The sequence below is a fragment of the Haloarcula montana genome, from assembly GCF_035666295.1.
GTDB lineage: Archaea > Halobacteriota > Halobacteria > Halobacteriales > Haloarculaceae > Haloarcula > Haloarcula montana.
Map to the genome: position 1 here is coordinate 2,104,363 of NZ_CP142027.1, position 56,160 is coordinate 2,160,522.

General features: G+C 65.8%; 56 protein-coding genes and 1 tRNA gene (2 of these 57 cut by a window edge). 33 read left to right on the forward strand and 24 right to left on the reverse strand.

Annotated features, from left to right (window positions below; genetic code table 11):
• Together VJ109_RS11025 and VJ109_RS11030 are read right to left on the reverse strand one after the other, a co-directional pair.
• Window positions 1-561, reverse strand: the 5' portion of a protein-coding gene (locus tag VJ109_RS11025; RefSeq protein WP_324756719.1) for an ATP-grasp domain-containing protein. It extends 162 nt beyond the left edge of the window; only the first 561 of its 723 coding nucleotides appear in the window; its start codon is at window positions 559-561; the stop codon falls past the left edge of the window.
• A gap of 39 nt (window positions 562-600) precedes the next feature.
• A complete protein-coding gene (locus tag VJ109_RS11030; RefSeq protein WP_324756721.1) occupies window positions 601-1,083 on the reverse strand; it encodes a DUF7984 family protein in 483 nt (160 codons plus the stop codon).
• Between the two features lie 82 nt (window positions 1,084-1,165).
• Here VJ109_RS11030 and VJ109_RS11035 point away from each other — a divergent pair, with 82 nt between their 5' ends.
• Window positions 1,166-1,588, forward strand: coding sequence for a disulfide bond formation protein B (locus tag VJ109_RS11035; protein WP_324756722.1), 423 nt, complete (start codon window positions 1,166-1,168; stop codon window positions 1,586-1,588).
• 40 nt (window positions 1,589-1,628) lie between these two features.
• Entirely contained in the window at window positions 1,629-2,663 is a 1,035-nt protein-coding gene (locus tag VJ109_RS11040; RefSeq protein WP_324756723.1) for an aldo/keto reductase, read from the forward strand.
• A gap of 19 nt (window positions 2,664-2,682) precedes the next feature.
• Here the strand turns inward: VJ109_RS11040 and VJ109_RS11045 are convergent, their stop codons facing one another.
• From VJ109_RS11045 to VJ109_RS11055, 3 genes are all read right to left on the reverse strand, one after another.
• Entirely contained in the window at window positions 2,683-3,489 is an 807-nt protein-coding gene (locus tag VJ109_RS11045; RefSeq protein WP_324756724.1) for an endonuclease III domain-containing protein, read from the reverse strand.
• Between the two features lie 68 nt (window positions 3,490-3,557).
• Complete coding sequence (locus VJ109_RS11050; protein WP_324756725.1) at window positions 3,558-3,971, reverse strand: DUF371 domain-containing protein; 414 nt, start codon at window positions 3,969-3,971, stop codon at window positions 3,558-3,560.
• 25 nt (window positions 3,972-3,996) lie between these two features.
• Window positions 3,997-4,170, reverse strand: a complete 174-nt coding sequence (locus VJ109_RS11055) for a hypothetical protein (RefSeq protein ID WP_324756726.1) — start codon at window positions 4,168-4,170, stop codon at window positions 3,997-3,999.
• A 327-nt stretch (window positions 4,171-4,497) separates the two neighbouring features.
• Between VJ109_RS11055 and VJ109_RS11060 the strand changes: the two genes are divergently transcribed.
• Together VJ109_RS11060 and VJ109_RS11065 are read left to right on the forward strand one after the other, a co-directional pair.
• Window positions 4,498-5,388, forward strand: coding sequence for a coiled-coil protein (locus VJ109_RS11060; protein ID WP_276222757.1), 891 nt, complete (start codon window positions 4,498-4,500; stop codon window positions 5,386-5,388).
• Between the two features lie 37 nt (window positions 5,389-5,425).
• Window positions 5,426-6,124 (forward strand): LysE family translocator, encoded by a 699-nt coding sequence (locus VJ109_RS11065; protein WP_324756728.1) that lies wholly within the window; start codon window positions 5,426-5,428, stop codon window positions 6,122-6,124.
• Here the strand turns inward: VJ109_RS11065 and VJ109_RS11070 are convergent.
• A complete protein-coding gene (locus VJ109_RS11070) occupies window positions 6,119-6,835 on the reverse strand; it encodes an HD domain-containing protein (protein WP_324756729.1) in 717 nt (238 codons plus the stop codon). The genes VJ109_RS11065 and VJ109_RS11070 overlap by 6 nt on opposite strands.
• Before the next feature lie 433 nt (window positions 6,836-7,268).
• Here VJ109_RS11070 and VJ109_RS11075 point away from each other — a divergent pair, with 433 nt between their 5' ends.
• Window positions 7,269-7,997: a GNAT family N-acetyltransferase gene (locus VJ109_RS11075; protein ID WP_324756730.1), complete on the forward strand. Its 729-nt coding sequence runs from the start codon at window positions 7,269-7,271 to the stop codon at window positions 7,995-7,997.
• Here the strand turns inward: VJ109_RS11075 and VJ109_RS11080 are convergent.
• The 4 genes from VJ109_RS11080 to VJ109_RS11095 form a co-directional block, all read right to left on the reverse strand.
• Window positions 7,994-8,188 (reverse strand): hypothetical protein, encoded by a 195-nt coding sequence (locus VJ109_RS11080; RefSeq protein ID WP_324756732.1) that lies wholly within the window; start codon window positions 8,186-8,188, stop codon window positions 7,994-7,996. The two genes, VJ109_RS11075 and VJ109_RS11080, sit on opposite strands and share 4 nt — an antisense overlap.
• A 230-nt stretch (window positions 8,189-8,418) precedes the next feature.
• A tRNA-Gln gene (locus VJ109_RS11085) sits at window positions 8,419-8,522 on the reverse strand.
• A gap of 51 nt (window positions 8,523-8,573) precedes the next feature.
• Window positions 8,574-9,008, reverse strand: coding sequence for a metal-dependent transcriptional regulator (locus tag VJ109_RS11090; protein ID WP_276222752.1), 435 nt, complete (start codon window positions 9,006-9,008; stop codon window positions 8,574-8,576).
• Complete coding sequence (locus VJ109_RS11095; RefSeq protein ID WP_324756734.1) at window positions 9,005-9,487, reverse strand: ferritin family protein; 483 nt, start codon at window positions 9,485-9,487, stop codon at window positions 9,005-9,007. The genes VJ109_RS11090 and VJ109_RS11095 overlap by 4 nt, the downstream gene beginning before the upstream one ends.
• Window positions 9,488-9,746: 259 nt before the next feature.
• Between VJ109_RS11095 and VJ109_RS11100 the strand changes: the two genes are divergently transcribed.
• Complete coding sequence (locus tag VJ109_RS11100) at window positions 9,747-11,381, forward strand: alpha-amylase family protein (RefSeq protein ID WP_324756735.1); 1,635 nt, start codon at window positions 9,747-9,749, stop codon at window positions 11,379-11,381.
• A gap of 12 nt (window positions 11,382-11,393) precedes the next feature.
• Here the strand turns inward: VJ109_RS11100 and VJ109_RS11105 are convergent, their stop codons facing one another.
• From VJ109_RS11105 to VJ109_RS11135, 7 genes are all read right to left on the reverse strand, one after another.
• Window positions 11,394-11,900 carry a hypothetical protein gene (locus VJ109_RS11105; protein ID WP_324756737.1) on the reverse strand — a complete coding sequence of 169 codons (507 nt, stop codon included), beginning with the start codon at window positions 11,898-11,900 and terminating at the stop codon, window positions 11,394-11,396.
• A gap of 74 nt (window positions 11,901-11,974) precedes the next feature.
• Complete coding sequence (locus tag VJ109_RS11110; protein WP_324756738.1) at window positions 11,975-12,280, reverse strand: putative quinol monooxygenase; 306 nt, start codon at window positions 12,278-12,280, stop codon at window positions 11,975-11,977.
• Between the two features lie 138 nt (window positions 12,281-12,418).
• Window positions 12,419-13,672 (reverse strand): Fe-S cluster assembly protein SufD, encoded by a 1,254-nt coding sequence (sufD, locus tag VJ109_RS11115; protein ID WP_324756740.1) that lies wholly within the window; start codon window positions 13,670-13,672, stop codon window positions 12,419-12,421.
• Between the two features lie 2 nt (window positions 13,673-13,674).
• Window positions 13,675-15,105: a Fe-S cluster assembly protein SufB gene (gene sufB, locus VJ109_RS11120; protein WP_324756741.1), complete on the reverse strand. Its 1,431-nt coding sequence runs from the start codon at window positions 15,103-15,105 to the stop codon at window positions 13,675-13,677.
• A gap of 31 nt (window positions 15,106-15,136) precedes the next feature.
• Window positions 15,137-16,063: an ABC transporter ATP-binding protein gene (locus VJ109_RS11125; RefSeq protein WP_324756742.1), complete on the reverse strand. Its 927-nt coding sequence runs from the start codon at window positions 16,061-16,063 to the stop codon at window positions 15,137-15,139.
• Window positions 16,064-16,221: 158 nt separating this feature from the next.
• Window positions 16,222-16,938, reverse strand: a complete 717-nt coding sequence (locus VJ109_RS11130; RefSeq protein WP_324756743.1) for a DUF4166 domain-containing protein — start codon at window positions 16,936-16,938, stop codon at window positions 16,222-16,224.
• A 45-nt stretch (window positions 16,939-16,983) separates the two neighbouring features.
• A complete protein-coding gene (locus tag VJ109_RS11135; RefSeq protein ID WP_324756745.1) occupies window positions 16,984-22,218 on the reverse strand; it encodes a DNA polymerase domain-containing protein in 5,235 nt (1,744 codons plus the stop codon).
• A gap of 99 nt (window positions 22,219-22,317) precedes the next feature.
• Between VJ109_RS11135 and VJ109_RS11140 the strand changes: the two genes are divergently transcribed.
• The 3 genes from VJ109_RS11140 to VJ109_RS11150 all read left to right on the forward strand — a co-directional run bounded on the left by VJ109_RS11140 (window position 22,318) and on the right by VJ109_RS11150 (window position 23,493).
• On the forward strand, window positions 22,318-22,509 hold the full coding sequence (locus VJ109_RS11140) for a DUF7331 family protein (protein WP_276222740.1): 192 nt from the start codon (window positions 22,318-22,320) through the stop codon (window positions 22,507-22,509).
• Window positions 22,510-22,607: 98 nt separating this feature from the next.
• Complete coding sequence (locus VJ109_RS11145) at window positions 22,608-23,042, forward strand: DUF7322 domain-containing protein (protein WP_324756747.1); 435 nt, start codon at window positions 22,608-22,610, stop codon at window positions 23,040-23,042.
• Window positions 23,043-23,067: 25 nt separating this feature from the next.
• The gene (locus VJ109_RS11150) at window positions 23,068-23,493 is read left to right on the forward strand and encodes a DUF7346 family protein (RefSeq protein WP_324756748.1); all 426 of its coding nucleotides are present in this window, start codon (window positions 23,068-23,070) and stop codon (window positions 23,491-23,493) included.
• Here the strand turns inward: VJ109_RS11150 and rad50 are convergent.
• The gene (rad50, locus tag VJ109_RS11155) at window positions 23,490-26,159 is read right to left on the reverse strand and encodes a DNA double-strand break repair ATPase Rad50 (RefSeq protein WP_324756750.1); all 2,670 of its coding nucleotides are present in this window, start codon (window positions 26,157-26,159) and stop codon (window positions 23,490-23,492) included. The genes VJ109_RS11150 and rad50 overlap by 4 nt on opposite strands.
• Window positions 26,160-26,172: 13 nt before the next feature.
• On the reverse strand, window positions 26,173-27,447 hold the full coding sequence (mre11, locus tag VJ109_RS11160) for a DNA double-strand break repair protein Mre11 (protein ID WP_324756752.1): 1,275 nt from the start codon (window positions 27,445-27,447) through the stop codon (window positions 26,173-26,175).
• Window positions 27,448-27,565: 118 nt separating this feature from the next.
• Between mre11 and VJ109_RS11165 the strand changes: the two genes are divergently transcribed.
• The 12 genes from VJ109_RS11165 to VJ109_RS11220 are packed head-to-tail and all read left to right on the forward strand — an operon-like array spanning window position 27,566 to window position 40,720.
• Window positions 27,566-28,186, forward strand: coding sequence for a DUF7310 family coiled-coil domain-containing protein (locus tag VJ109_RS11165; RefSeq protein ID WP_324756754.1), 621 nt, complete (start codon window positions 27,566-27,568; stop codon window positions 28,184-28,186).
• Window positions 28,183-28,659, forward strand: a complete 477-nt coding sequence (locus VJ109_RS11170; protein WP_324756755.1) for a DUF7311 family protein — start codon at window positions 28,183-28,185, stop codon at window positions 28,657-28,659. Before VJ109_RS11165 ends, VJ109_RS11170 begins: the two co-directional genes overlap by 4 nt.
• The gene (locus tag VJ109_RS11175; protein WP_324756757.1) at window positions 28,652-30,508 is read left to right on the forward strand and encodes an ATPase, T2SS/T4P/T4SS family; all 1,857 of its coding nucleotides are present in this window, start codon (window positions 28,652-28,654) and stop codon (window positions 30,506-30,508) included. The genes VJ109_RS11170 and VJ109_RS11175 overlap by 8 nt, the downstream gene beginning before the upstream one ends.
• Window positions 30,505-32,178, forward strand: a complete 1,674-nt coding sequence (locus VJ109_RS11180) for a type II secretion system F family protein (RefSeq protein ID WP_324756759.1) — start codon at window positions 30,505-30,507, stop codon at window positions 32,176-32,178. The genes VJ109_RS11175 and VJ109_RS11180 overlap by 4 nt, the downstream gene beginning before the upstream one ends.
• Before the next feature lie 32 nt (window positions 32,179-32,210).
• Window positions 32,211-32,678 (forward strand): DUF7283 family protein, encoded by a 468-nt coding sequence (locus VJ109_RS11185; protein WP_324756760.1) that lies wholly within the window; start codon window positions 32,211-32,213, stop codon window positions 32,676-32,678.
• Entirely contained in the window at window positions 32,659-33,048 is a 390-nt protein-coding gene (locus VJ109_RS11190; protein WP_324756761.1) for a DUF7285 family protein, read from the forward strand. Before VJ109_RS11185 ends, VJ109_RS11190 begins: the two co-directional genes overlap by 20 nt.
• A complete protein-coding gene (locus VJ109_RS11195) occupies window positions 33,045-33,932 on the forward strand; it encodes a DUF7284 family protein (RefSeq protein ID WP_324756762.1) in 888 nt (295 codons plus the stop codon). Before VJ109_RS11190 ends, VJ109_RS11195 begins: the two co-directional genes overlap by 4 nt.
• Window positions 33,932-37,006, forward strand: coding sequence for a DUF7286 family protein (locus VJ109_RS11200; protein WP_324756764.1), 3,075 nt, complete (start codon window positions 33,932-33,934; stop codon window positions 37,004-37,006). The genes VJ109_RS11195 and VJ109_RS11200 overlap by 1 nt, the downstream gene beginning before the upstream one ends.
• Window positions 37,007-37,046: 40 nt before the next feature.
• Window positions 37,047-37,475 carry a DUF5791 family protein gene (locus tag VJ109_RS11205; RefSeq protein WP_324756765.1) on the forward strand — a complete coding sequence of 143 codons (429 nt, stop codon included), beginning with the start codon at window positions 37,047-37,049 and terminating at the stop codon, window positions 37,473-37,475.
• Window positions 37,472-38,359 (forward strand): SDR family oxidoreductase, encoded by an 888-nt coding sequence (locus VJ109_RS11210; RefSeq protein WP_324756766.1) that lies wholly within the window; start codon window positions 37,472-37,474, stop codon window positions 38,357-38,359. Before VJ109_RS11205 ends, VJ109_RS11210 begins: the two co-directional genes overlap by 4 nt.
• 44 nt (window positions 38,360-38,403) lie before the next feature.
• Complete coding sequence (locus VJ109_RS11215; RefSeq protein WP_324756768.1) at window positions 38,404-39,600, forward strand: DHH family phosphoesterase; 1,197 nt, start codon at window positions 38,404-38,406, stop codon at window positions 39,598-39,600.
• A 34-nt stretch (window positions 39,601-39,634) separates the two neighbouring features.
• A complete protein-coding gene (locus VJ109_RS11220) occupies window positions 39,635-40,720 on the forward strand; it encodes an aldo/keto reductase (protein ID WP_324756769.1) in 1,086 nt (361 codons plus the stop codon).
• On the opposite strand, the gene VJ109_RS11225 is transcribed toward VJ109_RS11220, so the two are convergent.
• The gene (locus tag VJ109_RS11225; protein ID WP_276222711.1) at window positions 40,721-40,891 is read right to left on the reverse strand and encodes an HVO_0758 family zinc finger protein; all 171 of its coding nucleotides are present in this window, start codon (window positions 40,889-40,891) and stop codon (window positions 40,721-40,723) included.
• Between the two features lie 117 nt (window positions 40,892-41,008).
• Between VJ109_RS11225 and VJ109_RS11230 the strand changes: the two genes are divergently transcribed.
• The 5 genes from VJ109_RS11230 (at window position 41,009) to VJ109_RS11250 (ending at window position 45,023) form a co-directional block, all read left to right on the forward strand.
• Window positions 41,009-42,145, forward strand: a complete 1,137-nt coding sequence (locus VJ109_RS11230) for an MFS transporter (RefSeq protein WP_324760341.1) — start codon at window positions 41,009-41,011, stop codon at window positions 42,143-42,145.
• 42 nt (window positions 42,146-42,187) lie between these two features.
• Window positions 42,188-42,646, forward strand: coding sequence for a DUF7109 family protein (locus VJ109_RS11235; protein WP_324756772.1), 459 nt, complete (start codon window positions 42,188-42,190; stop codon window positions 42,644-42,646).
• Window positions 42,647-42,760: 114 nt separating this feature from the next.
• On the forward strand, window positions 42,761-43,243 hold the full coding sequence (locus VJ109_RS11240; protein WP_324756774.1) for an HTH domain-containing protein: 483 nt from the start codon (window positions 42,761-42,763) through the stop codon (window positions 43,241-43,243).
• 56 nt (window positions 43,244-43,299) lie between these two features.
• Window positions 43,300-43,917 (forward strand): NUDIX hydrolase, encoded by a 618-nt coding sequence (locus VJ109_RS11245; protein ID WP_324756775.1) that lies wholly within the window; start codon window positions 43,300-43,302, stop codon window positions 43,915-43,917.
• 8 nt (window positions 43,918-43,925) lie between these two features.
• Entirely contained in the window at window positions 43,926-45,023 is a 1,098-nt protein-coding gene (locus tag VJ109_RS11250; protein ID WP_324756776.1) for an NAD(P)/FAD-dependent oxidoreductase, read from the forward strand.
• A 6-nt stretch (window positions 45,024-45,029) separates the two neighbouring features.
• Here the strand turns inward: VJ109_RS11250 and VJ109_RS11255 are convergent, their stop codons facing one another.
• Together VJ109_RS11255 and VJ109_RS11260 are read right to left on the reverse strand one after the other, a co-directional pair.
• A complete protein-coding gene (locus VJ109_RS11255) occupies window positions 45,030-45,482 on the reverse strand; it encodes an Hsp20/alpha crystallin family protein (RefSeq protein WP_324756778.1) in 453 nt (150 codons plus the stop codon).
• On the reverse strand, window positions 45,479-45,637 hold the full coding sequence (locus VJ109_RS11260; protein ID WP_276222699.1) for a DUF7559 family protein: 159 nt from the start codon (window positions 45,635-45,637) through the stop codon (window positions 45,479-45,481). Before VJ109_RS11260 ends, VJ109_RS11255 begins: the two co-directional genes overlap by 4 nt.
• Window positions 45,638-45,741: 104 nt before the next feature.
• Here VJ109_RS11260 and VJ109_RS11265 point away from each other — a divergent pair, with 104 nt between their 5' ends.
• The 7 genes from VJ109_RS11265 to VJ109_RS11295 all read left to right on the forward strand — a co-directional run bounded on the left by VJ109_RS11265 (window position 45,742) and on the right by VJ109_RS11295 (window position 54,655).
• Window positions 45,742-46,545, forward strand: a complete 804-nt coding sequence (locus VJ109_RS11265) for a DUF429 domain-containing protein (RefSeq protein ID WP_324756780.1) — start codon at window positions 45,742-45,744, stop codon at window positions 46,543-46,545.
• A 60-nt stretch (window positions 46,546-46,605) separates the two neighbouring features.
• Window positions 46,606-48,507, forward strand: coding sequence for an ABC transporter ATP-binding protein (locus VJ109_RS11270; protein WP_324756782.1), 1,902 nt, complete (start codon window positions 46,606-46,608; stop codon window positions 48,505-48,507).
• A 42-nt stretch (window positions 48,508-48,549) separates the two neighbouring features.
• Window positions 48,550-48,906 (forward strand): DUF4112 domain-containing protein, encoded by a 357-nt coding sequence (locus VJ109_RS11275; RefSeq protein ID WP_324756784.1) that lies wholly within the window; start codon window positions 48,550-48,552, stop codon window positions 48,904-48,906.
• 23 nt (window positions 48,907-48,929) lie between these two features.
• The gene (locus VJ109_RS11280; RefSeq protein ID WP_324756785.1) at window positions 48,930-50,636 is read left to right on the forward strand and encodes a radical SAM protein; all 1,707 of its coding nucleotides are present in this window, start codon (window positions 48,930-48,932) and stop codon (window positions 50,634-50,636) included.
• Window positions 50,637-50,675: 39 nt separating this feature from the next.
• Entirely contained in the window at window positions 50,676-52,493 is a 1,818-nt protein-coding gene (locus VJ109_RS11285; protein WP_324756786.1) for a flippase-like domain-containing protein, read from the forward strand.
• Window positions 52,494-52,598: 105 nt separating this feature from the next.
• The gene (locus VJ109_RS11290) at window positions 52,599-53,360 is read left to right on the forward strand and encodes a DUF7001 family protein (protein ID WP_324760342.1); all 762 of its coding nucleotides are present in this window, start codon (window positions 52,599-52,601) and stop codon (window positions 53,358-53,360) included.
• 32 nt (window positions 53,361-53,392) lie between these two features.
• Window positions 53,393-54,655 (forward strand): glycosyltransferase family 87 protein, encoded by a 1,263-nt coding sequence (locus tag VJ109_RS11295; protein WP_324756787.1) that lies wholly within the window; start codon window positions 53,393-53,395, stop codon window positions 54,653-54,655.
• A 1-nt stretch (window position 54,656) separates the two neighbouring features.
• On the opposite strand, the gene VJ109_RS11300 is transcribed toward VJ109_RS11295, so the two are convergent.
• Both VJ109_RS11300 and VJ109_RS11305 read right to left on the reverse strand, forming a co-directional pair.
• Window positions 54,657-55,307, reverse strand: a complete 651-nt coding sequence (locus VJ109_RS11300) for a class I SAM-dependent methyltransferase (protein ID WP_324756788.1) — start codon at window positions 55,305-55,307, stop codon at window positions 54,657-54,659.
• Window positions 55,304-56,160 carry the 3' portion of a thiamine-phosphate synthase family protein gene (locus VJ109_RS11305; RefSeq protein ID WP_324756789.1) on the reverse strand. The gene runs 40 nt beyond the window's last position, so only the last 857 of its 897 coding nucleotides appear in the window; the start codon falls outside the window, past its right edge; its stop codon occupies window positions 55,304-55,306. Before VJ109_RS11305 ends, VJ109_RS11300 begins: the two co-directional genes overlap by 4 nt.

Below are 56,160 nucleotides of genomic sequence, written 5' to 3' on the forward strand. Positions count from 1 at the left end.
TTCGCGGACCTGTGCCGCGAGCGTGATATCGACGTCGCCCTCGCTGACGAGGTCCGTCTGTCCGGTCAGCTTCGACCGGGCGGTCAGCACGCGGACGTGGGTCTCGCGGCCGTCGTCGACGGCGTAGTACTTGTAGTCGATCGGGTCTATCCGGACACGCTCCTGATAGAAGTCCCCCGACCCACCGAGTGTCGGCTGCCCGGTCCAACTGTACCGTTCCCTCGCAACGGAGTCGCCCGCCGGCTTTTCGAAGGTGATCTCGGGAATCCGACAGCCCACCGCCTCCAGGGCGTTGAACGCGACGAGCCGACAGGAGAGTGCGGTCGTCGGGACGAAGCCGTTCCACGTCGGGACGCCGACCCGGTCGGCGTAGTGGAGCGCGGCGAACGACTCGGGTCTGACCGTCTCGTTGACCAGCGCCGCCAGATCGCCGATCTCGGCGTGGGTGACCCGCTCCCCCGGATCGAAGAACACCACGTCGAACCCCCGCGCTGCGAGGCGCTCGGCGACCGGCCAGAACACCGGGTGGGTGCGCTCGCAGATGAACCCGATCGTATCCATATCGGGCGGTCGAAGGGGGGCGACAAAAAAGTTGGACGGTCACTCGACGGCGAACGGGCTCGCCCCCTCGCGCCAGGGCCACCCGGGGAGTCTGGTCTGTGTGCCCGCCGCCAGGGCCGCGTCGAGGTCGTCGACGCCGGCCCCGTCGGCCTCGTCCCCGTGGACGTGGACATCCGCGACGTGGAATGTCGCTTCGGACAGCAGTCTGAGCGGTTGCTCGCCGGCGATCATCGCGGCCAGTTCCCGGCCCAGCAGTTCGTCGACCACGAACCCCGGATAGTCGCCGTCGACGTCGAGCCTCCGGAGGAGTCGGACCAGCGTCGCGACGTTGACCGCACGGTCCCCGTCGGCGAACACCGCCTCGATACAGTCGTCGTAGGCCTCGACCGAGACCCGTGACACGTCGACTTCGAACTGATCTCCCAGCCGGGAGCGGGTCTCGTTGATCAGCGGGACTACCACCGGTGCGCGCTCGCGGACCCACTCGTACTCCTCCTGGACGATTTCCTGTGTGATGTGCATACCCCGATATCGGTGTCCGGTCCCTTCGCTGTGGCGCCGCGAGACCGGGAACGCTTTTGTCTCGTCCGGCGACAGCACCGGTATGTCCCGCGCCAGATCCGTCCGCTCCCCGCGGCCGCTGTTGGGTGCCGCGACGGTGGTCGCCGCCGTCGCCACGGCCGGCAGCCTCTTTCTCTCGCTCGGACTCGGCCTGACGCCCTGTCGGCTCTGCTGGTACCAGCGCATCCTCATGTATCCGCTGGTCGTCGTGGTCGGTGTCGCAGCCATCGAGGAGCGACCCGGTGTCGCTCGGACCGTCCTCCCGCTGTCGGTGTTCGGTCTGACTCTCGCCGCCTATCACTCCTGGCTCCAGGTGACACAGACGACGTGTTCGGTCGGTGTCGTCAGCTGTGCGACCGTCCAGTATCGGCTGTTCGGGCTACTGACGATCCCCAACCTCTCACTGCTGGCGTTCCTGTTGGTCACCGGGATCGTCGCCGTCGCCTGGTGGCGGACCCGCCGGTGAGGGCACAACGGTTTTGCGTCGACCGGGCGTCGGTCCGCGCATGGAGTACACACGACTCGGTTCGACGGGGACGACAGTCTCGAACCTCTGTTTCGGTACCTGGCGGTTCGGACGCGAGACCGGCGGTGTCGTCGAGACAGACCGCGAGCAGGCCCACGAACTGCTGGACGCGGCCTGGGAGCGGGGGATCAACTTCATCGACACGGCGAACGTCTACGGCACACCCAACGGCCGTAGCGAGGAGTACATCGGGGAGTGGCTCGACGAGTACGACCGATCGGACTTCGTCATCGCCTCGAAGGTGTACTTCCCGTTCGACGGCTGGGGCGAACCCGGACCGAACGACTCCGGGCTGGGCCGGAAACACATCCGCGAACAGGTCGAAGGGACCCTGGACCGCCTCGGCACTGACTATCTGGACCTCTACTACATCCACCGCTGGGACGAGGACAGCGACATCGAGGAGACGCTGCGGACGCTCAACGACCTCGTCCGCGAGGGGAAAGTCCACTACCTGGGTGCTTCGACGATGGCCGCCTGGCAACTGACCAAGGCCCTCTGGAAGTCCGACGTCGAGGGCCTCGAACGGTTCGAAGTCACCCAGCCGCTGTTCCACGCCGGCTACCGGGACGACGTGAAAGAGTACCTCGACGTCTGTGCCGACCAGGAGATGGCGGTCTGTCCGTACTCGCCGCTCGCTGGTGGCTTCCTCACTGGGAAGTACGAACGCGCCGACCCCGACGACCCGACGAAGTTCGAGGGACCCGAAGGTGCGCGCGGTGACATCTACGACTCCTTCGAGGACTACTACCTCTCCGAGCGTGGCTGGCACGTCTTGGAGGAACTCCGCGCGGTCGCGGACGAACTCGACGCCACGCCGGCACAGGTCGCGCTCCGGTGGCTCATCGAACAGCCCGATTTCACCTGCGTCCCCATCGTCGGCGCGCGCACGGTCGACCAACTCGACGAGAACGTCGGCGCGGTCGATATCTCGCTTTCGGACGACCAGTTCAACCGGATCGTCTCGGCCCGCTACGCCGGCGACGGTCGCCGCTGGGGTCACCGAACGTCGTAACCGCCGCTGTACCGCCCGCTCAGTCGCTCGCCTCGGCCGGGTCGACGACCTCGCCGCTGGCCGGATAGACGCCGACCTGATCGCAGTGGTCGGCCAGCGGACACGCGTCGGGATCGTCGAGACAGGCGGGTTTCCGTGCGCTGCAGTACTCTCTACCGAACTGAATCATCGCGGTGTGGCCGAAGCCACATTTCTCGGCTGGGACGGCCGCTTCGAGGTGCTCGCGGACTTCCTCGTGGTCGGCGTCGGTCGGTGCCAGTCCCATCCGGCGGGTGATCCGGTGGACGTGGGTGTCGACGGGGAAGACGCCGCCGCGGCCGCCGGCGAACAGCAACACGCAGTCGGCCGTCTTCGGCCCGACCCCGTTGAACGCGAGCAGTCGATCCCTGACCTCGCGTGGCTCGCCGTCTTTCACGAACGTGTCGAACCCCGCCTCGCCGCCGTACTCCTCGCGAACCCGCTCGGCGATGGCGATGATCCGTTCCGACTTCTGGTTGTACAGCCCGGCCGCCGAGATCGTCTCGGCCAGCTCCTGCTGGTCCGCGTCAGCCAGCGCCGCCACGAGGTCGCCGTCCTCGTCGTACCGGTCGGCGAGCGCGTCGTGGGCCGGCTGGCTCGCCTTGTCGCTGGTGTTCTGACTGAGGATCGTCCGGACGAGACACTCGAAGCCGTCCCGACCGCCGTAGCTCTTCTGCCAGTACAGCCCACCGAGCGCGTCGACGACCGCCTCGGCACGGGTGCCGGCGGTGTCGGGGTCGAAGGCGTGTTCCTCGCCGCCGCCCGTTTCCCCGCCGCTGATGTTGCGCTCCGGTTCGGGATCTCCCATATCCGACGCTTGGACCCGACGATCAAAAACACCGGCTTCGGCGATCTCCGCCGCATCCTCCGTTCCGCTCAGTCGACACGCAACGTCAGCGTGAGATCGGCACCGGCTGAGAGCGCGTCCACGAGAGCCCGGTCGACGTCGCCGGCCGCGGCGTCCGCGCCGACCATCACGGTCCGGTCGTCGACGTAGTCGCTGGTCCGGAGGACGTGGCTCCGATCGCTCTCGAAGGTGAGATCGGGGTGGCCCGTGCCCGTAATGGTGATCTCGTGGCCGTCGACCTCGATCGTCGCAGTGATCGTCGCTCCGGCGTCCTGGCAGGCGTCGACGAACTCGTCGTCGAACGCTTCTGGGACGCGGTCGGCCTCGACGCCCAGGATACAGTCCCCGGCGGGTGTGAGAAAGTCGTCGCTCGTCACTTCGAGGGTACTGGCGTGCTCGCCGCTGACGTTGTCGTGCCCGTGGGCGTGGACGACTTCTTCCATACGCTCGCTGGAGCGGCGACGCACTTCAGCGCGCGGACTCGGAGCGGAGAACGGTCACTGTCACCGCTCCACACGAGCACTCGTAGGCGGCCCGGCAGCCACCCTCGGTCTCGAAGACAAGCGCCGGTTCGTCTAACCGTCGGCTACACGTCTCGTCCTCACAGGTCGGCGTTCGGAGGTCGTCGAGTTCGTCCAGCATATCCCGGAGTAGGGTGGCCACCGATGTCAATGCGAGCCATCCCCGGAGTGAAAGTGAAAGTGGATCTACTGAGGTTTATATATTGTTCCGCACCTGTGTCAATCGTTCACTCGGCCGTTCTCGGGTGTGTGAGGCGAAACCACGGTATCGGTTCCACCGGAATATTTAAACAACTCCCCCTGGTATGTTCAGTTACCAGAACGCTTCCGCGTTCAGGCAGTATCGCTTTCCGCCCAACATGAGAGGGAACCCTTGTTATTGGCGTCAGCCCCTCACTAGCGGATCGACTGGCTATCCGGAAGCGGTGATGGCATAGAGGTTTCAACAATGGCAGACTCGATAGACGAATCGAAAAACGTCACAGTAACTGAAGAGGATCTCGAAAACAAATCGAAAGGCGAGCTCATCAAACTCGCCGGCCAGCTCCGCGACCGACGCAACGAGCTGAACCAGATGGCCTCCGAGCGGGCCTCCAGCCGCGACGACCTGAACGCGAAGACGCGCGAGAAGGTCGACGAGGCTCAGGAGCACCGCGAGAACCGCGACGAGCTCAACGAGCAGGTCCAAGAGCACAAGGACAAGCGCAACGAGCTCAACGCGAAGGCCAACGAGCTGTTCGACAAGGTCGACAGTCTCAAGAACGATCTGGAACTCGACGAGGGCAAGTCGGTCGACGAGCTCAAAGACGAGATCGAAGATCTCGAATTCAAGCAACAGACCGAGGTGCTCTCCTCCGAGGACGAGAAAGAGCTGATCGAGAAGATCGAGGAGAAACGCGAGAAGCTCCAGGAGAAAACGGAGAAACTCGATCAGACCGACGATCTCGAAGAGCTCAAGGAAGAGGCCGAAGAGGTCCGCTCGGAAGCGTCGAAGCACCACCAGAAGGTCACGGAACTGGCCGACGAGGCCCAGAAACACCACAACGAGATGATCGAGGCCTACCGCGAGGCCGACGAGATCCGTGACGAGGCCGACGAGAAACACGAGGAGTTCGTCGAAGCCCAGGAAGCGGCCGACCAACACCACGAGGACTTCGTCCGCGTCCAGAAGCGCCTGCGCGAACTGGACAAGAAAGAGGAAAAGCAGGAGCGCTCCGCCCGCGAGGAAAAGCAGGAGGCCGCCAAGGAGGAGGCCGAGGAGATCTACCAGAAGTTCAAGGAAGGCGAAACCCTCGACACCGAGGACCTGATGAAGCTGCAGAAGGCCGGCAAGCTGTAATCTGCGACCGATTTTCTCTCGATTTTCCGGACTATAGATGCATCTCTGGACCGTCCCGGCACTCTCTCTCGTCACGCTCGTTCCGACAGCTATCGGTGGTGTCCTCTTCGGTCTCGCGCTGGCGGCCCCGCCCGGACCGATGAACGCCGTGATCGCCGAAGAGAGCGCGGTCCGTGGATGGCGTGCCGGGTTCACCGCCGGTCTCGGTGCGATGACGGCCGACGCGTGTTTCTTCGTCCTGGCCGTGCTGGGTGCTGCAACCGTCGTGACGAACACGCCGGGACTCCGTCGTGTGATGATCGCCGGCGGCGGGCTCCTGATGCTCTGGTTCGCCTACGGTGCTGTCCGGGAGGCGAACGCACTCTCGACCGCCGAGAGCGACGTCGACGAGGAGAGCCAGGGGTTCCGGAAGGCGCTGGTCCTGGCGTTGACCAACCCCTACCAGGTCGCGTTCTGGCTCACCGTCGGCATCGGATTGCTAGAGACGGGGAGCGTCGATGTCCTCTCGTATCTCCCGGTCGTCGGAGCGGACCTGGTTGGACTGTTGGTGGTCCAGACGGGTCATCCGGTGTTGCTCGCGGGGTTTTTCGGCGGGATCGTCGTCTGGATAACGGGGTTCCCGGCGGCGATCGTCGCCGCTCGGCGACGCGTCGAACGGCTCGCTCCGATCGTCGCGTGGGCCAGCGCGCTCGTGCTCGCGTCGTCCGGGATTCTGTTCCTGTTCGAAGCGTTATGAGTCGCCCATTCCGGTCGCCACGTCGTCGATGGGGTCGTCGGCGGCCATCTCCGAGACCTCCATTTCGAGCCACTCTTGGAACCAGCGGGTCCGTTTGAGTCGCTTGTGCGCGATCGATTCGGCGGTGTCACTTTCGACACGCTCGCGTGCGTCGTAGCCTCGCTCGATCACGCGGTCGACCATCTCGGCTGCGTCCATGTGTGTCCGGGACTCGTAGCCCATCCGTAACAGCATGAGTGCCGTTCCGTTGGCACCGACCTTATCGAGGACATCGGCCTCGATGAGACACTGGGTCTCCAACGGGAGATCGGCCAGATCACCCTGATACGAATGGTCAGCGATGGCCGAACACACCTCTTCGACGAAAGACTCGGGGTAATCCCCGTGTGCACGGAGGTATTCACGAGCGATACGTGCCCCCGCTTCGGCGTGAACGTCTTGGTCTGCTTCCAGTTTCGCGATGTCGTGAAACAGGGCAGCGACGCGTGTCACGTCGACGTTTGCACCCTCTTTACGGGCGATTTTCGTCGACAGATCGACGACGTTGAGGATGTGATTGAACCGGTACTCCGCCGAGTGCCAGGGGTACCATCGCATCCGGCCGCCCTCGTCCTCGTTCTCGACACTGGCAGCCAGGTAGTCGTGGACGAACACCCGCATCGCTTCGAACTCCTCGTCCGAGACTGGTGACTCCCTAATTTCGACGCCCACAAAACCACCTCCGCCGACAGATTCTCGTATTCATCTTATAACTAGAAAGGCACGTTCGACTCTTTAGCGTTACGACAGACTCTTGGCTTCCGGCGACAGAGGGTGCTGCCGGTCAATACAGTGGTAACGGGACAGAACAGCCTGGGTACCGAAACGCACGATGGTTGAGCGAGCAGTGGTACCCAGCTCGACGAGTCGGACGGACAGGCGGTACAGAACAACCTCTGGCTCGGTAACGGATCGGCGGAAACTGTGTCGCTATCTGTTCACCTCCATCGCTGATTAGTCCATTTCTGTGCAGATATATAAGACTTTTCCGGACGTAAATTGGATTGTATAATGAATTTGTTGACGTACTAGTGTACGGACACTCGTCACAGACCCCCGGCTGGTGGGCTGTACGTTTATGTCAATTCGTGCCGACGGCTGACATATGGATATCCGAACAGCGGAACCCGCGGACGGGCCGGCAATCAGGGATGTCGCACGGCGCTCGCTCCAGGCGTCCTATTCGCTAGGGCCACAGGCGATCAACAGCGCCATCGAGGAGTGGTATGACGAACAGCGGCTCGCCGAGACGTTGGCTGACGAGGGCCGTCTCCTGCTTGTCGTCGAACGAGACGAACAGGTCGTGAGCTTTTCCGAGAGCGTCCTCTCGGCTGAGGACACCGGCACGCTCCTGTGGATTCACGTTGACCCAGCACACCGTGGCGAAGGACTCGCTTCGACGTTGTTCGATGCCACCCGGACCCACTTAGAAGACCGTGGCGCCGCCCACCTCCGCGGCCGTGTCCTCGAGGACAACGTCGAGGGCAATACGTTCTACACGGAGCGTGGGTTCGCACACGTCGGCACCGAGCAGGTCGAGATCGACGGCCGAACGTACGTCGAGAACATTTACTCCGAGGCCGAACAGCAGGGCCGTGAACCGATCGACGACGAGAGTAACGGGACTGTCTACGTGGACCACGACGCCCACGAACGTGGTTCGATCGCTCCCTTCCACGTGGTCTTTACCGACGAGGAGGACGACGACAAATACGGCTACTTCTGTAGCAACTGCAAGACACTTGCCAACGCGATGGACTCGATGGGACGCATCGAATGTGATAACTGCGGCAACGTCCGGCGGCCGCTTCGGTGGGACGCAGCGTACCTCTAGTCGCTGGTATCGTTGAGTCCCGGTGACTGTCCCGAACTGTTCCGGCGTGCTGGTTTGAGCACTAACCAGTAATACAGGCCAAACAGCACCAGCGCGACACCGACACCGATGAGGATATCCCCGGCGAGGAGTCCGGTCGTGAGATGCGCCGGCACTAGCCCACCGTCGATTACTGTCTGTAGCTGTGGCATAGCTGACCATTTCTTCGGACCGAACAAAAACCCGACTTTCGTTCCCAAACGGTGAAAACTGCATTCGACGACGCGAGACGCCGACAACGGCGAGATCGACCGGGTGATGGCTCCGTGGTCACCGGTGTGAACCAACGGGCGTTGGACCGGAACACGACCCGTTTGACACCTCCGAGAGGGTTCGGATCCGCCGACGATGCTTTCGGCTCGCGGGACTGCTCGCCGCAAAATAGTCCCGGGCGGATTCGAACCGCCGTCAAGGGCTGTCCTCGACGCCCGGTCGAAACCGAACGTCTCCAAAGGCCCTTATGATTGGCCACTACACCACGGGACTTCGCTGCTTGACAAGCGAAACAATCCCCGGAACGCACTTGAACGCTTCGAGTCAGTCGCTGATGACCTCGGCTTCCGTCTCCAGCAGTCCACAGACGTCCTCCTCCGCGCTGAAACAGTCGGGACACTGCGGTTCCCGATCGATGATCGTATCGAGGCGTTCGGCGACCGTCTCGTCGATGACTCCCTCCAGTTGCTTTGCCTCGGTCCTGAACTCCTCGACTTCGAGCACCTCGACGAGGAACCGTTCGATGATACAGTAGTTCTGGAGCGCGTCCCGGGCCTGTTTGATACCTTTGTCGGTAAGGTCGACTCCCTTGTACTTCTCGTGCTCTAGGAGGCCCCGATCTTCGAGTTTCCCGATCATCTCGTTTGCGCTGGCGGGACTCACGTCGAGTAGGTCGGCGACGTCGCCGGTCGATGCTGGACCGTCGGACTGGTCCTGGACAAGATAGATCGCTTTCAGGTACTGAGCTTGGGTGTTCATCCGTGGTCCTCCATCAACTCTGTTACGTCTTCGACGCCCTCGGCCTCTTCTTCGCGGATCTCTTTGAGTACTGTCAACAGCCGCTCTCGGTCGATGCTAAACTCCACGTCGGAGGTCTCGATCGCCTCGATCAGATCGTCGTAGAACTTGTAGGCGGTCTCTTCGTTGCACAACTGGTCGTAGAGGATGCCGTCGAACTCCTCGTCGGTCTCGTACTGGGCCTCGACGAGCGTCTCGATGTCGTCGAACGGAACAGTGTCGGCGTTCAGTTCCTCGACGAGGCGTTCGAGGCGTTGGCGGTGGTCGGCCGACTCGGCGACGGCGTGGTCCAGCAACTCCGCGACCGCCGGATCGAGCGGTTCGTCGCTGGCCTGGGCGTGCTTGTGCGAGCGTGCCTCGACGACTTCTTCGAGGACCACGCCGATCTGGAGGAGCCGGGTGAGCTGGTGGTCGGAGGCGATCGGTGCCTGGAGGCTCACGGCGATCCCTCCGGCCAGTAGTCACGTGCCGAAACAGTCATGTTCGCCTCTCGGGTGGGCGTCGACTTAAGCCGTTCCCTGTCGGATTCGGTTTACGGGTTCGTGATTCGACTGTCACCGTCGAACAGGCCGATCGCTCGATGGATCTCGTGTGCTTGGTTGTGGGGACTCGGTAGCTGGATACCCCGAACCGATGGATTGCTCACACCGACCGAGTCGAAACGCTCACTATCCGGGCAACGGTGATGTAGGCCAAGAGATGACCGACCCAGGCTGGCACGAAGACGCCGTGATCTACACGCTCGACGTGAAGACGTTCAACGACAGCAACGGCGACGGCTGGGGCGACTTCCAGGGACTCATCGAGAAACTGGATTATATCGACGAACTGGGCGTCGATTGTCTGTGGCTGCGCCCGTTTTACCCCAGCCCGCTCCGTGACAACGGCTACGACGTGGCCGGGTACCGCGACGTCGACGACCGACTGGGGTCGCTGGCGGACTTCCGCGAGTTCGCCGAGAAGGCCCACGAGCGAGACATCAAGGTCCTGACCGACCTCGTCTTCAACCACACCTCCACGGATCACGAGTGGTTCCAGAAGGCCCGCGAGGACCCCGAATCGAAGTATCACGACTACTACCTCTGGACCAGCCACGTCGACGACGCCTACAACACCGTCAACATCTTCCCCGAGTACGAGGACGGCGTCTGGACCTACGACGATGTCGCCGGCAAACACTACTTCCACCAGTTCTACCATCATCAGCCCGACCTCAACGTCGCGAACCCGGCGGTCCGCGACGAGATGTACGATGTCCTGCGGTTCTGGCTCGATCAGGGGGCAGACGGCTTCCGGATCGACGCTGCCCACCCGATGCTCCAGGCGAAGGGGCACAACGGAACGACGGAAGGCGTCTGGATTTTCGAGGAGATGAAAGACGTCGTCCGGGCCGAGAAAGACCACGCCGTCCTGCTGGCCGAGGCCGACGACCAGCCCGACGAACTGGACTACTACTTCGCCGACGGCAACGCCTTCGACCTGATGTTCAACTTCGTCCTGAACGCCCACATGGTCTACGGGCTGGGGGTCAGAGACACCTGGCCGCTCCACCGGGCGGACGAGATCCTCCCCGATATTTCCCACGTGGGACAGTGGGCGAACTTCCTCCGTAACCACGACGAGTGGAACCTCCTGAAACTGCCACAGGAGGCGCTCGAACACGCCCGGGAGCACTTCGGTCCCGAGGACGGCTCCTCCTGGATCTTCGGCCGTGGGCACCGGCTCCGGCTGGCAGATCTGCTCGACGGTGACCACGACCGCATCGCGATGGCCCACAGCCTCCTGCTCTCGTATCCGGGCACGCCGGTGATCCTCTCCGGCGACGAGATCGGGATTGGTTCGGACCTCTGGCTCGAAGAGCGGGAGTCGGTCCGCACGCCGATGCAGTGGGACGACAGCGAGAACGGCGGCTTCTCGACGGCCGACCGCGAGGACTGTTACAACCCGCCGATGGTCGGCAACGAGTTCAGCTACGAGGAGATCAACGTCGCCGAGCAACAGGGCGACCCAGACTCGCTGCTCTCACAGGTCCAGCGCATCGTCGAGACGCGCCAGGAACACCCCGTGATCACCGACGGCGACTTCCACATCGCCGAGACGGGCCACAAGGACGTGATGGTCCACCGGGTCGACACCGACGACACGGCGTTCATCTTCGCACACAACTTCGCCGGCGACTACCGCGAGTCGGTCCTCCAGTGGGAGGTCCCCGACGCCGACACCACGAAGGAACTCGGTCCGGGCGGCTACCACGTCGAGGACGGCGGCGTCACGTTCCTGCTCGACCCCTACGACTACGTCTGGCTCCACGGCGACAAGTCCCACTGGGACTGATCCGCCGCGTCACTACTGCCCGTCGGTCCCCGCGGGCGGCCACTCTTCCCAGGGGATCTCCCGACCGGGATAGGCGACGCGCTCGAACGGCCACGCGGTCGCGATCCACTCCCTGCAGGCCGTCTCGATCTCGTCGGTGTGGCCGCGCTCGATCGCGGCGTCGGAAACCCAGTAGTATACCGCCGCGTCGTACTCGGTCACCGTCGTCGGCTGCACGTACAGACAGCCCAGTTCGACCGTTCCCTCGGTGTCGAACGCCCCGTAGGTGAACGCGTCCCGCCGCTGGTGTTCCTTGTAGTGCCAGCAGACGTCGACGCGGTTTTGCGTCTCCGAGAGCCCCGTCGGCCACTCGTCGTCCGGGCCGAACGTCCCGTGTAGCCGCTCGCCGCTCTCGGTCACCGCGTCGTAATCGAGAGTGGCATCGTCGGGCGTCAGCGGACGGAGCAGAAACTGCTCCCGTTCCAGTCGCTCGGGCACGGTCTCGGACGGCCCGAGCAGATCCGGCGTCTCGAAGGGCATACGTCTGGGGAGACGCGGCACGGATATCGTCGTTGTGGTCGGACGCAGTCTCCGGCGGTCCGGAAGCGTCTGTGTCAGGCGTGTTTCGCGGCGAGGACTTCGATCTCGTCGATCTCTGGCCCCTCGACGAACAGTTCGTCGGCCCGCTCCATCAGTTCGGCCGCGATCTCGCCGTCGAGGTGTGCCTGCCGACCGTCCTCGTCGGGGAACGTATCGAAGATGCCGAACGTCGTCTCGTCGAGTCGGAGCGCGAACCACGTCGTCGTCCCCGCCTCGGCCTCGGCCTGTGGGAGCGCGGAGTCGAGGAACTCGGCGACCGCCTCGGTCTTGTCAGGTTTCGCTTCGAACCGTGCCTGGAGCGCGTAGTTGGATTCGCTCATCGCGTCCGAGACGTGGGGCCGAACGTGGATAAGGGGGTACCCTAACGGACCGCAGAACGGCTCGGGACGGCCACTCGACTGCGGAGAGCGAACTGCTGGCACAACGACAGCGACAGAAAACCGCGATTGCGGGTCGGGTTACTGGGTGAGTCGCTGGACGATCAGGTCGTCCAGGTCGTCGCGGAGTTCGTCGACCGCGACCTCGTCGAGGACGGGGACGAAGAACCCTTCCACGAGCATGTTCTTCGCGCGCTCGGGGTCGACACCGCGGGAGGTCATGTAGAACATGTCCTCCTCGTCGACCTGCCCGACCGTCGCGGAGTGGGAGGCCTCGGTGTCGTGGTTGTTGATGATGAGTTTCGGCGAGGCGTCGGCCTCGGACTCGTCGCTCAGCATCAGTGTGTTCTCACGCTGGTAGGAGGAGGTGTCCCAGGCCTCGGTGCCCACGTCCTGGACGCCCTCGTAGACCGAGCGGGCCTGGTCGTCCAGCACGCCGCGGGTCACGAGGTCGGCGACGGTGTGTTCGGCCTCGTGCCAGACTCGGCTCGCGATGTCGAAGTGCTGGTCATCGTGGCCGAAGAAGGCACCGACGATCTGTGACTCGCTGGAGTCGCCCAGCAGTCGGGTCTCGACGTTGCTCTTGGTCAGCCGGGAGCCGATGTTGCCGTCGATCCAGTCGACGGTGCTGTAGGTCCCGGCGTGGCCGCGCTTGACCTGGTAGTTGTAGGTCTCCTCCGAGAGGTTCTGGAGCGTGCCGTACTGGACGTAGGCGTTCTCGCCCGTGACGGCCTCGACGACGCCGGAGTAGTACCGCTCGCTCGCGGTTTCACCGCTCACATCCGAGGCGCTTCGTGCCTCGCTTTCGACGTCCTCGCCGGTGGTCTGGCGCTCCAGAATCGTCACCGACGAGGAGTCCTCGGCGACGACGAGCGTGTAGTTGAACAGCGACCGGCTGTTCATCGTCGTCCGGATCTTCACGTCCTCGGCGTCGACGCCCTCGGGGACGTAGACGACGGTCCCGGCCGAGAACAGCGCCGTCGACAGCGCCGTGAGGTAGTCCCGGTGGGGATTGACGACGCTGCCGAAGTGGTCCTCGATCAGGTCGCCGTGTTCGTCGAGTGCCTCGGCCCACGAGAGGACGTCGACGCCTTCGGCGTCGACCCGGTCCTTGTCCTGTGCGTACTCCAGGGGGTCGACCAGCGTCTCGTAGTCTAAGGCGTCGAGGTTCGTCCACTTGCGGCCCGGTGTCTGGATGACGTCGGGCATCTCCAGGTCTTCGAGCGCCTCGAACGCCGCCAGCCGCGTCTCCAGCAGCCACTCGGGCTCGTCCAGATCGGCCGAGATCTGCTCGACTTGCTCCGCTGTCAGTGTCGCGTGTACCTGCGTGCTCATTGTTATCCGAGCGAACCCTCCATCTCCAGTTCGATGAGGCGGTTCAGTTCGACCGCGTACTCGATCGGTAGCTCCTCCGTGATCGGCTCGATGAAGCCGGCGACGATCATCTGCTTTGCGTCGTCGTCGTCCAGGCCGCGGCTCTGGAGGTAGAAGACATCCTCGTCGCCGATCTTGCCGACGGTCGCCTCGTGGGCAACGTCGACGTCCGACTCCTGGATCTCCATGTACGGCATCGTGTCCGAGGTGGACTCGTTGTCGAACATCAGCGCGTCACACTCGACAGACGTCGAGGAACCCTCGGCGCCGTCGGCGATGTGGACCAGTCCGCGGTAGTTCGTCCGGCCGCCGTCCTTGCTGATGGACTTGGACTCGATCGTCGATTTGGTGTTGGGCGCGTTGTGGTAGACCTTCGCGCCGGTGTCGATGTCCTGGCCCTCGCCAGCGAAGGCGATGGTGATGTGGTTGTCCGTCGCGCCCGGCCCCTTGAGGACCGTCGACGGGTAGAGCATCGTGGCCTTCGAGCCCATCGAGCCCGAGACCCACTCCATCGTCCCGTCGGCCTCGCAGATGGCGCGTTTGGTGTTGAGGTTGTAGGTGTTCTTCGACCAGTTTTGCACTGTGGAGTACTGGACGTGGGCGTTCTCGCCGACGAAGACCTCGACGCCACCGCTGTGGAGGTTAAACGCCGAGTACTTCGGAGCCGAACAGCCCTCGATGTAGTGGACCTCGGAGTTGTCCTCGGCGATGATGAGCGTGTGCTCGAACTGGCCCATGCCTTCGCTGTTCATCCGGAAGTACGCCTGGACGGGCATGTTGACCGTCGTGTCCTCGGGGATGTAGACGAACGACCCGCCGGACCAGACGGCACCGTGGAGCGCGGCGAACTTGTTGTCGCTCGGGGGGACACACTTCGTCATGAAGTGTTCCTTGACGAGTTCTTCGTGCTCTTGGACGGCCTTGTCCATGTCACAGAAGATGACGCCTTTCTCCTCCCACTGTTCCTGCATGTTCTGGTAGACGATCTCCGACTCGTACTGGGCGCCTACGCCCGAGAGGGCGTTCTTCTCGGCTTCCGGGATGCCTAGTTTGTCGAAGGTGTCCTGAATCTCTTCGGGGAGGTCTTCCCAGTTTTCGGCGCCGCCTCGGGTCTCGATGTCCGGGCGGATGTAGGGGACGATGTCGGCGATGTCGACTTCCGAGAGGTCGGGCGCTCCGGGCCAGCCAGTCGGCATCGGCATCTCCTGGAACTGCTCCAGGGCGCGCAGACGGCGCTGGAGCATCCATTCGGGCTCGTCCTTGTCTTCGGAGATGATTCGGACGGTCTCCTCGGTGAGGCCCTTCTCGGTCTCGAAGGCGGCGTTTTCCTCCTTCTTGAACTCGAAACGGGCTTCGGTGTCGGTCTCTTTGAGATGGTCTTGATCTGAACTCATAGGTTGATTTGGTGGTGTAGACTGATGGGCGTTACGCGGCCTCGTAGACTTCCTCGCGGACCCAGTCGTAGCCCTCGTCTTCGAGCTTCTCGGCCAGCTCCGCGCCGCCGCTCTTTGCGATCTTGCCGTCGAGCATCACGTGGACGTGGTCGGGCTCGACGTAGTCGAGGATGCGCTGGTAGTGGGTGATCTGGAGGATACCCGCGCCCTGCTCGTCACGGAGCGCGTTGATCCCGTTGGAGACGTCCTGCAGACGGTCGATGTCCAGCCCGGAGTCGATCTCGTCGAGCACGGCGATCGACGGTTCGAGGATCGCGGCCTGGAGGACCTCGTTTTGCTTTTTCTCCCCGCCGGAGAAGCCGGCGTTGAGATAGCGGGAGGCGAACTTCTCGTCCATGTCCAGTTGCTCCATCTTCTCCTGGAGGATCTCCTGGAACTCGGCGACGCCGATCTCGCCCTCTTCGACGTTGCCTTCCATCGGCGAGGTGTCGTAGCCGGCGGCGTCCTCGTTGGTGTCCTCGCCGTCTGCCTCGGCTTCGTCCTCGTCCTCGAAGAGTTCCTCGCGTTCTTCGAGTTTGGCGTTGAGTGCCGTTCGCAGGAAGTTCACCATCGTGACGCCCTCGATCTCCGCGGGGTACTGGAAGCCCAGGAAGATGCCCAGTGCGGCCCGCTCGTTGGGTTCTAGATCGAGCAGTTCCCAGGTACGCAGGTCGTCGGGGATGTCGACCTCGTTGCCGAACTCGTTGTCCTCGAGATGGAGAAGGACCTCGCCGTCGGTGACCTCGTAGGCCGGGTGGCCGGCGATAATCTTCGCTGTTGTCGATTTCCCCGAGCCGTTGGGTCCCATCAGCGCGTGGATCTCGCCCGACTCGACTTCGAGGTCGACACCGCGAAGGATCGTTTCACCGCCCTCTTCTGCGACTTCCGCGTGGAGATTGTTGATTTCGAGTATTGCCATGGTGGTCTCTTAGGTCAACCGAAAGGTAGGGCGTGACGCTGATAATAGTTTCGAGTTTCTACGCTTCCTTTTCCGAATCGAAAAGCGATATTCGGATATGGAAAATTCCGTTCGACCGGTCCGGAACCACGGCCGTCCGCCGGTCGGACCCGGAGCGGTCACTCGCCGGCGGTCGGTGACACCGGCCGAACGGCGTCCGGCACCGCTTCGCAGTCGATCCACTCGACCTCGAAGGAGCCGCGGTACTCGAAGACGAGCCCGACCAGCGGGTTCGTCACGGTCACGGCGATGCGGAACTGTTCGGTCTCGTCGTCGTACCACTCGTGGACGGTCGCTTGCGCGGAGAGCGCCAGCGGCAACGGTACGCAGGTCCCGACTGCGTACAACCGCTGTGGCCCGGTCGTGATCTCGATGCCGCCCCGGTCGCTCACGGCCAGGTCGATGTCGACCGCGAGGTGATGACGCGTTCCCAGATAGTCGATGATCCGGTCGCGATCTTCGCTGTAGATCATCGCGGCGTCGAACCGTCGGCGCCGAGGCATATCGAACCGCCGCAGCCACGTCACCGTCTCCCGGCCGAACGCGTCCTCGTAGGCGTAGTTCCGGATCGTGAACGGGACAGCGGTGTTCTCTTCGGGGAACATCGTGTTGTGTGTCGCACCGAACCACAGGAACGGGAGCAGGTGTGGCCCGCCGTTCCGGACGTACTCCATGGTCCCGCGGCCGATACAGGCCACGCCGTCGGCGCTCGTGAACCCGAACCGCTCCTGGACCTTCGGGTGCAGCGCCGTGAACTCCTCACCCAGCGCCCGCTCGTAGATCGACCGGTCGTCGGTACCGCCCACTCGGGGAGTCTCGTCGTCGGGTTCGACCATCTACGGTCCCGTCGTCAGCCGTCGTTATAATCGCTCTGACCGAGGCTACATGAACTGGCCGAGCCCGGTCTGTTCCTGGCCGCTCTTGACCTCCTCCCAGGAGATGTCCAGGGCTTCGAGGATCCGGGCGATCGGGCCTTTCAGCGTCTTGTCGAGCATCTTGTCCCAGTCGACCTCGAACTCCTCGGGCACCTGGTCGGCGTACTCGAAACAGATTACGTCCGGGTCCCGGCGGAACTCCCCGTACAGCGGGTCCTGTGCCGGGTCCAGCCCCTGCTCGGCCTCGATACGCTCGAAGAAGTCCGAGTGGACCCGATCCAGGTAGAGCCGCTTCGGTTTCGACCCGCTCTGGAAGTTCGTCCCCAACAGGAGATTTGCGTACTTCGCGCCCCTGACCTGTGCCGTGTCGGTGTCGTAGTTGTCCAGTTTCTTCCCGATGCCACCTGGGATACCCACGTCGTCGAGATCGACGTTTCCGGCCTGGTAGTCCTCGATCACCTCGCCGACGTACTCCTTGATCGACTCGGCGTCCTCCCCGTGGACGATCCGGTCGATGACTTCCTTCTGGACTCGTTTGGTGATCGGCGCGATGTCCGACCGCTGGTACTCGAACCCGGTGATGTCGATGTCGTCGACGTCCTTGCCCTCCTTCCAGACGATGTGGCCGGCGTAGCGTTTCTTCTTGCCCGCCTGGAAGAACCGCCGGTAGAGTTTCTCGAACTCGATTTCGAACCGGTGGAACTCGGCGTTGAGTTCTTCGAGCGCGAACTCGTCGTAGGAGTCGTTGATCGTCTCCTCTAGCTCGAAGCCCTTCTGGATCGTCGCGGCGATGGTCTCTAACTCCGACTCGTCCATCTCGGGATGTTTCTCCCGCATGCTGTCGGTGATTTCGACGCCGCCGTTGACGTCTTCGGGAGTGACCTGCCCTAATTGTAACATGACGGAGTCGGTGTCCCCGTATACGACCTCATACCCCTCGTTTTCGACGACTTCGTCGGTGTAATCGATGACGTCCCGACCGGTGGCGGTGACGGCTGCGCCCATCTCCTTGTCGTAGAGGCGGAACCGGTCCCATCCCAACACGCCGTAGAGGGACTGGCCGACGAACTGGAACGTACCGTTGCGACCGGCCAGTAGTGTGTGGTTATCCGCAACAGTGGCACAGTAAACACCGTTCTCGGCCGTACTCCGGGAGCTACTCCGGTGCATTCGGAGCGTGTTCTTGCTCTCCTCGGTGACGTAGATCCGCCAGGAGCCGCTATCGTGGTTGTAGTTCGCGGTCAGTCCGAGGTGAGTACAGAGGCGGAGTACGTCGTCTCGGAGTCGATCGCTTGCGGTCGTGTATGGCCAGGACCCCTGCTGTCGGTCGCCGTCACCAGCGACGAGTGTGTCGAGGAAGCGCTGTTTCTGCCGCCGGCTCAGTTCGAAGACGAACTCGGGGATACGCTTCTCGAAGCTATCGCCCCCACAGAGGTCCCGAAGCAGGTCACCGAAAAGTTTCGAGGTGAACTGATAGCTCTGATCGTCGACGTAGTAGTCCAGTCCCATCCGGTCGAGCAGGTCACCGATATCAGCGTGTGTCGACTGTCCGCCGTCGGTCAGTGCTTGTTGTGCGATATTGACACTTGTTGATGAGCCGCGTTTTTTCTCCCCGAACTGCTTGGTCTCGGGGGTATAGACGTTTCCTTCGGTGATGTACCACGCGAGCAACTCTAGGAAGTCGCCACCCTCGAACGTTCGTGGAATCCACTTCCGCCCCGCCTCGGTGTGGACAAACGTCGTCTCAGCAACCTCTTCGATATATTCGCGGTGGTGTTCGAACTCGTTCGGACTGAAGACGTACCCTTCCTCGCCGATGTCGTTTTTCAGGACTTTGTCGGGGTAATACCCGAGTTCGGTGGCGAAGGTGTGGCCGTGGACCGATGGTCGGACCCAGATTTGGTAGTCCTCTACGTAGTCCGTGAGATCGACCGTCTGGAGTGGCTCACCGTCTGGTCCGTCCCAGTCGTGTGGGAGTTCGTAGTTGGTCGCATCGTCCAAGTCACCGGCCTCGACGAAGGAGTATTCGTCCTCGGTGATGCCGTTCGTCTCGTTTTTCCGGACGAGCATCCGATGGTTCGGTGTCACGCGGAAGTCGATCTTGCTCGTCTCGATGTCGACGAGGTCGCCACCATACTCCGGATACGCCTGGGTTTCGACGACCGGTTTGACCTCCATTTCCATCGTCTCGGGATCGAGCGAGTACACTTCGTCGCCGATTTCGAGGTCCCGGATGTTCCGAACGCCGTCGGGCGTTAGTACGTCCGTGTCCGGCGTAAAGCAGTTCATGATCACCTTCACTGCCGCTTGTTGCCGGTCTAAGCGCTCGTACTCCGGATTATCGGGATCGAACGCGTTCCGACGCTCCTTCTTCTCTTCCCGCTCCGTCAGGAGTTCGTCGACCATCTCCCGGATGACGCCGTCCGGCTCCTTCCGGAAGTGGGTCCCGTTGGGAGCGCGGTAGGTCTCGCCGTCGTAGCGCTCGGGGTCCACCTTGGTCTCCGGGCTGGCGTTGGTCGTCACCATGCACATCGGGTACAGCGACTGTCCGATCCACTGGAAATTGCCGTTCCGGCCCGCGAGCACGACGTGATTGTCCTTGGCTGTGATACAGAACACGTCACCGTCGTGGTCTTCGACCGTTGCGTTTGTCGATTTCTTAAATGAGCCCTGTTTTCCGACGGAGACGTAATAGGTCCCATCCGACTGTTCGGAGACCGTCGGCTTGTGTCCGCACCGGACGGCGATATCGGCGACTGCGTCCCGTAAGTACGTGCTCTTCGTCCAGAACTTGCCAAGCCCGGAGTTCGCCCGACTTCCGTCTCCGCGAATCATCGTTTCCAGGAGACCTGTCAGGACCTCTCCGTCCAGTTCGAAGACCCAATCCGGCAAGCGCTTGTTTGCGTACCCCTCTCCGCAGTGTTCGGCGAACCAGTCGAGGAGATACTGGTTCGAGATATTCACACCACGTTCGTCCGTGTTGTAGTTGACCCCCATCCGGTCGAGTAGGTCCGCAATTGCCCGACGGTCAGTCTCACCGCTCTGATGGATCGTCAGTCGACCGTTGGCTCGGTCGGTACTCCCTTCCGTGACGAACCAGCCCATCAGTTCGAGCCAGTCGGCCATGTCGAACGTCCGTGGCGTTTCCCGATGCTGAGGTCCGTACTTGAGGAAGACATCGTCAGCGTGTTCGTCGATGACTGCCCGGTGTTCACGATAGACCGAAAGCGGAACGAGATACTTCCCGACCGATTTCTGGATACCCATGGTTGCGGACGATCCGTGAACCAGATCCAACGATTCACGCACCGATTCCGGCACTGCGCTCCTGAACACGCGAAGGTCGTCATCCGTGTACACGACGACGTGGCCGTCATCTACCTCGGTTAACAGACTGAACTGCTCCGGAGAACGACCCTCCACTGGTTCGTGCTGCGGGAATGCGAACCGCTCGTAGTCCGGAATCTCACGATACTCAGTAAGTTCGAAATCACTCGGTTCTTGTTCGTCCCACCGTCGCTCTTTCGAGTATAGTAGCCGATGGTTTTCGGTTACCTTGAAATCGTGCGTGTTCCCCGACAGATGGTGTAGCTCTCCGTATTTGTTCGGGTATTGGTGAGTTTCCTCGACCGGTTTCACCTCGCACTCGAACGTGTCAGGGTTCAGCGTGTACACTTCGTCGCCTCGGTCGACTTCTCGTATGTTCTTCGGCCCGTCGGGTGTCATCACCTCGGTATCGCCACTGAAGCACTTCAGATCCAGTACCGTGACGTTCTCCCGAACGCCGGTGATCGGATCGAAGACTGCTCCGCCCTCGTAGTCCTCGCTCTCCTGCTGGCCTTTCGAGGGGAGTGCGAACTCCCCGTGGAGTTTGTGCAGGACGTACATGTCGACGGCGTCGCCGGGAGTGGTCGCGTCTTCGAGCTTACAGCCGACGAAGGTACGGACCTCGTCCCAGAAATCGACGATGTCCTGTTCGCGGTCGAGTTCGACACAGAGTTCCACGTCACGGAGGTTGTACTCCAGCAGGCGCTCGGGGTCGTCCTCCCAGAGATCGCCGATGTCGCCGGCGTACCGTTCCTTGCCGACGCCGAGCTCCTGTTCGCCGACGGCGTCCAGGCGGTAGGACTCCAGTTCGGTGAACTGCGTGCGTTTGTAGGCATACAGGAGGTCGAAGACGACCCGGCCCTTGATGTCCGGCCCCTGCCAGTCGCTGCGCCAGACCTCGTCGACCCGCGAGAGGCGGTCGATGTCGAGGTCGTAGTCGTGGTCGAAACTCCGGAGTTCATCGAGCCGGTCCAGCAGGTACGGTGCGTCGAAGTCGTCGAAGTTCCACCCCGTCAGCACGTCGGGATCGGTCCCGACGATGTAGTCGACGAACGCCTCCAGCATCGCCTCCTCCCGTTCGAAGATCCTGACGTCGACGTCGAGGCCGTCGTCGCCGATCGGGTCGTAGCCGGCCAGCGCTTCGGGGCCGTCGACACCTTCGGGCGACTGATACAGCCAGACGATGTACTCGTCGTCGTAGGAGTCGTGGGAGGTGAGACAGATGATCGGCTCCTCGCCGTCTTCCGGAAAGCCCGAACGGTCGTCGACCTCGATGTCGAAGGTGTTGACCCGCGGGTCGGCACTGGCCTCGACGGGTTCGACCTCGCTGTGGTGGACCGTCAGGCTCCCGTCCTCGCTCTCGCGGGCCGGCACGCGGACGCCGCTGGTGATGTCCTTGTCGATGAGCAGGCGGTTGGGGAAGAGGATGTCCGCCTCGTAGTGATCGAAGTCGTCCCGCATCTGGCCCACGTCCCGTGGGGTCTGTCCGAAGATCTTGACCAGTCGTTCGCCCCGGATCGACTCGTAGGGCTCCCCGTCGGCGTCGGTCTCCTCCCAGCCGGTGATGCGGTCGTACTGGCGGAGTTGGTCGGGCGAGACCGACGACGCGGGCGCGTAGAAGTACGGCTTGAACTCGTAGATCTCGGCGTGGACGGCCTCGTTGTCGTCGGTCCGGCCGAAGACGTGGACGACGGGGAACTCGTCGTCGCCCCGTCCCTCGACAGTGTAGTCGACCTGGGTCACGACGAACTCGACAGTCTCCTCGACGTCCGGGAACTGCTGCTCGTCGATGTCGACGACGGTCGCGTGGCTGTCGTCGTTCCCGGCGACTGCTGCCGCCTCGTCGGCCGGCCGGTCATCGCTGGCGCTCCCTCCCGTGAAATCCCCGAGGGCTCGCTGACTCTCGTCACTCATTGGCCCTCCTTCGAGGTGCCCGATGAAAACACCGGCGGTCGAAATTGTCGTGGGCAGAAAGTATATGTTATGGTGTGTCATACCGGACGACGAAGTCCCATGTCGCACCACGCATCCCCAGACGGCGAGGCGGACCGGTCGGAGCAACTGCGTTCGGAGCCGGCGCTCCCGGACGCGATCCAGACGACGGAGACCTACGAGGTGGACAACGGGACAGTGTTCTACGACGCCCAGAACCCGCTCGCGTGGCTCCAGTCGGACGTGACGATGCCACTGGACGAGATCAACTGAAGCGCGCTCGGAGCCCGGCGGGGCCTGACAGCCAGCCGACCGCCCAGCGACCGCGACAGACCGGGAACGCTTTTTCGCTGGGCTCCCGTAGCACGGTCGTGGTCCTGCCCCCCGACGAGGACGACTCGGATTCCGGCCCGAGTGTCGTCAACGAGAAGAGCGTCCACGAACCCGAGGAGTTCGACCCCGACAGCCTCGGGCCGTCGATTCCTGAAGCACCGTCGGCACCGGAGCCGCCGCGGGACGGCTCCGCCAGCGAGATCTCCGGGTTGTTCTGGAAGCTCGTCGTCGTGTTCAACGTCGCGCTGTTCGGGCTGTCGGTCGGCCCGATGATCATCTACTTCGAGGGGCAGACGGACCGTGGCGTCCAGGTGTTTCTCGTCGGTGCTATCGCCTTTGCCTACGGGTACTTCCGCTATCGTCAGTTCATGAACGACCGCGAGGACGAAGACGACGGTGACGAGGATACGGACGGCGACGACAGTGACGAGTCGGTGTCGCCCGGCACGGAGCCGACCGAACACAACGGCTAACCGTCGACCCCGGCTACAGCCTCGTATGCGAACCGTCCGCGACGAGTCGGGCACGCGCTATCTGTTGCTCAAACGGTCCAGCGACGCGAGTCTGGTCAGAGACCCCGAGACCGGCGAGCGAACGCACGTCCCCAACGACCGACTCGAACCCGCCGAGGGCGAGTCACCACTGGAAACCGCCGCAGCGGCAGTGTCAGACCCGGTCCGCCGGCTTCTCACGGCAGCCCACGACGACCGCTCGCTGGGACTGCTCGTGGAACTCGACGCCCGCGGGCCGCTCGCGGTGACGGATCTGCTGGACAGCTACGATCTCTGTGAGAGCGACCTCCACGGCCTGCTCGGGGAGTTCCGTGCCGCCGGGCTGGTCACGGAGGCGTCGGTCGCCGGCCAGCGGGGCTACGACGCAACCGAAACGACGGCCGACGCCCTGGCTTCCCTCGACGCCCGTTAGACCAACTCGGCGACGGTCGCCTCGACGCGTTCGACACGCGAGCGGTTCGTGGTCGCGTCTTTCTCCACCCGGACCAGATCGTCGGCGGCCCCGACGAGTTCGTCGTCGTGGCTGACCACGAGGATCTGTTCGACGCCGACCTCGTCACGCATGTACTCGATCAGGTCGAGCAGTCGGGTGACGTGGCCCGAGTCCAGGAACACCGTCGGCTCGTCGAGGATCAGCGGCGGCATCGGTGCCGACCCCTCGATCCCCTCCGCGAGCAGTCGGTAGATCGCACACCGCAGGCTGAGGTTGAACAGCGCGCGTTCGCCCCCCGAAAGCTGTTCGGGCTCCAGCGGGTCGCCGTCCTTCTGGTAGACGGTCAGTTCGTACTCCCCGTCGAGTTCGATGTGGGAGTACGAGTCGTTCTGGTAGACCAACTCGAAGGTCTCGTTGAGCATCCGTTCGAGCGTCTCGACGTTGCGCTGGCGGAGCTGTGCCCGCAGCGTCCCGTACATCTCCTGGAGCTGTTCGGCTTCGTCGTACAACTGCTCCAGGCGGTCGAGGGTCCCGGCCAGCGATGCCCGTCGCTCGCGCAGCGACTCCAGTTCGTCAAGCTCGGAGCGGACGCCGCCGATGGCGCTCTGGAGGTCGTCCCGGCGTTCGCGCAACTCTGCCAGTTTCGCCTCGGCCTTCTCCACGTACGCCTCGGCTCGCTCTTTCTCCGAGCGGGCCTCCGCGACCCGTGACTCGTCGACTGCCTCGGCCAGTTCCTGTTTCCGTTCGCGCTTCTCGGCCAGCCGCTCGCGGCGCTCGTCGTTGACCTCGGCGAGCTGTGACCGCCGGCTACGGAGTTGTTCGATGTCGTCCTCACAGGTTTCGATGCCGTCCAGTAGCTCCAGTACCGCCTCTAACTGTGCGATCGACTCCTTGACGGCCTGGTGTTCCTGGTTGCACTCCCCGATGACCGAGCGACACTCCGCGGCCCGTTCCCGTGCCGCCTCGGCGGCCTCGCGTTTCGCGTCGGCCTCGGCCTCCAACTCGTCGGCGTCCGTTCGGAGTTCGTCGACGCGTTCCTCGTCGTCGTCCAGCCCCGACTCCTTCTCCTCGATCAACTGGACGACCGTCGAGCGGTTGTCGCGGAGCCGTGCCAGTCGGTCGGCGGCCTCGGCCAGCTCCTCGGCCGCTTCGAGGTCGTCTTCCAGGCGCTCGACCGTCTCCCGAGCGTCGGCCAGGTCGGCTTCGAGGTCGGCGATCCGCTCGCGATCGTCCTCGATGGACTCGACGTGGGGTGAGCCCGTGACGTCCTGACCACACTCGGGGCATTTGCCTTCCTCCAACAGCGCCTCGGCCTCGGCGAGCGAGGCGCGCTCGTTCTCCAGTCGCGTCTCCAGTTCGGTCACCCGCTGGCGGGTCTCCGCCAGTTCCGTAGCGACCGACTCCCGGTGGGCGTCGACCCCGTCCCGGTCGATCTCGGCTCCCTCGAAGGTCGCCTCGACCGCCTCGATCTCGTCGTCGATCTCCGAGAGCTTCTCGCGTCGCTCGGCGACGGTCTCGCGCGTCTCGGCCAGTTCCGTCTCCAGTTCCGCGGCAGTCTCGCGTTTCGTCTCCGCACGCGAGGCCAGGTCCTCGGCCTGTTCGGTCAGGCTCTCTGCCTCGCCGCTGTGTTTCTGTGCTTCGACCTTCTGGCTCTCGATTCGGGACCGCAATTCCTCCCCCCGTTCGTCCAACTCGTCGATCCGGGCGGTGGCGGCCTCCCGGCCGGCGCTGTCGAGTTCGGTCGCAGCGACCTGCTCGTCGAGATCGGCTCGTAGTGATTCGCGATCGCTCTTGCGACCGGAGAGCTTGTCTTTGAGCTGTTCTCGCTCGGTTTCGGCCTCGGTGATCGTCGCCTCCAGGGAGTCGATCTCCTCGGTCAGTTCCGCCAGTTCGGTCTGTTTCTCCTCGTACTCGTCGAGGACGGACTCGGCCTGATCGCGGGTCTGTTCGGCGGTCGACTGTTGGTCCTCGATGCGCTCGATGTCGGACTGGACCTCGTTGAGTTCCGTCTCTAGCCCGTTGAGCCGCTCGTGGAGGTCCTCGGCTTCCTTCTCCGCGATCTGTTCGTCCAGTTGCGAGAGCGCCCCCTGTTTGTCGTCGCGAACCCGACCGACGCCAACTCGGGCGTCGCTGGCCCGCTCGCGGTACGTCTCCAGTTTCCCGAGTTGCAGGAGGTCGTCGAGCATGTCCTGGCGGTCGCTCGCAGTGGCGTTGATGAGCTTGTTCACCTCCCCCTGCCGGACGTACGCGCAGTTGACGAACGCCTCGCTGTCCATCCGGAGGAGTTCGGTGATCCGAGCGCGCACGTCACGCGCCCCCTCGAAGGTCCCTGTGGGCGTTTCTAGGACACACTTGGCGGTCGTCGCCCGCTCGCCGGTCGTTCGGACCCGGCGGGTCAGGTGGTACTCCTCGCCGGCGTGGGTGAACCAGAGATCGACGGTGCAGTCGTCGGCGCTCAGCGTGACCACGTCCCCGAGGGTCTCGTCGATCGCTCTCGCGCCGTAGAGGGCGAAGAAACACCCCTCGAGCAGCGAGGACTTCCCGCTGCCGTTGAGTCCGTGGATGACGGTGACGCCGGGGGACAACCGCAGATCGGCGTCGTCGTAGCATTTGAAGTTCTCCAGCCGGACACGCTGGAACTTCATCGCTTCCCCTCCATCAGATGAACTCCTCCATGCTCGACTGATCCTCGCCGTCCCGTGTCTCGGCGTCAGCCGGCGAACCGCCCGCCGGAGCACTGTCCGGGTCCGATTCGTCCGGTCGGCGCTGTTCCGGTCCGCTCCCGTCGGTCGGCTCGGACGCCGCCGCGTTCGGCCCGTCGTCGGCAGTCAGTGCCTCGGGGTCGTCCTCGATCAGTTCACCGACCCGCTGTTCGACCGTCGACGTGACGTTCGCGTCGGCCACCTTCGAGGCCCGGATGGTCTCGTCGATGTCGCGGGCGGCCTCGCTCAGGCCCAGTTCCCGGACCCGCTCGGCGACGGCGTCGTCCGGGTCGGCGAAGCTCACGTCTGTCTCATCGGTGTCGGCCGCCAGCTCCCGGTGGTCCGTGACGCGGGCGACCAGCGCACCCGCATCGAGGGCGGACTCCTCGACGCTGGCCGGGGCGATGGGGTCACCGTCGCCGTCGATGCTCACGATAACGACCGCGTCCTTGACGTCGTACTGGCCGACCTGGCTCCGCACGCGGTCGATCCCCTCTTCGGGACCGAGGTCGATGTCGACGTAGACGAACTCCCGGGTGTCGAGCCCGCGTCGGGTGATCCGGACCTCCCCGTCGAAGGTGACGATGTTGTACCCCCGGTCCTCGCGTTCGCTCGCGCTCGCGCGCTCGGTGGACCCACAATAGGTGACCCAGGCGTCGGCGACTTTCTGTTTGCCGGGCGCGTGGTTGTCCCCCAAGAGAAGCGCGTCGAACGCCACCGAGGACTCGGTCAGGACGACCTCGGCGTCCCAGTCGCCGTAGTCGAACGGCTGGAACAGCCCGTGGGTGACGAGCGCGGCGTGGTCGGCGTCGTGGGGAGCGAACTCGTACGCCAGGGAGTCACGCTGGGACCGCGGGACGAAATCGAGCCCGTAGAACGCCGTATCGCCGACGACGGTCGGTTCGTCGTCCAAGCGGATCGCGAGCCCCAGGGACTCGTAGAGGTCGAGCCACTGTGCGTCCCGCTTTGCCTCGTGGTTTCCCACGACGGCGAGAAACGGGATATCGGCGTCGTCGAGTTCTTCGAGAACCGAGAGCGTCCCCATGATGTCGGTCAGTGAGGGACGACGGTCGTGGAACAGGTCTCCGGCGTGGACGACGGCGTCGACCCCGTCCTCGATGGCGTCGTCGACGACCTGCCGGAACGCCGCCAGGAAGTCCTGACGACGCTCGGGGACGTGGTACTGCTGGTACCCCAGGTGGGTGTCGCCCGTGTGTATCACCCGTGTCATTCGTCCATGCGTATGCCGTCCCCGCCTAAAGAGGTGTTGCGACCACGGTGAAAGTGGTCGCGGTCGCCGCGATCGCTCGGACGAGGGTTCAAATACCAACACGGGACCAACCGCGGACATGGCAGACAGCGAGACACTGTCAGAGCGGGTCAGTGCCGTCGAGCGAGCGATGACCGAAGGCGAAAAGACGCTGCCGGACGCCGAGGCCGTCGCGGAGCTAGAACCCAGAGTCGCCGATGTCGAAGACCGATTGGCCCTGCTGGACGAGCGAGTGACCGAACTGGAGGCCGCGACCCAGGCGCTCCGTGGCTACGTCGGCTCGGTCAAATCGGTCAACGAGGACGTCGAACAGCGTGCTGACGCCGCGCTGGCAGCCGTCGATCGACTCGAAGACCGTCTCGAATCCCGGCAGACGCCACGGGAGCCAGATCCACAACCGGATGCCACCGGATCGACAGTACAGGATCGGCCGGCGACACAGCAACGGTCACGCCGCGCTGAGGGCGGTCGGTCCAGCGAACACCGCGAGCAGTCCCTGGCTCCGAACCACGATCAGATCGACGGACTGGCGGACGTGGATCAGACAGAGACACCGCAGGACAGCACCAGCCAGGACGCCGACGGAGTCAGACCACCCAGGACAGTCGGTGACGAATCCGGTCGGACCGGCGGATCGCACCGCTCCGGGGAGGACCAAACTCGGGCCGGCGTGTTGGCTCGCATCCGGTCGCTGCTGTGATCGTCCGGTTGGTCCTCGCGGTCGTGATCGCGGCGGCATTGATCGGCGCGAGTATGCCGGGTATCCGAACCGTCCGGGCCGACCACGCCGACGCGACCGTTGCCCGCCAACTCGATACGCTGTCGACACGGCTCCAGGCGATGGTCGAGCGCGACGATCCGGCCGTCGGTCCCGGTGCGCAACTGCGAGTCGACGTCCGGCTCCCACACCGATCGTTCACCCGGAGCAGGATCAGATCCCTGTCGATTACGACCGACAGCAACACGACTGTCGCGACCTGGAGCGTCGGTGACCGCGGTCAGACGCGACGACGGCTCGTTGGCCTCCCGCTCCGGACGACGGGAACCGACCTCACACTTCGGGACCCCGGAACACATCGTCTCGTGTTCGGTTACCGACTCGACGACGGACGGATGGTGGTGACCGTCCGGCGATTTAAATCGGATGCCGCGGCCACGGTGGACCATGCGTGAACTGCTACTGGGTTCGACCGACGAGCCCGACTGTCGCTGTCGGACGACAGTCGACGGTTCGTTGCTTCGGGTCGACGCCGGCGACTGTCCGGGTGGGGGCGACCTGGCTGCCGAACACGCCTGCCGGGCGACCGTCGTCGAGGCGTCGAGCGCCCGCTCGATCGATCGAGTCGTCACGAGCGACTGCGGACTAGAACGGGCTTACCTCGACGGATCGGCAGCACTGCTGTGTGCCGCTGGTCGGTTCGCGGCCCGTGTCGCGACGATCGACGAGCGACTGGCCGACCGGGCACGGACCGATCCCCTGGCAGCAGCCGAGGAAGCGGTCGGGCGAGCCGGGCCAGTCGCGACCATGGCGGCAGAGACGGGGCTTGCCCTCGCGAGCGAGCGGTCGAACGACTACGAGACCGCCCTGAGCGCCTACGTCGGACCGACAGTTAGCGACGCACGGGTCGCCGAGACACCGCCAGGGGACGCGGTACTTGCCGATCGGTGGCGGACTGAGACGGAGGCGGTCGTTCGGCAGTACGAACGCAGCGGGGAGATGGATCGCTACCACCTAGAACCGCGCGAGTCACGGTTCGACCCTGCGACGACCGAACTCCTCTTGGAGGCGTACGACCGCCTCGCGCGTTCGGGAACCGGTGACACGTTGACACCGTACCAGGCCGCGAGTGCCGTCGCCGAAGACGGGGCCACAGCCGCGACTGTCGGCTCCGTACTGGCCAAACACACCGAGGGGGTAGGCATCTTACAGGACTTCTTCGTCGACCCGCGTGTCTCGGATGTCTTCGTGACCGCTCCGGCCGCCGAGACGCGGCTCCGGGTCCGCGTCGACGGCGAGACGATGGAGACCAACGTCAGGCTCTCTGTCGAGGGTGTCCAAGCACTGGCCTCGCAGTTCCGCCGGTCGAGCGGCCGGGCGTTCTCCCGGGCAAGTCCCACGCTCGACGCCACGACGAGCGTCAACAGCCGCCGGATCCGCGTCGCTGGTGTCGCCGACCCGGTCAGTGACGGATCTGCGTTCGCCTTCCGGGCCCACGATCGTGAAATCTGGCGGCTCGCCGATCTCGTCGCCAACGGAACCATGCCAGCTTCCGTTGCGGGGCTGCTGTCGGTCGTCGTCGAGCGTGGCGGCGCGTGTCTGGTCGCGGGTCCGCGTGGCGCCGGCAAGACAACCACGCTGGGGGCGTTGCTGTGGGAACTTCCCCGTTCGGTCCGGACCGTCCTCATCGAAGACACGCCGGAGCTACCGGTCGAACACCTCCAGGACGACGGCAGGGACGTCCAGGCACTGCGGACGACGACAGCCGACGGTCCGGCTGTCGACCCAGCCGAAGCACTCAGAACGGCGCTCCGACTCGGCGACGGCTCGCTGGTCGTCGGCGAGGTCCGGGGTGAAGAGGCTGCGGTGCTCTACGAGGCGATGCGTGTCGGTGACGGAGACGACGCTGTTCTGGGCACGATCCACGGTGGTGGGCCACAGGCCGTCAGAGAGCGCTTGGTGACCGATCTCGGCGTTCCCGAGCAGTCCTTTGCTGTCACTGACCTGGTCGTGACGCTGGGACAATCAGACGCGACCGGCGATCGGTTCGTTCAGCGTGTCGACGAGGTCCGGGACCGGGAGCACGGTGTCGTGTTCGAACCCCTGTTCGCCCGGGACGGTGACACGACGGAGCAGACCGGCGTTCTCGATCGGGGAAACAGTCGGTTGCTCGACACACTTGCACGACCGACCGAATCCTACAGCGAGATACGGTCCGTGGTCGCGACTCGCTCGGAAACGATTCGAGACGGTGGCGTCAGTCATACAGACACCGAGCATCCAAGTCGGGAGCAACAGCTGTGAGCGGCGCGTTTCCGTCCATCTGGGCGCTCTCGGTGTCGGTGCCCGAGTCCTACCGCCGTGCCTGTCGGCTTCTGGATATCGAGACGGCTCCCGAAGCGATCTTGGTGGCGAGTTACGTGATCACGACGGTACTCTCCGTCGGTGGCATCGCGGGGCTAGTCCTCTTCGGGAGCCGTGTGGGTGGGATCACCCTCATCTCGCTGGCCGGCTTCGCTCTGGTCGGTGGCCGGTACGGCGTCGAACTGGCAGCACAGGCGCGACGTATCCGGGCGCTCGGTACTGCGCCCTCGCTCGTTACCAGGCTCGTCCTCGCGGTCGAACTGTGGCCGACGACCGAACGGGCGGCGGCGTTCGCGAGCCGGACGGGATCGGGACTGCTCGCCGAGAGCCTTGCGACCCACCACCAGCGGGCGCGTGACTCCCCTCACAGCGGCCTTCGGACGTTCGCCGACGAGTGGGGGGAGACGTTCCCGGCGCTGGAACGTGCACTCACCGGTGTCAAGCGTGCCGCTGCGGCCCCTGCCGACGAACGGAGCGAGATCCTCGCGACGACGCGACGACTGTTACTCGATGGCACGCGCGAGGAGATGGCCTCTTTCGCCGCTTCCCTCCGGATCCCGACGACGGCGCTGTACGCGTTCGGCGTCTTGCTCCCGCTCGCGCTCGTCGCGCTCGTCCCGGCCGCTGGGATGGCAGGGATTCCGGTCACCGGCTCGTTTCTGGTCGCCGTCTACGTCGTCGTCCTCCCGTTGGGACTCGTCGTCGCCGTTGCCTGGCTTCTCGCCAAACGGCCTGTCGCGTTCCCACCGGTTACGGTCCCTCGGAGTCACCCGGAGGTCCCCGACAGTCCGTGGCGTGGCCTCCTGGCCGGTTTCACGGTCGGCGGGGGCTGTCTCGCGCTCGGCACTGCACTGCTCCCAGTCTGGGGTGTCCCTGTGGCCGCGCTCGGGTCCGGGGTGGGGACAGCACTCGTCGTCGTCTACCGTCCGGTCGTCACGGTTCGGGAGCACGTCGTCGCGGTCGAGTCAGCTCTCCCGTCGGCACTTCAGGCACTCGGCCGACGGATCGATCGCGGGGAAGCCGTCGAGACGGCGATAGGGACCGTTGCCGACGAGAGTCAGGCCCCACTCGCTGCGGTGCTGGACGCAGCGTCGTGTCGCCAGCGACGGCTCGGGCTCACCGTCGACGGAGCATTCACCGGTGAATACGGTCCCCTCGCGACGCTCCCGAGCCGCCGCGTCCGTGAGGCGGTAGCGCTGTTGTCGGCGGCGGCCACGATCGGCCCACCAGCAGGCGAGGTCGTGACCGAGATGGGAGATCACCTCTCTGATCTCCGCGAAGTCGAAGCGGAGACTCGCCGAGACCTCGCACAGATCACCGGGACGCTCACCAACACGGCTGGGCTGTTTGGCCCGCTCGTCGGAGGTGCGACGGTCGCCCTCGCCGGTTCGATCGGCACGACCGGTCCGGTTTCGACCGTCTCTGTCTCGGTGCTTGGTCCTGTCGTGGGCTGGTATATCTTGCTCCTCGCCGTTGTTCTGACGACCCTGGCAGTCGGCCTCCGTCGTGGACTCGATCGCGCACTCGTGGGATACCGTGTCGGGCTGGCACTGCTCTCGGCGACTGTGGCGTACTTCGCGGCTATCACCGGGACGGGACTTCTGGTGTAGATTTAAGTCAGATACCGTGGCCAGACCGGTCTATGTTCGACGCACCGATCGATACGGTCACGCTCTGGGCCGGCGTCGGAGCGGTGAGCGTCGCCGTCCTGACTGTGATCGCCCAGGCACCGACGACCGCACCACCAGCGGCAACGGCGACAGCGGCGACTGTCGACGAGGTGACGACGAGTCCGGCAGGCTCTGTCGAACGACGGTCGCTTCGTGCGCAGTACTGGTCGCTCGACGGCCGGCAACTCGGGTTGCAAAACGAGGGGGGAACGAGCCACGCAACGCTCCATCGGGTGGCTATCCCGGCCAGGGATCGTCGACTCGGGCAAGTCCTCGATGGGCGCCGTCCGGAGGCGGTGTTCTCGTCGCCGGCTGAGTTCCACCAGGCGATCGACCAGGCTCGGAACCGATCGCGGAACACGCGCTGGTGGCCCGCGCCGAACCGGCTGACAGCTCGGCACGTCGATTGGGGGGATGTGGATGTCACACTCGTCGGATAGAGGTACTGCAGAGCCACTGGCAGCACTCGTCGCGGTGTTTGCCGTTACGGTCGGTATCGCCCTGTACGCGGGCGTCATCGACGAGGCGCTCGCCGGTTCTCAGGCCGAGCGAAACCGGGCCGCGCCGACGGCGGACCTGATCGAACGGAACCACTCGACGGCCGGGCTCTTCGATCCCTCGGGGCTCTCCCAGTCACTGTCGGCTGTCCCCGACGGCTACTCCGGAAACGTCACAGTCCGGGCTGACCGGACGTGGACCGCCGGCCCGGCCCCGCCGGCGAACACTGACAGTGTCCGACGACCAGTGAGTATCCGTGCTGCCCCTGGCATCGTCCAGCGCGGGACGCTCCGTGTCTCGGTGTGGCGATGAGTCGCGCGGTGAGTACTGCTGTCGACGCGACAGTGTTCCTCCTGTTCGTCGGTGCTGCAGTGGCAGTCGTCCTGAGCGGGACGGCGGCCGAATCGCCCCGAACCGGTAACCCGGCCGCCGAGGACGCCGAACTCCTCGCGACCAGCACTGCGACCGTCGAGTACAGCCTCTCGACGCGCGGTCTCGGGACCAACCACTCGGCACCGATCTGGGTCGCCAACGGGACCGCTCGCCGACAGCGATCGGCACACGGGACGGTCGCAGAACTGCTGGGGGACGGGGCCATGCGGTCAGTCACGGTTAACGGCCAGTTGCTCTCACGCTCCGGGATCGGTTTCAAGCGAACGCTGTCGGCGACGACACAGCGACGACTCCAGGAGCGCCGGCGACTGACGGCTGTCCGGGTCCGGTGGCGGCCCTACCGGGATGCGCCGATCGGCGGGACCTACCACGTCGGGGACCAACCGCCACGTGACGCGTCCGTTCGAGCCGGATCGGTGACGGTCCCGAGCGGGATGGACAACGTGACAGCGGCCGCCCTCAGGGCTGCCCGGTCGTCGGGGTACGACGGAGTCGCGACCGTCGTCGCACGGGCCGTCGTCGACGGCCTCTTTCCGCCCGAACGCACCCGACTCGCACTCCACGGTGATTATCCGGCCGACGTGCTGACGGCCGCTCGATACCACCGGATGGGCAACGCTACTGGTGCCGGCCCGCTCGCTCTCGACCAGTCGAACGTCACGACACTGAACCGGAGGTTGACAGGCGCACTCGCCGAAGTCCTCGAAGCCGACATGCGAACACAGTTCCGCTCGCCGACCGCAGCGGCACGGGCGACCGAGACACACCGCGTCCGTGTCACCGTCAGGACGTGGTCGCCGTGATGGACGACCGCGGGCGGGTCCCGTTCGCGCTGCTCGGCGTGTTGTTGCTCGTCAGCAGTCTCACACTCGCACCGTCGCTGACGACACGACCACCGGTCAGCGAGACGACGATCGAGCGGGCCGTCGACCGGACGACCGCCGAGACACAGACGGCAGTCAGAGACGGTGTCTCGACGGCCGGCCAGCGAGCGGCCGCAAACCCGGTCGTGACGCCGACAAACACCACTTACGGGCGTGCGCTCAACCGCTCGACCCCGTTCAGGGACGCGCTGCGAATCAGGGTGTATCTCCAGGTACGGGACCGCCTCGAACGAGTCGGTTACGAACGTGAGCGGGTCACCGCTACCGCGTCGCTTCCGCCCGTGACCAACACGAGTTCGCTGCGGGCGGCAAAGCGCCGTGTCGAAATCCGACCGGCCGGACCCAACGGGACGGCGCTTCGGGCGACCGTCGAGAACGTTACGCTCCGGGTTCGACGCGGTGACAACGTCATCGAGCGGCGGCAGGTCTCGCCGACAGTCGTGGTCGCGACGCCAGTATTATCGCTCCACGAGCAGGTCTCGACCTACCAGGCACGGCTGAACAACGGTCTCGACAAACCTGGCTTCAATCGGCGTCTCACCGCTCGACTCTACCCGATGGCGTGGGTTCGTGGCTACGCACAGTACGGTGGCGTCCCGATCTCGAACGTCGTCGGCAACCGCCACGTCTCGTTGGCTGCCAACGGTGCCCTCCTCGGCGTCCAGCGGTCGACGTTCGGGCGGAGCGATCCCGCCGGGCGACGGGCGCTTACGGAGGCGACTGCGGTCACTGGGATCGAGGATGTCATCGGCGGGAGCAACCCCTCGGTTATCACGAAGAAAGTGCTCGATCAGGCGAGCTACCGGCCACCGGCCAGCGATATCGGCCGTGGCAACGCGAACTGGAGCTCCCCACAACCCAACGAGAGTATGCAAGTCGGGATCAACCAGACCGCGGACAGGGCCTTCCGTGACGTCGCCGGCCCGTCGAAACTCCGTGCTACGACAGCCGCCGCCTACCGTGTCGAGGCACGACTCGTGACCGATACCCGCCGACTCAGGGGCGGCAAACCGTCGATGCCGGCGTCTCCCGGTTCGAACTGGACGCTCGTCGACGACCGGACGACCGACACAACCACGGTTCGAAATGCCACTGGCACGGTGTCGGTACCACAGGGTTGGCACCGGCTCGACGGCGTCGCTCGGACAGTCCAGGTCCGGTACCGACGAACCGCCGAGTGGACCAACGGGTCGGCCACACGGACGACAGTCACCAACCGGACTGCCAGCTACCGCGTCGGTGTCGCACTGGTCGGGCGCCACGATAGTCAGTCGGTCGCCCCGGCAAACGGTATCTCGACAGCCCACGATCCGAGCGGCAGTCCGCTGAACGGGTCGAACCTCGCGGACGTCGAACGGAAAGCCAAACAGCGGTTGGTGACGGATGCAGGCGGCTACAGCACGATCGTGGCCAGTGCTGTGACAGGCCGCGTTTCGACTGCACCGATCGAGATCCGGGCGGATCGCCCGCCCGGTCTTCGGTCGTGGGTGTACCGTGACCTGATGCGGCTTCGGGAACGCGTTCGGAACATCAGTGTGACAGTCGAGCGGGGGAAGATCGGGACGTTCGAGACGAACCCGCCCGGCCGACTCTTGCAACGACTGGAAGCCCGTCGCTCGGCCCTGGAAAACGTGCCAAGGACGTACAACAGTACTGCACAACGCGCACGAGTTGCGGCCCGGATCGCGTATCTGGACGCGGTCGAGAAACGGCTTGCGGACCAGTACCGAAAGCGCATGAGTAGACAGGACCTGTTCGATTCCCAGCTACAGAAACGGACGGGTGGTTCGATCCGGGACCTCCGCCGTGGGCTGACGGCTCGACAGACGAGGGTACCGCGAGCACGCCCCGTTCCGGAGGGGATCGCCGGCCCGGTCAGAACACGCGTCGACGCCCGCCCGCCGTATCTCACGCGAGCGAAGCTGAACGAGAAACAGTATCCGGCGCTGAATGGCACCGAGCACCCGCTAGTTACGGAGAACATCAACGTGTTCACGCTCCCCTACGGTAACGCTGCCTCGCAACTCACGAGTGTGATCTTCGCGACGAACGACCGGACACGGCTCTCGACGGCTGCGACGGCGCTTCGGGCAGCGAACGCGACGATCGACAACGGGCGCACTACGACCGTCTCGGGCAACGCCACCAACGGGACGAGTCGGAACGCGACGACCGTCACGTTCCAGCCCGTCAACGCGACCGTCGTCTCGCGGCGCGACCGGCTCCAGAACAACGTCAGACTGATAAACGGTTACCTCGCGGACCAGATGGTCGATGTCGTCGCGACCGAAACGACGGCGAGCGAACAGGAGAGCGGGGCCATTGTCGCCGACGGACTCGATCAGTGGAACACGACTCACGAGCGGGCGGCGGCCCTGACGGACGGCCGTGCAGCCCGTCACGTCGGGACCGTCGCCGCGCGTCGACAGAACCTCTCGCGGTCGGAACGCGACTGGCTCCGCCTCAGGCTCTCCGCCCGCCTCCACGAGGAACGCAACGAACCGCGTATCGGCCCGCAGTCGAAGCTGGTCAACGAATCGGCGTCGGCGACCCGATCGGTCGCCGAGACGGCGATCACGACGGCGATCACGGAGACGACGAAATTACAGGCCGAACAGCTCGCGAAGAAGCGACTCGGGACGGACATGCTCCCCGCGGGACTTCCGGTCGCACCACCGGTCATGCCGTGGTACGCGACGACGAACGTCTGGTGGGTCTCGGTTCGGGGCGAGTACGGGCGGTTTGCGGTCACGGCGAACCAGGGGCCGCCGTCGGCCCCGGCTGGGATGACGACCTACGCGCGAGACGGTGATGCCGTCGCGATCGACGTTGACGACGACGGACGGGACGAACGGCTCGGGACTGCCGACCGGATCTCGTTTGCAGCCGAGACCGGAGTCGTCGTCGTGGTCCCACCCAAGCCACGGGGTGTGGGTGACAAGGACGGAAACACCGTCGAACGCTCGCCCGGCTGGCCGGACGCGGGCGACTGAGAGTGACAGTCACTAATACCCCCCGTCCGTACCACGGACCATGCTCAGAGCGGAGTTTCCGGACGCTGCCGAGCGGTCCCCGGGGGAGTTGCTCGCGGCCTACGAGTCGCTCCTGTCGGCGACGATCGACGCTGCCGGTGTCGATACTGTTGCCGAGCAGACGGGGCTGGACCGGGACGTGATCGAGGCGTTGGCAGACGGCGAGGGGGCCGACGTGACCCTCGCGGACGCGGCGGCCGTCCTGGCGACGGACCCGGACCGGCCCGACGCGGGAGCGATCGAAGCTGAGGCACGCGATATCCTCCTGATGGGGATGACCACGGCCGTGATGGACGTCGAGTCGCTGGCTTCCGGGATCGATAGCGAACTCGACGCCAAAGAGATTCAGCAGAAGATCGAGGGACGGCATCCGGTGACACTCGCCGAGTACGCACGCCTCCACCAGTACATCGAGAGCCAGAAACTGTGACCGAACGCGTTGCGATCCTGGGCTGTGGCTACGTCGGGCTGGAACTCGGGCGACAGCTGACACCGACACACGAGGTCGTCGGCGTCCGACGGTCCGAAGCAGGACTGGAGGCGGTTGACGAGGCTGGTCTGGAAGCGGTCGAGGCCGACATCACGGACCCGTTGTCGCTGGATGCGGTCCCGGACGCCGACTGGCTCGTCTTCGCGGCCAGTTCCGGCGGTCGGGGTGCCGAGACGGCCCGGGAAGTGTACGTCGATGGCTTGGAGACGGCGATCGATCACTTCTGGAGCCGCTCGGATCCGCCCGAACGGCTCGTCTACACGTCGAGCACCGGGGTCTACGGCGATCACGACGGCGACTGGGTCGACGAGTCGACGCCCCTCTCCCCCCAGACAGAGAAGACCCGCGTCCTCGCAGAAGCCGAGCGCGTCGCCCGCGAGCGGCCGACGGAGTACGGCGGCCACGGGACAGTCGCCCGCTTCGCCGGGCTGTACGGTCCGGACCGCTATCGACTCGACCGCTACCTAGAGGGGCCGGTGACGGCTGGCTATCTCAACATGGTTCACCGGGACGACGCGGCCGGCGCAGTCCGGTTCCTGCTCGAAGGGGGCCACAGGGAGGAGACGGTACTAATCGTCGACGACGAACCCGTCGAGAAGTGGGCCTTCGCGGACTGGCTCGCCGAACAGTGTGACGTGGAGTTCCCGCCCAAGCAGACGAAAACCGAACGGTTGGCCGATGACGACCTCTCCGAGACGGCCCGCCGACGCATCCAGACGAGCAAGCGTTGCTCGAACGCGCTGTTGCGGGAACTGGGCTACGAGTTCGCGTTCCCGACCTTCCGCGAGGGATACCACGCGGCTGTCGAGGCCTCCCTCGAGTAGCGACGGGGGAACATTCTTATCTGGTCCCGCGGGATGTATGTGGTATGACACCAGTGGTGGCACAGCTCGACGGTCGGGCTGATGCCGCTGTGGCAGCGGTCAGAGACCAGCCCGTCCTCGCGGGGGCAGTCGTCTGTCTCGTCGTGTTGCTCGCGCTCGCGGGCTGGCTGATCTGGCGGTACCTCCGTCGGACTCCGGCAGGCCGGTTTCGCGCTGTTCTGGCCGACTACGAGGAGATCGCCGTCCTCATGCATCCCAACCCTGATCCGGACGCGATGTCCTGTTCGCTCGCAGTCGCCGAACTCGCCGGCGCGGTCGACACGGCGGCGACGATGGTGTATCCGGGCGAGATCCGCCGTCCGGAGAACCGTGCTTTCGAGACGGTCCTGGACCTGGAGTTCGAACGGGTCGAGTCGGCCGGGGACATCGGTCCCGAGCAGGTCGTCCTCGTCGATCACAACGAGCCACGGGGGTTCCCGGGCGCCGAGACCATCGACCCCGTCGCTGTCGTCGACCATCATCCGGGCAACGGGACCGGGACACGCTTTACCGACGTGCGGACCGACGACGGCGCGTGTACCACCATCTTCGCCGAGTACTTCGCGGAACTGAACTGGGAGTTCTACGAGGTCGAGACGGGTGTTGGCGACGGGACGTTCGACGGGACCGACGTTCCCGATGAGATGCTTCCGTCCCACGTCGCGACCGGGATGCTCTACGGTATCCAGTCCGACACCAGATCGCTAACCAACGGCTGTTCCTCGGCCGATTTCCGGGCGGCTTCGTTCCTCTATCAGGGGATCGACGGGGATCTGCTCAACCGCATCGCGAACCCGCAGGTCGACGCCGAAGTCCTCGACGTGAAAGCGCGTGCGGTCACCAACCGTGACGTTCGGGCGCCCTACGCATACAGCGATGTCGGGGAGGTGTCGAACTCCGATGCGATCCCGCAGGCCGCAGACGAACTGGAGACCTTGGAGGGCGTCTCGGCCGTCGTCGTCGTCGGTCAGAGCGACAAGACGCTCCGGCTGGCGGGGCGGTCCCGGGACGATCGGGTCCACATCGGGCGAGTCATCGAGTCGGTGCTCGACGACGTGCCGATGGCGGAGGGGGGTGGCCACGCGCGGATGGGTGGTGGACAACTGTCGGTCGACCATCTGAACGGGATCGGACCGGGTAACGGCATCTCTCGTGAGGAACTCCGTGAGCAGTTGTTCAACGCGATGAGCGGACAGCAGTGACGACCCTTTTGCGCCCCCGGCTCCAAGCGCCGCTATGGCAACACGGGAGGCGACCTGGGCGTACCGGGACGACCACGACGACTTCGCACGCACGTTCTACCGACGGTTCGGGGAGGGTGTCGTCTCCAGCATCGGTGTCGGCACGTACCTCGGTGACCCGACCGACGGGCGCGACGACGCCTACCACGACGCTGTCGTCACCGCCCTGGAAGGCGGGATCAACCTCGTCGACACGGCGATCAACTACCGCCACCAGCGCTCCGAGCGGGTCGTCGGGCGTGCCGTCGCGGACGCCGATGTCGACCGGGAGGCCGTCGTCGTCGCGACCAAGGGCGGGTTTGTTCCGTTCGACGGCGAGCGCCCCGCCGACCCGGGTGCGTTCGTCCGCTCCGAGTACCTCGACACCGGGATCGTCGACCGCGAGGAGCTCGTCCGCGGGCAGCACTGTCTCGCACCGGCGTTTATCGACGACCAGCTCGATCGATCGCTGTCGAACCTGGGACTGGAGACGATCGATCTCTACTACGTCCACAACCCCGAGACGCAACTGGCGGACAACTCCCGTGAAGCGGTCTACGACCGACTCGAAGCGACCTTCGAGCGGCTGGAGGAACGGGCTGGGGCCGGCGACATCCGTCACTACGGGGTCGCGACCTGGGAGGCGTTCCGGGTCCCACAGGACCACGACAGCTACCTCTCGTTGCCGGAAGTCGTCGAACGGGCCAGAACAGCGGCCGACAGCGCCGGCAACGCTGCGACCCACTTCCGGGCAGTCCAGCTCCCGTTCAACGTCCGGATGGCCGACGCGTTCACGGTCGAGGCACACGAGGGGGCCGACGGTCCGCAGTCGGCGCTGTGGTTCGCCCACGAGGCGGGACTGGACGTGTTCACGAGCGCCTCGATCATGCAGGGGCAGCTCGCCGACGCGATTCCAGCGGATGTCGCCGCTCGTCTGGCGGGCGAGACCGACGCGCAGCGAGCGATCAACTTCGCACGCAGCGCTCCCGGCGTTACCTCGTCGCTGGTCGGGACAGGATCGGTCGAGCACGCGAGGGAAAACGTCGACGCCGGCCGGTACGAACCGCTAGGAGCGGACGCCTTCGACGCCGTCTTCGAGTGACTACCCCAGCTCCTTCCACTCGCTGCCACATTCGGGACAGCGGCGGACTTTCCCGATATCGTCGGGGTTGTTGTCGGTCGTCAGCGTCTCCTCACAGGCGGTACAGGAGAGTCGTCCGTAGTTGTCCTTCTCGACGTCGCCGGCCCGCAGCGCTTTCCTGACCGAGTCCATGTGTGGGCGGTTGTCACCAGGGAGTAAAAAGCCCGCGGCGGATTCGGAAGGTTTGTTTCTCCCCGTGGCCCAGGCGGGGACGTGTCACGCCGTTCGGTGTTCGGATCGTTGCTCGGGTTGGTCTTTCTCATCAACCTGGCGAGGGTCGTCTTCGCGCCGTTGATCGAGCCGATCAGAGCGACGACTGGGGCCAGCAACGCGACGCTCGGGCTGTTGGCGACGATGGTCTGGGTCGGCAGCGCCGTCCCGCGGCTCCCGACTGGGTTCCTGCTCACCCGGATCAGCCGGGCACAGGCGATCTTCGGCTCCGGCGTCGTGTTGACCGCCGGCACTGTCTTCACCCTGTTTGCCCCTACGCCGCGGTTGCTCCTCGTCGGAGCGCTGACGATGGGGTTGGCAAGCGGGGTCTACATCGTCGCCGCGAACACGCTCGTCAGCGAACTCTTCCCGAGGACTCCCGGCCGGGCGCTGGGCCAACACGGCGTCGCGAGCCAACTCGCCGCTCTGGCCGCTCCCGGACTGGTCGGACTGGCGCTTTCGCTCGGTAGCTGGCGGTTCGTCCTCCAGTGGATGGCCGTCGGCGCCGGCGCGACGACGGTCGGCTTCACGCTGATGGCCCGCCGAACCGAGTTTCCCGACGCCGGAAGCGAGGATCGGGACGTGATCGCCGCGATCAGCGCCCAGCGGCGGATCGTCCTGACTGCCGTCGTCGCCCTGGGACTTACGACGATGATCTGGAACGGGTTGTTCAACTTCTACGTCACCTACATCAAGACGACGGGGCTCTCGGAAGCGACCGGACGGACGCTGCTACAGGTCGCCTTCGGCGCCGGCGTCCCGGCCTTCTACGTCAGCGGCCGGTTGGCCGACCGCCTGCCGAACATCCCGTACCTGCTTACGATCCTCGCGGCGTTTACCGGCTGCATTATCGTTATCCCGACTCTCTCGGGCTTTTGGCCCCTGGCGGTTGCTACCGCCGTCACGGGGTATGTCATCCACAGTATCTTCCCGGCCGTCGACACCTACCTCCTGGGATCGCTGCCGGATCGCCACCGGGCGAGCGCCTACGCGGCCTACGGTGCCGGGATGATGGTCCTCCAGGCACCCGGTAGCGTTGTCGTCGGCGTGCTCCTGGACAACGGTGTTCCGTTCGGTACCATCTTCCAGTTGATGGCCGGCACGTTGCTGGTCGTTCTCACGACACTGCTCGTGTTACACGCCGACGGACGACTCCCCAGCGGTGCGAAGGCCTGATGGCTCGGTAACGCTGAAGCCACCGGCGTCCGGACGGTCCGTATGGACATCTCTGCCGACGAACTGGCCGGCATCGTCGACCTCTTCGACGCGCTCTCCCGAGCGGAACTCGGGCGGGCGTGTGCCGAACTCGCGTTCAAACGCGGGGAGGACACGAACTCCGATACGTACGACGACGTGATCGCCGCCGCCGTCGAGTCGTACCATCTCGTCGGTGTCGACGCCGACGAGGCGGAGTTGCTCGTCGTCGGACCGACCGCGTTCCCGACGCTTCCGGACGGGGCCGGCGACCTGCCACACATCATGGACGTTCCGGACCGGGACCTCCCCCGTGATCGCGTCGTCGAGGCCGTCGAACGCCAGTTCCGGGCCGACGCGGCGGCGGCGATCGACACTGGTGACGAGGACCGGATCGCGGATCTTCTGGACGTGAGCTACGACCTTGATGCCTGGGGTGCGGTCGATCTCGGTGCCGCGCGTGATCGGCTCGATAGCGCTTGAGCGCAGTATCCGTCGGCTGAATCGCCGTGCTACGTATTAGTGGATGTGCAAACACCTATAACAGCCTAGACGAAACGGTTATTGGATATTCTGAGATATTTGTTCACACGACACATGGCTCAACAGTCGACGATCGACTCGGCGAACGGCGGGACGACCGTCAGGATGACTCTGTGGACGCGGCAACCGGTCTGTGGGACACGGACGAGCGTCCTCGATCGACTGGGACAGCTCCGTAGCCAGGACGCCATCGACGGGTTCGACGTGGAGACCTGGCCCGACGAGATCCGGCTCGACGGTGAGACCACACACGACGAGATCGTCGCGACGTTCGAGCGGTTCGAGGACTGGGCAACTGACCACGGTGTGACCGTCGAACCGCCCTTCGAGACTCGACAGGTCTCTCCCCTGTTGGGCACTTCGTATCGGGTGTTGCGGCTGCCGGTGATGGTGCTTGCCGTCTATGACGACGAACTGGCGGGGGTCTACCCCTGTACCGACGGGGCGGACACGACGACGATCCCGGACTTTCTGGATGCCTACGAGGCCGACGGCGGTCTCCCGGCGACGGACGCCCACGCTCTCAGCGGCGACTGACTGGTCAATGGCAGGTCGACCAGCCGACTTATTGTCGTCCGCTTCCCACAGAGCGTATGGAGTTCGACCGGATCGGAGACCACGAACCGGTGGTCGTCGACGACGAGCGGCGCGAGGCAGCCGTCGTCGCTCCGGTCGTCAGCAGCGACGAGGAGTCGATCCTGTTTACGAAACGCGCGGATCACCTTCAGGACCATCCCGGGCAGATGTCCTTTCCCGGGGGCGGCCGCGAGCCCGAGGACGCCGACCTCCTCCAGACCGCGTTGCGGGAGGCAAACGAGGAGATCGGCCTGGACCCGCGTGCGGCAAACGTCGTCGGACGGCTCGACGACATCCGGACGGTCACCCACTACTCGGTTCGACCCTTCGTCGCTCGCATCCCCGAACGTGACTACGTCCCGAACGATCAGGAGGTCGCCGAGATCGTCTGTCTCTCGGTCGCGGCACTGACAGATCTGGACAACTACGAGTCCGAACAGCGTGACCACCCCCACTACGGGGAGATCCGGTTGCACTTCTTCTACGCCGACGGCTACACGGTGTGGGGAGCAACCGCACGGATGCTCGTCCAGTTGCTCGAACTCGGGACCGACTGGCAAGCGCCTCCCGAACCGGATCGCTACGCCGGCCCGGACGACGACCTTCCGCCGCGGGTCCGTGACGAGGTGGAGTGACCGAACTGATGACGGTGGCCGTCGTCGGCGGTGGGGCCGTCGGTCTCGCTATCGCCGGATCGCTCGCGGAGCGAGGTGCGACTGTCACGCTGTACGAACGCGATCGGCTCGGGAGTGGAACGACCGGTCGGGCCGCCGGCATCTGTTACGACGCCTTCGCCGACCCGGTGGACGCGGCGGTCGCAGGCCACGCGATCGATCGGTACCGCGAGTGGGGCCTCCTGACCGACTGCCCGTACGTCTGGCTCGCTCGCGACGCTGACGACGCCATGGCTATCGATGGACAGGTCGACCGGATGCAGTCCCACGGACTGGCCGTCTCGCGGCTCGCGCCCGCTGAGTTGGCTGACCGCTACCCGGCGCTCGACACGGAGACCGTCGTCACTGCCGGCATCGCGGACGACGCGGGTCTGCTGGACCCGGACGCAGTCGTCGAGTTCCTCGCCGAGCGTGCCCGCGCCGCCGGGGCGGCGATCCGAACCGGGACCGAGGTGTCACTGACCGGTCCCCGGACGGTCGAGACGCCCAGCGGGACCGACACGGTGGACGCGGTCGTCGTCGCGGCCGGCCACGCGACGGCACCGCTGGTCGGGGAGATCGGCGTCCCGCTCGCGCTGGAGACCTATCGCGCACAGGCGCTCCGGACCGACGCGGTCGGGGCGACCCTGCCCGCGCTGTACGACGCGACCGCGGAGTTCTACTGGCGGCCACAGGAGGAGGGCCTGCTCGTGGGCGATGGCGCACACGCGGCCACCCCCGAAGGCTGGAACTCCGATGCGGACCCGTCGTTCGTCTCGGGCGCGCTCGAACGGGTCGCGGACGCGACGACGCTCTCCCCGACAGCGATACGCTCGTGGGCCGGGCTCTGTACGGCGACGCCGGACCGCGATCCGCTGGTCGGTGCCGTCGCCGAGGGCTGTTCGGTCGCGACAGGGTGGCACGGCCACGGGCTGATGTGGGCACCGGCCGTCGGCGACCACGTCGCCAGCGTGGTTCTGGGGATGGCGTCGCCACTACCCGAACAGTTCGCCACGCGGGCCGATCCGACCCGATTCGACGGCGACGAGGCGTTCGACCCGCTTGGTGACCCGACGCGGGACTGGTGAGGCCGGTCAGGCGTCGCCGTCGTCGCCCTCGTCGGAATCGTGGTCGTCGGCCGCCCCTCCCTCGTCTTCGGGAGCGGCGTCTTCCGTTTCGACTTTCGGAACTGTCACCTGCAGCGTCCCGTCGGCTTTCAGCGTCGCGGTCGCGGCCTCGGCGTCGACGACCGCGTCGGCCGGCAGCGTGAGCGAGCCGTCCAGCGACAGCCCGCGACCGGGAAACAGCATGTCGAACCCGTCGTGGAAGTCACGGAACCGATCGATCCGGACCTCCACTCGGTCGTCGACGTACCGGACCTGAACGTCGGAGGCGGTCGCGCCCGGTGCGTCGAACACCACGAGGTAGGCGTCGTCGGACTCCAGGAGGTCCGCCGGCAGGGGCTTGCGCTCCTGGACGCGTGAGGAGGCGCGGCCGACGTTCTCGAAGACGGCGTTTTCGAGCGTTTCGCCGAGCTCGCGGATCATAGCTCGATCGCCTCGAGACAGTCGACCCCCCCGCAGTACGGGCAGGCGAAGTCGGCGAGCCCGACATCCTCCGGCATATCGTACGTGTAATGCAGCTCGAACATGTCGAGTTCGCAGTCGTCGTCCGTACAGACGACTTCCATCGTGGCGGGCATACCGTTTCGTTGGTTCGTCGGGGACAAACCGCTTTCGGACGGGTATCAAGTCCGACGCCACACCGGGTCCGAAGGTTCATGGCACTGCCGGTGAACGTGTGGGTATGAACGAGGGCGTACTGGGGGTCGACTTCAGCGGCGCGAGCGCTGCCGGCGACGCACTCTGGGTCACCGAGGCGACGCCCACCCCGCGAGGGCTTCGTGTCGACGAGTGCTACCGCGCGAGCGACCGGTGGGGTGGTGGCCGCGAGGCCGTATACGCCGGGCTCTGTGACCGGATCACCGACGACCATATCGGGACGGTCGGGATGGACTTCCCGTTCAGTCTCCCCCAGACAGTGTTAGACGCCCAGTGTGGGGGCAGTTGGACGGGCCTGCTGGAGTGGCTCGGTGGCTCGGAGGGTCCCAACGACCCGCGGTCGTTCTCCCAGCGCTGTCGCCGGACCGCCGAGATGGCCGTCGAGAAACGCGACGTCCGGCGGGAGACCGACCTCCGCCGTGGGGCGCTCTGTCCGTACACCAACCGCACGCGCAGTATGACCTTCTACGGCGTCCGGGACGTGCTTGGCCGGCTGGCCCAGCGGGCCGACACCGCCGTCGTGCCGATGCAAGACGAGACCGACAAGACGACGACGCGGGTCTGTGAGGTCTACCCCGCGGCGACCTTTAGCTGGCTTGGCTGTTACCGCGAGGGGTACAAGAACGTCGAGGGCGCCCGCGGCCGGCGTGGGGCCAACGTCGATGCCATCTCGGACTGTAGCGTCCTCGTGGGCGCTCACCGCCGCCAGTACCTCGACAACCACGACGCGTTGGACTCGCTGGCCGCCGCGGTCACGACGGCTCGGGTCGCCGACGGCGCACGGCCGACTCCCGCCGGTCCGATCACTGAAGGCTGTATCCACGTGTAACCTCACACGGACCCGCGGTCCAAACACGGCATATTTCCGCCTGCGGCCGGAACAACGGCTATGTCTGAGGACCACGGCGGGTTCGAGGGCGTCCGCGAGAACGTCGACGGGCACCCGATGGTCAACCTCTTCGGGTACGCGACGCCGTACTGGCTCCGGCTGCTCGCTGGGATCCTCGCTGCGTTCTGTACCCGCTTTGCCCGGCTCGTTCCGCCCATCGTCGTCGCCGCCGCCATCGATCGGGTGATCCTCAACAGCGGCGAACCCGGACTGTTGACGACGGCCGGGCTGCTCCCGACCGGCAGCATCACCGGGGAGGCGGCACGCGTCGCCTTCCTCCAGCGACTCGTCGTCATCGCCGCCGTGGCGTACCTGATCCGTTCTGTCACGCGGTTCGCCTCGCGGTACCTCCTGCAATCGACCGCACAGAAGATCCAGCGGGACCTTCGTGACGACACCTACGACCACCTCCAACACCTCTCGATGGACTTCTTCGCCAACCACCAGACTGGCGGGATGATGTCGATCCTCAACAGCGACATCAACCGGCTGGAGTCGTTTCTCAACACGGAGTTCCGCCAGCTCATCCGCGTGGTCGCCACGGTCGGCGGGATCGCGGCCGTCCTCTACTGGCACTCCCCGACGCTGGCGCTGATCGCGCTGGCCCCGGTCCCGATCATCGGCGTCGCCAGCGGCTACTTCCTCACCTGGATCGAACCCCGCTACCGGTCGATCCGTCGGACGGTCTCGCGGCTCAACACCCGCCTGGAGAACAACCTCAGCGGCGCGCCGGTGATCAAGGCCTTCGACCGCTACGCCTTCGAGCGCGAGCGGGTCACCGACCAGAGCCAGACCTACCACGACGAGAAGGTCGGCGCCCTGCGCATCCGGCGGGCCTTCTTCGCCGGCCTCCGGCTGTTGACCGGGGTCGTCTTCGTCGGCATCCTCTACGTCGCCGGGATGGACTTCGTCACGAGCGCCGAGGGCGAGGCCGCGCTCCAGACCGGGACGTTCGCGCTCTTTTTCCTCTATCTCCGCCGGCTCTACTCCCCGATGCGTCGGGTCGGGAAGTCCGCGAACAAGTACCAACTCGCCAAGTCCAGCGCCGAGCGGGTCTTCGGCCTGCTGGGACAGGATCCGACGATCACCGATCCCGAGGACCCCCACCGGCCGGACGAGATCGAGGGCCGCGTCGACTTCGAGGACGTGACCTTCGGCTACGATGACGACCGACCGGTCGTTCGGAACGTCTCTCTTTCCGTCCCGGCCGGCGCGACCGTCGGGCTGGCCGGCCCGACCGGTGCCGGGAAGTCGACGCTGCTGAAACTCGTCCCCAGGTTCCACGACGTGGATTCGGGTGCGGTTCGGGTCGACGGGGTCGACGTCCGCGAGTACGCCCTCCAGTCGCTCCGTGACGACATCGCCATCGTCGAACAGCAACCGTATCTCTTCTCGGGGACCGTCGCGGAGAACATCGCCTACGGCGACCGGACAGTCTTAGACGGCGAGGCCGACGGCGACGAGGCCGCACGCGAGCGCGTCCGGAAGGCCGCCCGGGCCGCGGAGGCTCACGCCTTCGTCGAGGACCTGCCGGAGGGCTACGACACCCAGATCGGCGAGCGCGGGATCAAACTCTCGGGGGGGCAGCGCCAGCGTGTCGCCATCGCCCGCGCACTGTTGAACGACCCGGAGATCATCATCTTCGACGAGGCCACGAGCGACGTCGACACCGAGACCGAGGAGCGCATCCAGGAGAGCATCGAGCGCCTCGTCGAGGACCGGACGGCCTTCGTCATCGCCCACCGCCTCTCGACGATCCAGGACGCCGACCGCATCGTCGTGCTCGACGACGGCGAACTCGCCGAACAGGGGACACACACCGACCTCCTGGCCGCCGGCGGCGACTACGCGGACCTCTGGGACGCCCAGGCCGACGAGGGGCCGGTCAGCGCCGACGACTGAGAGCGGGAGAAGGGCTATTGTCCCCGCCGACGATGGACCAGTATGGAACAGGAATCGCCCGGGTTGACCCGTATCCGACGGGTCGCGCGGCTGTTAGACGACAGCGTCGGCGTCCCGCTGACCCGCTACCGCGTCGGCCTCGACGCGCTACTGGGGCTGGTCCCCGTCGCCGGCGACGCCGTCACGGCCCTGCTCTCGCTGTACATCGTCGTCGAAGCCGCTCGGCTGGGCGTCTCCCTGCGGACGCTCGCTCGGATGGTGCTGAACGTCGCACTGGACTTCGCCGTCGGCTCGGTCCCGGTGGTCGGGGACCTCGTCGACGCCGTCTGGAAGGCCAACGAACGGAACGCCGAGTTGGCGGCCGCCGACCTCGGCCGGGCCGACCAGACACCGTTTTAGGCGTCGAGCGTCAACCCCGGGCTATGACCGACCCCGAGACGCTCTCAGTGACTATCGTCGACGGCTACGTCGACGAGCCCGCACACTTCGGGGTCCCGCCGTACATTTCGACGTATCCCCGGTACGCCGCCGGCGCGCTCGTCGATGCCGGCATCCCCCGCGAGCAGATCACGTATCACACCATCGACGAACTCCGTGAGGAACGCCGCCGCTGGCAGGCCGTCGAGGAGGCCGACCTCATGGTCTACGTCGGCGGGATGACCGTCCCCGGCAAGTACGTCGGCGGGACTCCTGCCGAACCCGACGAGGTCCGGGAACTCGCCTGGACCGCTCAGGGGACCTCGATCATCGGTGGCCCCGTCCGGTTCGGCGTCGGCGAGGCCAACGAGGGCGCGAGCGAGACGGCCAGGGACGACCTGGACTTCGACTTCATGGCGATGGCCGATGTCGAGGCGGCCGTCTTCGACCTCGTCGAGTCCGGCCTGGAGGGGTTCAACGACCGCTACCGCTCCGTCGAGGAGGAGACCTGCTGGGCGCGGGCCGGCGCGTTCGTCGTCGAGCAACACCCCAACCACCCGGCGTATCTCATCTGCGAAATGGAGACCTCGCGGGGCTGTCCGTACCGCTGTTCGTTCTGTACGGAACCGATGTACGGCGACCCGGACTTCCGGCCGCCCGAGAGCGTCGTCGACGAGGTCGACGCCCTCTCGGACCGCGGCGTCAAGCACTTCCGCCTGGGCCGGCAGGCCGACATCCTCGCCTACGGCGGCGACGGCGAGGCACCGAATCCCGACGCCCTCCGTCGGCTCTACGGCGGTATCCGCGAGGTCGCGCCAGACCTGGAGACGCTCCATCTGGACAACATGAACCCCATCACCATCGTCAAGTGGCCGGAGAAGGCCCGCGAGGGGATCCGGATCATCGCAGAGCACAACACGCCCGGCGACACGGCCGCGTTCGGCCTGGAGTCGGCAGACCCCGAGGTGATGAGCGACAACAACCTCAACGTCACCGCCGACGAGTGTTTCGAGGCCGTGAAGGTGGTCAACGAGGTCGCCGGCTGGCGGCCCGGCGGCGACCGCGACGCGGCACCCAACTTCGGCGAGGACGCGGCGCCCCGGCTCCCGAAGCTCCTACCCGGTATCAACCTCGTCCACGGGCTGAAAGGCGAACGTCGGGAGACCTTCGAGCACAACAAGCGGTTCCTCCAGCGGGTCTACGACGAGGGGCTGATGCTCCGGCGGGTGAACATCCGCCAGGTGATGGCCTTCGAGGGGACCGACATGGCCGAGACCGGCGCGGACATCGCCAACGATCACAAGAAACTGTTCAAACAGTACAAACGCGAGGTCCGCGAGGAGATCGACAACCCGATGCTCCAGCGGGTCGCCCCGCCCGGAACCGTGCTGCCCGATGTCCATCTGGAGTACCACCAGGACGGCAAGACCTTCGGCCGCCAACTCGGGACCTATCCGCTGTTGGTTGCCATCCCCGGCGAGCGCGACCTCGGACAGGTGCTCGACGTGGCGATCACCGACCACGGCTACCGGTCGGTCACGGGCGTCCCGCACCCCCTGGATCTCAACGCCGCCTCGATGGACGAACTCCAGGCCATACCGGGGATCGGCTCCCAGACCGCCGGCAACATCGTCGTCGAGCGTCCTTACGAGTCGGTCGAGGGCGTCGCCGACGCCGACCTCTCGAAGTTCGTGACTGCCGAGCGATCGTAACAGAAAACTCTTGGCCCCAGTGGCGTCTACCGTGTTGCAATGAGCGACATCGAGGTGAGCGTCGTCCTCCCCGCGTACAACGAGGAGGACACCATCGAGGAGACCGTCTCGGTCACACTGGAGACGCTCGCCTCCTTCCTGCCGGCCGGCAGCTTCGAAGTCATCGTCGCCGAAGACGGCTGTGACGACCGGACACCGGAGATCGCGAGCCGTCTGGCCGCCGAGGACGACCGCGTCCGTCACGTCCACAGCGCCGAGCGACTCGGTCGGGGCGGCGCCCTGGAGTACGCATTCCAGCGGGCCGACGGCGGGACGCTCGTCTACTTCGACACCGACCTGGCGACCGACATGCGCCACCTGGAGGAACTCGTCGAGAGTGTCCGGTCGGGGGCCTACGACATCGCGACGGGGTCACGCTGGCTGCCCGAGAACCGGGCCGACCGCCCGGCCAGACGGGGCGTCCCGAGCCTGGGATACAACACGCTTGTTCGGACCGTCCTGCGCTCGAAGCTGCAGGACCACCAGTGTGGGTTCAAGGCCTTCGACAGTGACGCCCTGCAGACGCTGGCGCCGATGGTCGAGGACGAGCACTGGTTCTGGGACACGGAACTGCTCGTGAAGGCTCAGCGAAACGGCCTCCGGGTCAAGGAGTTCCCCGTCGACTGGACCCCCAAGGGCGACTCGAAGGTCGACATCGTCCGGGACGTCTTCGGGATGGGGAGCCAGGTGTTGCGGACCTTCTGGGAGCTGTCGGTCAGCCCGCGGATCACCCGCCGGGTGTCGCTGGGGGCCGGCACCCTGCTGGTCGTCGTCGCGCTCCTGTTGATGACCCAGTATCTCGACCCCCGGACGGTGCTGGAACGGATGGCCGACGCGGACCCCGCGGTCGTCGCCCTCTCGGGAGCGGTGTACGCCCTCTCGTGGCCGCTGCGTGGAATCCGGTACCGGGACATCTTAGACTCGATGGGACACCACGAACGCTGGGAGTTCCTGACCGGTGCCGTGTTCGTCAGCCAGACCGGGAACCTCGTCTTCCCAGCGCGGGCCGGCGACGCCGTCCGGGCCTACGTCGTGAAGGCGCGCCGCTCGATCCCCTACCCCACCGGCTTCGCCTCGCTGGCCGTCGAGCGCGTCTTCGACCTGCTGACGATCACGCTGCTGGCCGGCGTCGTCCTGATCGGACTGGCGGTCACCGGCTCGGCCGACGCACTCTTCGCCGCGTTGGCCGGCGACGCCGTTGCCGGCGATACAGCTAGCAGCGGCCAGACGGCCGTCGTCGTGGCGGCGGCGGTCGGACTCGCGGCCATCGGCGCGGTCGCGGCCATCGTCGCCAGCGCCCGTACCGACCGGAACTTCGTCCGTGCCGGGATGGGGCGACTCAGCGACGACTCCTACGCCGACTACGTCGCCGGCGTCGTCGAGGGATTCGTCGCCGACATCCAGACGGTGACCGCCGACGGGCCGGCCTTCGTCCGTGTCGGCCTCGGTAGCCTCCTCATCTGGTCGCTGGACGTGCTCACGGCGCTCGTCGTGTTCCGTGCCTTCGGCCAGCCGCTGACGCCGTCGCTGATCGCCGTCGGCTTCTTCGCGGTCAGCGTCGGCAACCTCGCCAAGGTACTCCCGCTTACGCCGGGCGGTGTGGGGCTCTACGAGGGCGCGTTCACGATCATCGTCGCGCCGCTGACCCCCGTCGGCGTGACGACGGCGCTCTCGATCGCGGTGGTCGACCACGCGGTCAAAAACGCCGTCACGGTAGTCGGCGGCATCGTCTCGATGGCGTGGCTCAACGTCTCGCTGACGAAAGCCGTCGAGGAGTCACGGAACGCGAGCGAAGTCGAACCGGAGGCCGAGGCGTAGGGCCGGAGCCTCGGGGTTCTCCCGTCGATAGTTGACCCGTCGTGATCGACGCCGCGACGTTCGGGACCGCCGGATCGAAGTACGACCGGGTTGTACAACCACATGATGGAGCAGGTCACACTCTATCGGGCGCCGACGACCGTCGCCGATGTCGACGCCGTCGGGGATTGGCTCGACGCCCGGATCGACGCGACCGTCCGGGTCCGGGACCGGTTCTGCTCGCTGTACGGCGACGACGGGCTCGCGGAGGCGTTCGCCGACGCACGTGTGCTTGACCCCTACGACCACGCGACGGGGAACACGATGCTGGGAATCGTCCGCTACGAGGAGCGTGCCCTGGATGACCCCGAGCGGGCCGGCGGCGTCATCTACGACGGTCTGGCGGTCCAGCGCGCGCTGTACGAACGGGTACCGGCCGACGAGCGGACGCTCGATCACCTCCACATCCCGGTGCTCGACCGTGTGGTCGGGACCTGGGGGGACCACGACGGCCGGTGGCACAAACGCGTCAACGTGCTCGGACAACCGGGAGTGGTCTCCGTCCCGGGGCTGTACGAGGCGCCCGCGAAACCCGAGCAGTACTACAAGGAGCAACAACGCCACGCGATGGTCTCGGGCGATGCGCCGCCCCGGGAGGTGCTGGAGTCGGCGGTCGACGGCGAGTTCCTGGTCGCCGACGATCCGCGGACGACCGATGCACTGAAGGGATACGTCCTGCAAGCAGCCCACTACCTGTCGACCGGCGAGGCGTTCTGTGAGGAGTCAGGCTGCCGGCTCCACAACGCCCATCGACAGCCCGGTGTCGTGGCCGCACAACTCGACGACCCCGAGTTCTGCCCGCGACACGCCGAGCGCTACCGGGTTTGACGGGACACTACGCCGGTCGTCCCCGACTGTCCATGCCTCTCTCTACCACTCGTCGCGATGTCTGGCTCGTCCTCGGGAGCGCCGTCCTTCTGGGCGTCGGATTGGGCCTCTACTACGTGCTGGCCTGGCCGGTCAAGATCGGACTGAACTACCGGGTGTACGACGCCGCCGCGCGGGCGGTCCTGGCCGGCCGAGATTTCTACGCGGTGACGCCACCCTCCAGCCGGTTCCACTATCTCTACCCGCCGGTGACGGTACTGGCGTTCGTTCCGCTCGCGCGACTTGGGGAGTGGCCGGTCGGCTATGCGATCATGACAGTGGTGACGGTCGCCGCCAGCGGCTGGCTGACGCTCCTGCTGGCCGGGTACGTCGAGTCGATGGGCTACCGAGTCCCGCGGGGCGACCGGCTACTCGTGGGCGCGTTCGTCCTCGCGTCGGTCCACGCCGTCCCGTCGCTGGCCTACGGCCAGGTCAACCACCTGCTCGTGGCCGCCTTCGCGGCCGGACTCGTCTGGCTCGACCGGGACCGCGAGTGGCTGGCCGGCGTCGCGCTCGCGCTGCCGGCCTTCGTCAAGGTGTTCCCGGCGGCCGTCGGCCTCTGGCTGCTCTACCGGCGTGCCTGGCGGGCCATCGTCGCCGCCGTCGGGACGGCAGTGGCGCTCTCGCTTGCGGGTCTCGCAGCGTTCGGACCGGCCACCTACAGGACCTACGTCTTCGACGTCCTCCTGGCGCGACGGGACACGCAGGCGTTCGCCGGCGGCCTCGACCCGGGGGTGAGCTACGTCACGCTTCGCCGGCCGCTGTCGGTGCTGTTCCCGACCGTCGATCCGACGTGGTACGCCGCCGGCGCCGCGGCGCTGCTGGCACCCGTGGTGGCCGCGCTGTACTGGCGCACTCGAACCACGACCGACCGGCTGGTTGCGCTGTACGGAACTCTCGTCGCGATACTGCTGTTTTTCCCGTCGCTGCTCCTGTACTACGTCTACCTGACGTTCCCGCTAGTCGTGCTCCTGTACGACCTCCCCCAGGGGTGGGGTCGCCGGCTATTCGTCGCCGGGACGCTGCTTGCGACGCTCTCGCTGTCGTTCAACGCCGTCCCGCGGCTGGTCGGTCTCTTCCCGCTGGCTCCCGAGACCGCCACGCGGATCACGGCGATGCTCCGTCCGGTCTTCGCGTTCGGAACGCCGGTCCTGTACGGCTGTCTCCTCTCGCTCGTCGGGTGTCTCGTCTATCGACTCGAACGCGAACCGGCACCGCGGACCGCGGACACCGCGTCGCCGGGGACGAGCGACTGACTCAGGTCACACGGCCCGACAGCAGTCCCAGATAGCCGCCGGCCAGCGTCTCGTACCGTCGGTCGACGGTCCGTTCGGTGAGCCGCTGGCGAGCGGTCCGGACTCGCCGCTCGAAGGCCGTCGCCTGTGAGTCCCGTGCCAGCCGGCTCCCCGGCGAAGAGAGACGGACGAACCCCTCGAAGACGAGGTTCAGCGGGAGCGCGACGGCCGCGTCGCTGCGCTGGAAGTTCAACAGCGCGATCCGACCACCGGGACCCGCGGCGTCGCACCATCGGTCGACGACCGGCTCGGGGTCGGGAAACAGGCCGGCGACGAACGTCGCGAGCACCGCGTCGGCGTGCCCGACCGGTGGATGTGCGGCATCGCCCTGGACGTAGTGGACGCCGTTGCCGGCCCGATCGGGGTGCCGGCTGGCCCGGTCGAGCATCCCTCGCGTGAGGTCGACGCCGACGACCGTCCCCTCCGGGCCGACCTGCTTCCGAAGGGACGGGACGTTCGCGCCGGTGCCACAGCCCATCTCGACGACGGTGTCGCCGGTCGACAGGTCCAGCGACTCCACGGCCCTCGCACGCCAGGAGCCGACGAAGGGGAGGGAGGCGACGGCGTCATAGAGGCGTGCCCACCGCCCGTAAAACGACCGAACGTCAGTCACAGCAGCTCACGCGCGCGCTCGGCGACGGTCCCGGCGTCGGGACCGAGCACGTAGACGACCGGCTCGACGCCCATCCCGCCGGTCTGGTAGAGCACGTCGGCGTCGGGCGTCTCGGCCAGCGCCTCGGCGACGCCGGTCTCGACGCTGGCTTCGGCGTCGAACTCGGCGGTGGTGTAGCCGGCATCGGAAAGCGCCGTCACGATCGACTCGTCGTAGCGGACGTTCAGCGCCGCCCGCGCGTCGCTGCCGGCCGCGCGGGCCGCCAGCAACACCGACGCGACGTGTTCGCTGACACCGAACTCCGGGTCGGCCGGGATCGTCGCCCGCCCTTTCACGTCGAGGATTCGTCCGGGGACGGCGGCGACGTCCTCGATGCTGTCGCCCTCCGGGAGTACCTCCACGAGGTTCGACCCCACCGCGGGGATCAGCGTCGCGAACCCGCTCGTGTTCTCCAGGACCTGGAGCCCCCGCCGGACCGACGAGAGGGCCTGTTCGGCCGCCCGTAGCGTCGAGTCCGGGTCGTGGACGGCGAACTCGCCCTCATACTCGGCCAGTTCCGGCACCCGCTGCTCGTGCAGTTGGGCCAACAGCCCGCCGCGTTCGAGTTCGCGGATGAACACCTCCGTCTCGACCAGCGCCTGGACCGAGCTCGTCTCGCCGGCCGCCAGCCCGTCCGCCAACCGCTCGACGAGTTCGGCGAGTCCGCGGTGGTCGAGCAACGCCTCGTTGCGGTCGACGTTCCCGTGGACGTACTTCGAGACGGCGCTCTGGCTGATCCCGAGCAACTCCGCGACCTCCGATTGGGTGAGGTCTCGTTCCCGGAGCGCCTCGGCCAGCAGCGACCGGAACGTCG

Excerpts from the sequence above, each read along its gene's own strand:
- VJ109_RS11030 (WP_324756721.1), bottom strand. The coding sequence starts at position 1,083 with ATGCACATCACACAGGAAATCGTCCAGGAGGAGTACGAGTGGGTCCGC.
- VJ109_RS11035 (WP_324756722.1), top strand. The coding sequence starts at position 1,166 with ATGTCCCGCGCCAGATCCGTCCGCTCCCCGCGGCCGCTGTTGGGTGCC.
- VJ109_RS11040 (WP_324756723.1), top strand. The coding sequence starts at position 1,629 with ATGGAGTACACACGACTCGGTTCGACGGGGACGACAGTCTCGAACCTC.
- VJ109_RS11045 (WP_324756724.1), bottom strand. The coding sequence starts at position 3,489 with ATGGGAGATCCCGAACCGGAGCGCAACATCAGCGGCGGGGAAACGGGC.
- VJ109_RS11050 (WP_324756725.1), bottom strand. The coding sequence starts at position 3,971 with ATGGAAGAAGTCGTCCACGCCCACGGGCACGACAACGTCAGCGGCGAG.
- VJ109_RS11055 (WP_324756726.1), bottom strand. The coding sequence starts at position 4,170 with ATGCTGGACGAACTCGACGACCTCCGAACGCCGACCTGTGAGGACGAG.
- VJ109_RS11060 (WP_276222757.1), top strand. The coding sequence starts at position 4,498 with ATGGCAGACTCGATAGACGAATCGAAAAACGTCACAGTAACTGAAGAG.
- VJ109_RS11065 (WP_324756728.1), top strand. The coding sequence starts at position 5,426 with ATGCATCTCTGGACCGTCCCGGCACTCTCTCTCGTCACGCTCGTTCCG.
- VJ109_RS11075 (WP_324756730.1), top strand. The coding sequence starts at position 7,269 with ATGGATATCCGAACAGCGGAACCCGCGGACGGGCCGGCAATCAGGGAT.
- VJ109_RS11080 (WP_324756732.1), bottom strand. The coding sequence starts at position 8,188 with ATGCCACAGCTACAGACAGTAATCGACGGTGGGCTAGTGCCGGCGCAT.
- VJ109_RS11090 (WP_276222752.1), bottom strand. The coding sequence starts at position 9,008 with ATGAACACCCAAGCTCAGTACCTGAAAGCGATCTATCTTGTCCAGGAC.
- VJ109_RS11100 (WP_324756735.1), top strand. The coding sequence starts at position 9,747 with ATGACCGACCCAGGCTGGCACGAAGACGCCGTGATCTACACGCTCGAC.
- VJ109_RS11105 (WP_324756737.1), bottom strand. The coding sequence starts at position 11,900 with ATGCCCTTCGAGACGCCGGATCTGCTCGGGCCGTCCGAGACCGTGCCC.
- VJ109_RS11110 (WP_324756738.1), bottom strand. The coding sequence starts at position 12,280 with ATGAGCGAATCCAACTACGCGCTCCAGGCACGGTTCGAAGCGAAACCT.
- sufD (WP_324756740.1), bottom strand. The coding sequence starts at position 13,672 with ATGAGCACGCAGGTACACGCGACACTGACAGCGGAGCAAGTCGAGCAG.
- sufB (WP_324756741.1), bottom strand. The coding sequence starts at position 15,105 with ATGAGTTCAGATCAAGACCATCTCAAAGAGACCGACACCGAAGCCCGT.
- VJ109_RS11125 (WP_324756742.1), bottom strand. The coding sequence starts at position 16,063 with ATGGCAATACTCGAAATCAACAATCTCCACGCGGAAGTCGCAGAAGAG.
- VJ109_RS11130 (WP_324756743.1), bottom strand. The coding sequence starts at position 16,938 with ATGGTCGAACCCGACGACGAGACTCCCCGAGTGGGCGGTACCGACGAC.
- VJ109_RS11135 (WP_324756745.1), bottom strand. The coding sequence starts at position 22,218 with ATGAGTGACGAGAGTCAGCGAGCCCTCGGGGATTTCACGGGAGGGAGC.
- VJ109_RS11140 (WP_276222740.1), top strand. The coding sequence starts at position 22,318 with ATGTCGCACCACGCATCCCCAGACGGCGAGGCGGACCGGTCGGAGCAA.
- VJ109_RS11150 (WP_324756748.1), top strand. The coding sequence starts at position 23,068 with ATGCGAACCGTCCGCGACGAGTCGGGCACGCGCTATCTGTTGCTCAAA.
- rad50 (WP_324756750.1), bottom strand. The coding sequence starts at position 26,159 with ATGAAGTTCCAGCGTGTCCGGCTGGAGAACTTCAAATGCTACGACGAC.
- mre11 (WP_324756752.1), bottom strand. The coding sequence starts at position 27,447 with ATGACACGGGTGATACACACGGGCGACACCCACCTGGGGTACCAGCAG.
- VJ109_RS11165 (WP_324756754.1), top strand. The coding sequence starts at position 27,566 with ATGGCAGACAGCGAGACACTGTCAGAGCGGGTCAGTGCCGTCGAGCGA.
- VJ109_RS11175 (WP_324756757.1), top strand. The coding sequence starts at position 28,652 with ATGCGTGAACTGCTACTGGGTTCGACCGACGAGCCCGACTGTCGCTGT.
- VJ109_RS11185 (WP_324756760.1), top strand. The coding sequence starts at position 32,211 with ATGTTCGACGCACCGATCGATACGGTCACGCTCTGGGCCGGCGTCGGA.
- VJ109_RS11190 (WP_324756761.1), top strand. The coding sequence starts at position 32,659 with ATGTCACACTCGTCGGATAGAGGTACTGCAGAGCCACTGGCAGCACTC.
- VJ109_RS11195 (WP_324756762.1), top strand. The coding sequence starts at position 33,045 with ATGAGTCGCGCGGTGAGTACTGCTGTCGACGCGACAGTGTTCCTCCTG.
- VJ109_RS11200 (WP_324756764.1), top strand. The coding sequence starts at position 33,932 with ATGGACGACCGCGGGCGGGTCCCGTTCGCGCTGCTCGGCGTGTTGTTG.
- VJ109_RS11205 (WP_324756765.1), top strand. The coding sequence starts at position 37,047 with ATGCTCAGAGCGGAGTTTCCGGACGCTGCCGAGCGGTCCCCGGGGGAG.
- VJ109_RS11215 (WP_324756768.1), top strand. The coding sequence starts at position 38,404 with ATGACACCAGTGGTGGCACAGCTCGACGGTCGGGCTGATGCCGCTGTG.
- VJ109_RS11220 (WP_324756769.1), top strand. The coding sequence starts at position 39,635 with ATGGCAACACGGGAGGCGACCTGGGCGTACCGGGACGACCACGACGAC.
- VJ109_RS11225 (WP_276222711.1), bottom strand. The coding sequence starts at position 40,891 with ATGGACTCGGTCAGGAAAGCGCTGCGGGCCGGCGACGTCGAGAAGGAC.
- VJ109_RS11235 (WP_324756772.1), top strand. The coding sequence starts at position 42,188 with ATGGACATCTCTGCCGACGAACTGGCCGGCATCGTCGACCTCTTCGAC.
- VJ109_RS11240 (WP_324756774.1), top strand. The coding sequence starts at position 42,761 with ATGGCTCAACAGTCGACGATCGACTCGGCGAACGGCGGGACGACCGTC.
- VJ109_RS11245 (WP_324756775.1), top strand. The coding sequence starts at position 43,300 with ATGGAGTTCGACCGGATCGGAGACCACGAACCGGTGGTCGTCGACGAC.
- VJ109_RS11250 (WP_324756776.1), top strand. The coding sequence starts at position 43,926 with ATGACGGTGGCCGTCGTCGGCGGTGGGGCCGTCGGTCTCGCTATCGCC.
- VJ109_RS11255 (WP_324756778.1), bottom strand. The coding sequence starts at position 45,482 with ATGATCCGCGAGCTCGGCGAAACGCTCGAAAACGCCGTCTTCGAGAAC.
- VJ109_RS11260 (WP_276222699.1), bottom strand. The coding sequence starts at position 45,637 with ATGCCCGCCACGATGGAAGTCGTCTGTACGGACGACGACTGCGAACTC.
- VJ109_RS11265 (WP_324756780.1), top strand. The coding sequence starts at position 45,742 with ATGAACGAGGGCGTACTGGGGGTCGACTTCAGCGGCGCGAGCGCTGCC.
- VJ109_RS11270 (WP_324756782.1), top strand. The coding sequence starts at position 46,606 with ATGTCTGAGGACCACGGCGGGTTCGAGGGCGTCCGCGAGAACGTCGAC.
- VJ109_RS11275 (WP_324756784.1), top strand. The coding sequence starts at position 48,550 with ATGGAACAGGAATCGCCCGGGTTGACCCGTATCCGACGGGTCGCGCGG.
- VJ109_RS11280 (WP_324756785.1), top strand. The coding sequence starts at position 48,930 with ATGACCGACCCCGAGACGCTCTCAGTGACTATCGTCGACGGCTACGTC.
- VJ109_RS11285 (WP_324756786.1), top strand. The coding sequence starts at position 50,676 with ATGAGCGACATCGAGGTGAGCGTCGTCCTCCCCGCGTACAACGAGGAG.
- VJ109_RS11290 (WP_324760342.1), top strand. The coding sequence starts at position 52,599 with ATGGAGCAGGTCACACTCTATCGGGCGCCGACGACCGTCGCCGATGTC.
- VJ109_RS11295 (WP_324756787.1), top strand. The coding sequence starts at position 53,393 with ATGCCTCTCTCTACCACTCGTCGCGATGTCTGGCTCGTCCTCGGGAGC.